Below are 57,671 nucleotides of genomic sequence, written 5' to 3' on the forward strand. Positions count from 1 at the left end.
ATTGAGCTATTCCGGGAGGTAACAAAAAAGGTTAGGTTACACTAACTTTTAAAACCCTGAAAAGCCGCGATATATAAGGCATTGATGTAGTCCCAAGGGGATCACCATCAGGAGTAAAAAGAAATACTCTTACGTAATTAAACCTTGTAGAAGCTGATTCTACAAGGTTTTTTTGTTTTTAGTGGTAAAGTTGTGAAATGATAAATAAGGATAGAAAAGTGAGCGTTGCGGTTAGCAACAGAATGATTAAATTGTGCTAACCGTCACTGGCTTGTAGTACTTATCTTACAAGTGCAGTGTATTTACGACAAATCAATTTCTTTCACATAAGTTTTAAGATCTAATTCCTTTGTAATGTTAATCGTTCATAACAGAAATTAAGGTGATATTAACAGCTGCAAGGCTTAAGGTTTATAACCCATTAATTCTTCCTGGAAGAGGTCATTAAGAAATCCTGTACCCAATCAGCTTGCACTCGTTGGATTGGAAACTCAAAGGTATCCAGGACATGTCCTAAGAAATCCACTGTCGAATCTGCCTTCTTTTGTTACCTGGAAGCCCAATAGCAAACAAAGTCGAGCACATATTCCCAGCATTAGTAATAGGTAAAATATGTCCGTACAATATTCTCCGAAATGCTTGGTGTTTGCTTTCGTTCTGAACATTGTTTCTTATTCTTGTACTATCTTCTTGTAGTGGTACATCACGGACATAATGATCGGGATTTTCAATACCCCAATAATTTTGCACATATCGGGCTGCATATTTAGCGGTCAGTTTTCCATCCGAAACGTGCCATGCTGTCTCACTTCGTTGTTCATAGCCCTTGGTTTTAGTATTGAATACATCGCAGGTTCTGTCAACACAAATCAGCGTTTTTATAATTACTGAGTGTCCTGCTCCCGATTCGGCAATCGGTCGTTGAAATAAACCTTCTGCTTCTTTTATTGCGAGCAAAGTACAAACGCTCATTCCGCCAGCAGACTCACCGAAAATAGTAACATTATCAGGATCACCACCAAAGTTTACAATATTATCTCGAACCCGTCTTAAAAGATGGATTGGTAGAAAGAAAGGTCTACCCAGTTGTCCCACTAAAAGTTGAATATTGTTTAACTGAGGCTGGCAGATCTTTTATTCCAGTATTGGATATGATGAGGAATTGGGGGCTCACTTTTATAGCTGTAGAAGCTAAAATATAGTATCAAAAAGAGTCCGTTAATCCCAAGAAAATAATAGCTGTTGTTTTCTCAATGCTATCAAGCGATGGCAACAAAGGGGAAACAACCTGTGACAATTAAACTGTTGAAATCATACTTTACTAAAAAGAGAAGGGCATACGGCCTTCTCTTTTTAGTAAAGTATGATTTCCTGTTATTTTTTTATTCTAATAAAAGGCTTTTGTTCCATACCTCATTACTACTTCTCGTATACTTCTCCAGTACTTAGGATTCGTCTATCTATTACAGTCCTATTACAGTCCTATTACAGTCTTACTACATTCTTACTACTGTTACATTACACTCTTACTACACTCCTACTACTCTTTCACTACTCTTTCACCGCACTATGTCTCGTTCAGCCCGGTATACCCACAAATCGGTGACTGAATGTAATGCCATTGGGACTTTTACGTTACCGCTTCTTCCAATCAGCATCGCAACCAGGTTATTTTTCCAGGGTGCTTTTGAAAAAAGTATCTACTTCTTTCACCCATAGTTCCGGCGTTTCCAATGCCGCAAAGTGGCCGCCTTTATCTATGACGGTAAAGCGTTTGACATTTGCTTTTCTTTCTGCCCATTCCCGTGGTGTAGGGGCATCACCAGCGAATATCGCAACCCCGGTGGGGGTATTAACCTTTTGGCCTGAAGCCAGTTGTTGAAAAGCGCCTACGGCATAAGTACGCATAGAAGAGTTAATTGTCTGGCTCACCCAATAGATCATGATATTGGTGAGGAGTTCATCTTTGGTGAAATGATCCTCGATAGCGCCACCCGGTGTACGCCAGGCATTGAATTTTTCAACAATCCAGGAAGCCAGGCCCACAGGGGAGTCATTTAAGCCGAAAGCCTGCGTTTGTGGTTTTGTGGCGTGCAACATGGCATACGCTCCTTCCCGGTACCACCATTGCTGTATAAACTGTCCGAATTCCTGTTCAGCTTTGGACATGGTGCTCCAATCTTCCGTGCCGTTGGGATATCCCACGTCTGACAGGTGGATGGCCGTCACGTTTTCGGGATAAAGATTGGCAATTGATTTGGTGATGCCGCTGCCTACGTCTCCTCCGGCTACCAGGAAGGTTTTATATCCGAGTACCTCTTTCATCAGCGTAGCAAAAATTTTTGCAGAGCCGTCATCCGTCATGGCTACATGACCGGAAAAGCCAAAACCGGGAATGGAAGGTATTACCAGGTTGTAATCGTCTGTTAATAGTGGAATGACTTTGTGAAAGCGATAAAAGCAATCGGGCCATCCGTGCACCAGCAGCAGGGTGGGGGCATTAGGTTTTTTACTTTTAATATGGAGGAAATGAATGGGAAGGCTATCTATTTCCACTGTAAACTGTGGGAACTTGTTAAGAGCGGCTTCCTGGCTGCGCCAGTCGTACCCGTTTTGCCAATAGGCAACGAGGCTTTTGAGAAATTCAGGATCAGTACCATATTTCCAGCCAATGTTTTCAGGTGCATCAGGCCAACGGGTTTGGCGGAGGCGGTTTTGGAGATCGTCCAGTACAACTTGTTGCACATTGATCTTGAAGGGCTTTACAGTAAACATATTGTTGTTTTTTTTGGATTGCGCGTAGGAGGTCATTGCCATCATCGCGATGCTCAGTAAAAGAATAGTTTGTTTCATATCCTGGGTATTTGTTGAAACAAAGTTATAAGTGGGTTGTGACAACAGTGTGTCAGTTGCAATCAGTACGAAAATAAAAAAATACAATAGGTTATATAGACATACCAGTTGTTGACTATGTGGACCAAACCGATCCTGCTGCCATCAAAACCGATGGAAACAGCTACTACATCATTGATGGGATGGGGGTATGTTGCAATGTTTATCCCATTAAAAATGCAGATCCCGAAACGTTTATTGTGTTTTAGAAGATCAAACCGGGCTAATTAACATCGAACAAATCCACCGCTTTCTGATTCCCTTGCGCACATGAATATGTTGTAAAATACAGTATCTGTATATGACTTCCTTCTGATGAGGTTATAATAGCCATTCATGACTACCGAAAAATAACCGCAGTACTATCCCGTATTTTGTTAAGATAAAACAAAACCCTTAAAATGAAAAAGAAAAAGCTGTCTTTAAGTAAAAAGCTATTCGTTCAGAGAGAAATTGTTGCCCCACTTAACAATCAGGAACAGTACCAGTTAATCGGCGGAGGTCCCAGAACTACCTACGGATGCCCTACCTGGTTACCTAATGCAGGTTGTTTTACAGAAACAAATCCTCACGTTCTTTGTAATTAGTCCTTTCGGAGAGGCTGGATTAATCACAATTTTTTTTGCACCAAGGCAACCTGAAAAAGACTTTGACAGGTTGCCTTGGTATGCGTTCTATTGGAGACTACATTATAAGATTGTCAAATTGAAGAATCCTCATGTACAGCCCCTTTGAGATCTGCTCTTCAAACAGGCGCCAGATGACAGCATTTATTTTCCTGACATTGGAGATTATGTTTAACTGAATCACCTCCCTTTTTATTGTTTTAAAAAGATGGCGAGACCTTCAGAGCTACTACTACCACCATTGGAAATGTGCGTAGCAACTCCGTTTTTCCAGTAGGTGATAAAATTACCATCGAAGCCTGCAACATACACTGCACCACCCGAAAGAGCGATGGCATTAGCCCTGGTGTTTCGGGTACCATCCCCCAGATTTTTAACCACCCCATTTTTCCAATACCTGGCAATATTTCCCCTGCTGCCTATATTTTGATAACCGGAAACATATACATTGTTTCCAGAAACAACAATGCCGGTTGCCACATTGTATTCACTACCATCGGTGAGTGATACTGCAATCCCATTCTTCCAATACTTGGCAACAGGGTTGCTTCCGCCATCAGTTGATATGGATTCATACCCGGCTACGTACACATCATTACCCACCACTGCAATTGCATTGGCGTGTGCCGATTTAGTACCATCGGTAAGTGGTACGGCTATGCCATTTTTCCAATATTTAGCCACAAGCCTGCTCCCGTTAAATTCGCCTCCTGATATATACACATCCTTTCCTGACACCACGATGCCGTTTGCATTAGTATGGTGGCCGGTTGTACCGTCCGAGAGATTGGTAGCTACGCCGTTCTTCCAACATTTACCTACTTTGGTACCGTTACTATTTGTTTGGGCTCCTGTAACGTAAACATCATTACCATTTACAGCAATGCCACCTGTCAGTGTATTAAAATCACCAACGGCCAGTTGTGTTGCTACACCATTTTTCCAGTATTGGAGCTTTCTTCCGCCGGCAATATCTTCCCAGCCGGCTACATATACATCATTACCTGCAACGGTTATAGCTGTGGCATAACCACTGGCGGCACCGGTAAGGTTGGTAACAATACCATTTTTCCAGTATTTTGCCGCGCTGCTTTCATAACCTGCTACATATATTTCAGACACAGGTATTTCAGGTTCATCAGGTGGATTGGACGCTGTGTTTTTATCTTTTTTACAGCTGGAAATGCCTATAACAAGGATGGAAAAAGCAATAAGGGTATAACAGGTTAATTTCATTTTTATGCTTTTGATTATATTGATTGTTGAAGATATGGTTTTTCAATTTTGAACTTTTTTTCAATAGCCTTAAATTACTTTATAGCTCATGCATTGAGCAAGATTCATACCAGTAAGGATTTATTTCCTTTGTTTTTCGCGCTGGTGCAGGATGTTGTTGATACATAGCGGGCCCGCGGTGAAAATGTGGAACACCTGAATAAGCCTTCAAATAGCTGGATTTAAAGGTCTGTTCTATTCCTCCATTTCCCAAAATTTTGTTGTTATCTTGCAGTAGATTTATATTGAATATCAAACTGGTTCGGGCACACCAGTAGGTGTATTGGAGTGGTTTGGGCGGATTTTGTGCCTTTGTTCGATTGCAGGTTTTCCATGGCCCGCATAATTGATATAATTAAAATCATCCTATGTTGTACAAACTGTATTTGTTAGCCGGTCTCATTTTACTTGCCGTTTCATTATACATATTGAAACAGTCTGTTGATTTCATCGGCAGAAGTGAACGGGCCATTGGTACCGTTACCTCGCTGGAAGAAATTGATGATGCCTACTCGCCGGTTTTTACTGTAAAGACAAAAGAGAACGGCGAGGTCATTTACCACCATCCAACTTCAAGTAAGCCAGCTAGCTGGGATGTCGGAGAAGAAGCCACCTTTCTGTATGATACTGAAAACCCGCGCTCCGTCAGGATGATGGGTTATTTTTGGCTCTTCAACTGGACGATAATTTCTATGGCCACCGCCATTCCGTTGATTATCGTGGGGGCAGGTTACTATTTTCTTAGCCCGTTGACAAGGTGGCCGGATAAAAGCGATACTTGAAAAGTAAACGAATGTTTCAGGTAATTAAATAGCATTATTATTTAAAGCTAAGCAGATGATCATATATATCATTTTTATAATCGTTGGGGGTTTACTATTTGCTGCCGCATTAGTAGCGCTGAAGAATAAGCTGATATTTGTAAAAGATAACGAGCGTGCTGTGGGCACCGTTGTTCAGCTTGTTGAAAAACAAGATAGTGAGGGTACATTTTATTTTCCTGTTTTCGATATTCCTACCCGTCAGCATGAAATAATTACGTATTGGCATTCGTCGGGTTCTTCACCTGCACAATGGCAGATAGGTGAGACGATTGCATTTATATTCGAGCCTGGTAAGCCGGATACTGTTAGGTTCCTCAACTACTGGGGGATTTTTTGGTGGCCACTGAGCCTGATGGCTGTGGCACTGGATCTTTTAGTGATTGGAGGCGGCTATTTTCTGTTGCGGGGGTATTTTGGCGCTTAAGGTGTCAGGTTGTATTTATAAACAAGTAGCTTAGTACTTTAATAAACGTTGTCCAATAAATGAATCATCAAATTTATCCACCCAGTCAGGACTTAGCAGCACTGGTCGAATGTTATTGGACATTGGAAAGCCCGAAAGAAAAAACACCCGAAAAAAATATCATCGTTCCTGACGGCTGTATGAAAATGATTTTTCACTACGGCGATTTATATAAACAGTACAGCGAAAACGGAAATTGCGATTTCCTGCCGAGATGCTTTGTAATAGGACAACTGACACGACCGCTTGAAGTAGAGCCGACAGGTGAAACAGGTATTTTTTTTGTTCGTTTTCATCCATACGGATTTTTGCCTTTTGCAACCATTCCGATAAAAGAAATGGAAAATACAGCCGTTTCATTGGAAAAGCTGTTTGGAAAGGACGGAAAAGACATCGAAAAGAAGATTTTAACCGCTGGTTCAACTTCTGAAAGAATAGAATTGATGGAAACTTTTTTATTAAGCCGACTGATTGATACCGAAACCATTGACCATATTGTAAAATCAACTGTTGAAACTATTTTAACAGCAAACGGACAGCTGTCCGTTGACGAGCTTTCCAAACAAACCAATATCAACCGCAGACAATTGGTACGCAAATTTTCCTCCACCATTGGTTTAAGTCCGAAACAACTTTCAAAAACCATCAGACTGCAAGCCACACTTAAAATGCTGCTGAATAAGAAGATTACAAGTCTTGTTGCTTTGGCCTATCAGGGCGAGTATTACGACCAGGCACATTTTATTAAAGATTTCAAAGAATTTACCGGACTGACTCCCAAAGAATTTTATGGCGACGACTTAAAAATGTCTTTGATTTTTGACAGAACGGAATAGCCTTGTCCCATTTTTACAATTTTATGTTTCAGGCGCATAATAACTTTGCTACCGAACATAAAATAATTTGATAATGGAAAATCTGATCAATTTCATCGACATTCCTGCAACGGATTTTAGCAGAGCGGTATCTTTCTATAGAGCCATTTTAGGTTTGGAAATCAACGAAACAGAGATGCTCGGTACAAAAATGGGCTTCTTCCCAACTGACGGCACAAACGTGTCAGGAGCAATCGTCCAGGGCAGAGATTACAAACCCTCAACAGATGGAGCTATTGCGTATCTGAATGGTGGCAACGACTTACAAACGGTATTGGACAAAGTAGCACCCAACAACGGAAAGATAATTGTTCCGAAAACACATATCAGCCCCGAAGTAGGATATATCGGAATGTTCATTGACACCGAAGGAAACAAAATGGCTGTCCATTCAATCAACTAGAACAGATGAATACAGCTACCCTGAACTTTCTGAAAAAGTTGGAAAAGAACAATAACCGTGAATGGTTCAATGAGCATAAAACACCCTACACGACAGCCCGCGAAGATGTTATTTCATTTGTTGAAGAACTGATAGGGGAAATGGCCGGATTTGATAAGAAGTTAGGGACAATAGATGCAGGGAAATCGCTTTTCCGCATATATCGCGACACAAGATTTTCCCATAACAAGGAGCCTTATAAAACTAATTTCGGAGCAAATATAGTAACGGGAAAAGGTCCTGAGAAAGCCGGATACTATCTGCATATCCAGCCAGGACAATCCTTTTTGGCGGGAGGTATCTATATGTTGGAAAATGATAAGCTGAAAGAACTTCGGAAAAAGATTTCCAATAATGCCGAAGCGTTTCAAAAGATGCTGAGCGAAGAATGTTTCTGTCGTTATTTCGGCGGGTTGAGCGAAGAGGGCAAATTAAAACGTGTTCCCGCTGGCTTTGAAAAAGAAGATCCGATGGCTGAATACCTGAAACTGAAATGTTTTGTAGCTGTCCGTCCCGTTTCTGATAAAGCGCTTTTGGAAAAAGATGCTTCAAAAAAGTTTGCTGAAATATATAAATCCCTGAAACCTCTCAATGATTTTCTAAATGCACCTTTTTTGTAAGAGGTAGCTTTAGAAAAGAAATCGAACCTCACAACGATACTGTTGTGAGGTTTTTTAGTTAGGCATAGTAATGAATGAAAAATGTTCTACATTCATTTCTTATGCCGGTACCGGCAGTCATAATGCATGAGAAAATCTACTCCACTGAGGTATTTACTTAAAATTAGGAATATCAGATGACCCGGAATAATAAGACAATACTGGAAAAAGCAAACGCAGCTATCACTGAAGGGAACTATGAGGAGTTTCTGTCTTTCTGCACGGAGGACACGGTATGGACATTTGTAGGTGATAGGGTACTACAAGGGAAGGAAGCTGTTCGACAGTATATGGCAACGGCGTATGTGGAGCCTCCAAAGTTCATGGTCGAAAACTTAATCGCGGAAGGCGAATATGTTACTGCAATCGGCCAAATCAGTATGAAGGACGAAGAGGGGATAATGGTCGATTACGCTTACTGTGATGTCTGGCGGTTTCGCGATGGTAAAATGGCCGAATTAAAAGCTTTTGTGATAGAGACTATAACCAGTTAAACGGGGGCGTCATTGCTGTTGAAATACCTCCCTGAACATAAGGTGCTGGCAAAGGCAGCCAGAACCTTTCTGATATCGGCACTATTCCGGAGTAGTAAAGAGTTTTGGGTACAGGGATTAAGACTTCAAAAATATTTCCCGGAAAATCTTCCAAAAATAGTCGTATCTTTTTTAACCATTGTCGTGATGATGAAGAGATACCGTTAGCTCATTTTACACTATACAATCATCAGCTTCCACGGGCAACCTTTCGCGAAATAGAAAGCGGTGGGCATCAATCAGGGAAGAATCTTAATCTGGTAGCAAAAGACATCAAAAACCTATAAATTCATCGGTCTATTTATGAAAATCAAAGCATATGGAATTAAAGAGGAAGGTGGCAAAGCGGAGCCATTTTATTATGAAAGGAATGTTGGTGACAATGAGGTAAGGGTTAAAATTATTTATTGTTCTATTGCAAGAGGGGATGTCCAATTCATAACCAATGATTGGGGTGATACAAAATTTCCGCTTGTTCCGGGACATGAAATTGTAGGAATTGTTGAAGAAACCGGCCCAAATGTAACTACCTTAAATGTGGGCGACCGCGTTGGAATCGGTTATCAGCAGGAGGCTTGTTTTGATTGTGAGTTTTGCAGAGCGGGTAACGAACAATATTGTGCTCAGCAAAAAGTAATTGGTGTGGATTGTTATGGTGGTTTGGCGGAGCAGATTGTTGTGGATAACAGATTTGCATTCAAACTTCCACAGGCACTTAACTCAGCCAATTCGGTTCCTTTGCTTTCATCTGGTCTTACCGTGTATTCAGCCATTATAAGAGCACAGTTGCCAGCCCATTCCGTTGTTGGGGTCCTGGGCGCTGGTGGTCTTGGTCACCTGGCCATCCAGTTTTTAAATAAAATGGGACATGAGGTGTATGCATTTTCTCATTCTCCGGAGAAAAAAGAGATGATTAACCAGTTGGGGGCAGAATTTGTACTTAGCTCAGACGTCAATAACCTTACAACGATTAATAAGAAATTTGATTTTATCCTCTCTACATTAAACGTGCCGTATGATCTGAATCCTTTTTTAAAAATTCTTAAACCACAGGGAAAGTTTTGTGTGGTGGCTACGCCTTTGGAAAAGCAGGCAATTAATCTTGGGTTGCTATATGATTATGCTCAACGAACTATTTATGGAAATTATGTAGGTAGTTGTCAGAACATGATAGACATGCTTGATTTCTCTGTAAAGCATCATATTGAGAGTGCGGTGGATGTTATGCCATTCACTGCAGTGAATGAAGCAATAGAAAAGGTAAGAACAGGAAAAGTTATTCGGTTAATATTGGAAAACTTAGAATAAGATGAATTCACAGGAGAAAGTATTAAGCTGTTATAACCTGGTAGCCGATGACTATGCGGCTGAGCGTTCGGACGAACTGTCCAAAAAGCATTTTGACCGCTTGTTATTGAAGGAATTTGCAGCCGTCAATAAGGGCAAAGGTCTGTGTGCCGACTTTGGCTGTGGTCCTGGGCAAACAACAAAGTTTCTGTATAACAATGGCCTGAAAGACATCTGTGGCATTGATTTGTCACCGGCAATGATCAGCGCTGCCCGGAAGCTTTCCCCTCAAATTAAATTTGAAACGGGGGACTTGTTGAACATTGCTTATCCGTCAGGATATCTTGGAAGTGCGCTTGCATTCTATGCGATAGTCCATTTTACCCATGACCAGATCAGGAAGTGTTTCGAAGAAATAAACAGGGTATTGAAGACGGGGGGAGATTTTTTATTTTCCTTTCACGTAGGAGATGAGGTCGTTCATTTTGACAAAGCTCATGACAAGGAAATTGATGTTGATTTATTCTTTTTTAAGACTGACGATATAATCGCATTACTTGATGGAGCCGGTTTTAAGATAATTGATGCGATAGAAAGGCGTCCGCATGCAGATGTGGAATACCAAAGCAGACGAGGCTATATCTGGGCTAAGAAAAAATAAAGAGAAAGATAGCTGCATGTATTTTTCATCATAACAGCTGCCGGCGGCATTTTCCGAGGCGATTAATTGAGACTGAAAACGCCATTCATAAACTCTTTTATATAGACCACTAACTCTTCTTTGGTGATATTTTCAAGACACTTTGTTGTAATCACAGGCATAAGGGTATGTTCGTCTATTATCTCGAACTCGGCATAGCATTTAACATTATTCGGAGAAAGGTGCCAGTGTTTATTTGTAGAGATGTAAATTAACTTATCCTTTCTTGTAAATCCAATAGCGATCCTGGAAGCATCCCACGCGTCAATAAGCGTAAAGTAATTCTCGCCAAAAATCTCCATGACATAGTTCATTATGTAAATGATGCTTTTATCTTTATTTCGTAAATCTTCCATCTTTCAGCATTTTTTGAGCCGTTGAATTACTTGTTTTATTTCCCCCAAACGGTTCATAATTGGGGGGCGCTACGGCCGTTTTGCGTGGGCTTTTGCAGCGTTGTATGCCGTAAAAGCCCACGCAAAATTACATTTTTATATGATTATTTCCTGCTTCCCATCTCTTTTAACGATCTGAAATACTTAAATTTAGAGTGCCATTTCTCTTTGTAATGCTTAACGGATCATGGTTTTAGGGATTCAACCCTGAAGAATTAACATCAAACACATTTGTTCGGRAAAAATATCTATTAAATACATAATTATTAGTCATGAGAGCAATAGGATTTAAACAATCGTTACCCATATCAGATCCAGAAAGCTTTATAGCGTTTGATACACCGGTTCCATTACCTAAAGACAGGGAACTGCTGATAAAGATTACTGCAATCAGTTTCAATCCGGTAGATTTCAAGATCAGACAGTCTGCCGCTAAAGAGACTATTTTGGATGAGCCGAAGATTATTGGTTGGGATGCCACAGGCGTCGTAGTCGATATCGGCAGTGATGTGTCCCTTTTCAAAGCAGGCGATGAGGTTTATTATGCAGGTGAGATCACCAGGCCGGGATGTAATGCCGAGTTTCAGATTGTTGATGAAAGGATCGTTGGCCTCAAGCCCAAATCCCTGACGGATGTGCAAGCCGCAGCGCTGCCACTTACAGCTATTACCGCATGGGAAATGATTTTTGACCGTATCCGTATATCGCCGGAGAAAGACAAGGGAAAATCTGTACTTATTATCGGTGGAGCAGGTGGTATGGGTTCAATCGCAATTCAACTGGCCAGGCAAATAGCGGGATTAAAAGTGATTACTACAGCATCCCGGCCGGAATCTGTGGAATGGTGTCAACATCTTGGTGCTGATGTGGTGGTGGATCATAAGGACCTTATATCAAACCTGAAAGCGCAGGATATAACCGAAGTTGACTATATCCTGGACCTTATCGACGCCAACGGCTATTGGGATAGTATGGTTCAGTTGATCAAACCGCAAGGACATATTGCTTCAATCACCGGCAACAGCACGCCTGTTCAACTAAATAAATTAAAGACAAAAAGTGCCAGTTTTTCCTGGGAATATATGTATACACGTTCTTTCTTTCAAACGGAAGATATGATTGAGCAACATCATATCCTGAATAGGATAGCCGGGCTGGTTGATAAAGGAGTGATCAGCACTACGGTAAACAAAACTCTTAAAGGATTCACCGTTGAGAATCTGAAGACGGCACATCAGCTCCTGGAAAGTGGCAAAACCATTGGTAAGATCGTTGTGGAGTATTAATATTATCAGTTTACATAAGCTGCACTATTCCAAAATTTGCAAGGCTGTTTACGCAGATTGATTCGCAACAACGGATTACTCTGCTTTACCTGGATGCTTCTCGAAGAAATCACTTTTTTCACCAATAGCCGTTCTGACACAATTCATAATAGATTCGTGCAGATCGGTGCCAGCAGCATGCAGGGGGTCGATAGCCTTTACCAATAATGTTCGCAATGTAAAAAGCTGCTCCCTGTTATATTTTTTCGATTTTTTTACCAATTCCAACTTCATCAGTTGTGCTTGTTGATCGTGTTTGGGATTGAAAATTTCATTTATATGGCTGCATTGGTGGCAGACACCATTTTTGTTGATTAACGCGCACCTGTTTTCAAAAATACCCGTCATTGTATTTCTGGCATCGTTCAACAAGTGTTTTATTACTCCTTCGGTTTTCCCGAGAATGAGACAAATTTCTTTGGTTTGAAAATCGTAAATATCCTTTAGGATCAGTGCGACTTGATTTTCAATGAGTAAGGTCTTTGAGATACATGTGAAACAGAAGTCGATATGTTCTTTCATTTCGTAAGCCCCGGCTGCTGATGTATCGTGTACCTTCCAGAACGCCTGCCTGACTTCCTCTGAACCTATAGCCAGATCGGCCCCCCGATCCTGGGCATCAGGTTGCCATCTTTTCAACTTCCGTAAATGATCGTAGGCCAGGTTGGTGGCTATTTTGAATACCCAGGTTTTCAGAGAAGCCTCCTGGTTAAAGGTTGATATTTTAGTAAATGCTTTGATAAATGTATCATGCGTTAGGTCATCTACATCATTACGATCGGCAAGTAAGCGATACAGATAAGATTTTAGCTGGTTTTGAAATTCGGCGAACAGCATCTGGAATGCATTGATATCGCCGGATATGGCCGATTGGAGAATGTCTTCCCTTTCCATTCATTAATAAATAAAAAGTGAGGTTGCAGTCTTCCATGGGAAGGCCGCAACCTCTAATATACTATAATATGTTCATCTTGCCGCAATCCACATCAACGATATGGCTGTTGAAGGCGATACCAGTTTCAGAGGCAAGGAAAGCAGCGGTTTCGCCTACATGCTTCAATGTTGGACTTGTCTTTAACAGGTCGAACGCCTTGTACTGTGCAATCAACTGCTCCGGAGGTATTCCGAGATGTTTGGCAGAGGACTCAATCCATGCGGAGATCCTCTTCGTTTCCATTAAGGCGCCGGGACAAATACCGATCACCTTTATGCCATCTCCACCCCATTCAGCGGCCATTACCCGCGTTAATCCCTCAATAGCTGCACTGGCCGCAGTGATGCCCGCAACATTAGGTAGTTTGCTCCTGGATAATGCAGCCGTGAGTAATAAGATGGTTCCCCCGGATTGGGTTTGCATCATGTATTTCGCTGCTACCCTCGAAGTAAGGAATTGTGAGCCGCAGATCTTTTCCATAGGGGCCATAAATTGCTTGAAAGTAGCCACTGTTGTGAGTGGGCGGCCTCCCATCTCGTTATAGTCAACCGCTATTCCATTGAATACAACATCTAATTGGCCATTGTCCGAGGCGACCTTTTTTAAGAAGTTGTCTATTTCGGTCTCATTCAATGCGTCCACTTTGGCGGCTTCTGCATTTCCACCATCCGCTTTGATTTCCTGGGCCAATGCCTTTACAGCATCCAGGTTCCTGGCGGTGACATACACCTTTGCCCCGTGCTGGGCGAACGAACGCGAAACTGCTCCCGCAATATCTCCGGATGCAGCAAATACAACGGCTACTTTGTCTTTTAGATAGATCATTTTATTGAGTTTATCTTTTGACGAATTAGCCTTGCAAAACGATCGGTTTTTTGGAAAAAAAAAAGATCAATATCCCGTAATATGTTGATTGTAAATGATTTTGGTGCAGGCTACAGTTGGTACAGAATACGATTTTGCCACTTATTTACCTGCTGCTACTTATTTGCTGCAGTTATGGTTTTAATAAATAAGAGGGCGTCAAAATCTGCACCTGGTATCATAGGAAAGGCACTGCTTATCGTTCAGGAAATTTACCCCACCTTACCGCGTAAAGGCTTGAAACTAATAGCGCCGGAAATACCTGGATATGCCTTGTGTAAAAGGTGTTATACTTAGAAGTCCTGTTTTGTATCGAATAATATTTTTAATGAAATGTAATTTATCTTTCCTCAAACCCACTGATATCTACATAATATTTACGTGGATTATTTCGATCTACATACACGTCTATTTTTTTATCTTGTCCAATTAGTGGGGTGGGATCAGACCAGATAAAACCACTTTTGAAATTACTGATATTTCCGGTGAGTGAATCTTTCCCTTCACACCGGATAAAAAAAGGATGGCGGTTATTCACAGAAACAGATCGGTTGATATCTACTGATACAATATCCGCATGCATCAGGAACCCTGATTGTTTTAGCTGTTCATGGCGGGAGTGGCTGATCTTTCTCACAACGAAATAACCCAGACCAAGCACACTAAATATGAATCCAAGGCCTCCTGTTATCAGGCTGCCAAAATATTGTTGCCAACCGGCTATTTCTGCACTGTCCGGATTCTTGGGGTCATAGTACATGGCAACGGTTTCGCCTATTTTGTAACCAGCAGGTTTGGAAGAAAAGGAGGAAATATAACGATGCTTAACACCATTAGCGTCATCATAGGTAACGACAGGAGAAAAAGTACGGTCGCTTTTCGCCAGCAGATCAACTACAGTTCCTGTAGTTTTTACTGCGGTCTTATTATATTTTGCAGTGTTATACCAGATAACCAGGCTAATGCCCAGGAGCAATAGTCCTACTGCCAAAAAGATACTGAAAGTGATAGATACCGACCTGCGTTTCATTGGGGTAAGCGATTGATTAAGTGCACAATATAAGAAAATTGAGTAGATAAGTACAGGTGTGTTTTTGTGAGCGGTTTTCAAAAAAGGAGCTGAGCGATTTGCCGCCGGTAGCATCATGCAGAAAGCTTTTTTGCAGGAAAGCTATTTTACTGAGAATCTTTTCCCGGTATCAATCATTTCTCCGTTCAGATAAAAGTGTACATGTAAATGGGGGCTGTTATTTAAAAGTTGGCCGTCTTGATAACTTAAACATATTAAAATAATGTATGTTTGCGATAAATTTTACCACTATGAAAAACAAAATTCTATTTGTCGTGTGCCTTCTATTTGGCCTGATGTTCATTAATGCCGGGCTCAATAAGTTTTTTAACTACATGCCAATGCCCAAAGACATGCCGGAAAGCCTGATGAAATTAATGGGCGCCTTTATGAGTATCAGCTGGCTGATGCCACTCGTAGGCACGGTTGAAGTGGTAGGTGGTGCGCTTTTTATTATGCAGAAAACCAGGGCGCTCGGTGCCATCGTTATCCTCCCCGTGATGGTGGGAGTTTTGCTGACTAATCTGATCAATGCACCATCAGGTTTACCCATTGCGTTGGTGCTTTTCGTCATTAACATTTGGGTGATTATTGAAAATCGGGAGAAGTACCTGCCGATGGTAAGATAGGTTGACTAAGGAGGAGGCAATAACATTGTGCTCATCGTATGAATATACAAAAGCGGGTGGCTTGTTATTAACAAGCCACCCGCTTTTGTATTAATGCTTTAGGTATATAATCTCCACGTGATTGGCGGAGTCGATCTCAGGATTATCTATTGACTTCACATAATTTACGATGGCAGTGGTCACCTTATCACAAYCAATTATCTGGCAGGACATAAGCGGTTTTCAAAATAGCCTCTCACGCAGGTATAAGTATAGGCGTTGTTGGTTCGATGTTGTATGGAAACCTCCTCAAATACACTGTCGGCGCCATTCATTTTTATAAATAAATTCATCTTCCTGATTTCATTTCCATTGTTGCAGATGCCTCTGACAATCTTTAGTCCTGGGTGTAATTTTTTCTTTTCGCTACTGTCATTTTTAAAGGAGGCTGACAGGCATACCAAAGGAAGAAGGAATAGGCTTTTTTCATGTTCATTTTTTAAGATAATTATTTGATAGTGATCATAGAGACTACCGGGTTGTCAGACTTTTTATATTCTTCAAAGACGTTTGAGAATTTTCTGAATCTTGCAAAACTATTTTGGTCTTTAAGAATGTTGATAGAATAATAGTAAACAGCCATTTGCCGGGTCTTATTAAATATAGAATTTATTTAATGAAATTCATGAGTTATAATGTATCCTGTAAAGGAAACGATAAGGGAATACATGTAAATCAATTGTTAATCCGTTTTCCTTAACCATGAATTACTCAGTTAATGCGTATTAACTGATAAGTTTGAACATCTTTTATACGTATTAAAACAAGGTCTGGAAAATGAAGTACTTTGCCCGCAAACTTATACCTATCCTATACAAGAAAAGTTTATTCCCCAATTTGTTAAGGCAATTGTGTAATTGTCGCTTAAAACTTTGATCAATCCGGAAAAATATTTAAGTTTACAGCTACCGGAATAAAGTAGGTATACCCCTGATCAACAGTAACCACCAAATTGTACCCTTACTACAGACTAACATTTTACTGCTCACCACAATCCTATATTATGTTTTTTAATAAGAAAAATAAACTGATCAAGCAAAGAGAAGAGGAGTTATCTATTGCACAATCAGAAATCAATTTACTGAAAGAAAAGTATGCCGGTATAATTGATATAGATGCTGCCATTGCGGCTAAAAGGAATGAAATTCAGCAGTACGATATAAAATTGAATGAATTAAACGCAAAGTTCCAACAGGCATTGGGTATTCACGCCCAGCTGGAGCAGGAAGTAAATCTTTACAGGGATACATTGGAGATAGGTTCGTTTGGACTTTACATTCCTCAGTTTAACCTGGAAACTTCTGAAGCATATAAGCTAAAACTTGAGAATAATTATGCCCGGCAGAAAGATCTTATCAGAAAGGACCAGGCAGCCATTTGTAGCACGGAATGGACGGTAGGCGGAAGTAAAGCAGAGGGGAAGAAGATGACCAATCAGCTGAAAAAACTAATGCTCTTTGCTTTTAACGGTGAATGTGATGGTCTCATGGCAAAAGTGAAATGGAATAATGCGATGAAGACAAAAGAGAAGATTTTAAAATCTTATGAAAGCATTAATAAGCTGGGTGTAACCCAACAGGTGTCCATTGCTAATAATTTCCTGAATTTAAAACTCGATGAACTGGCACTGACCTACGAATACGAAGAAAAGAAGTATGAGGAGAAAGAAGAGCAACGGCGTATCAGAGAGCAAATGAGAGACGAAGAGCGCGTACAGAAAGAGCTGGAAAGAGCACAAAAAGATGCTGCTGAAGAGGAATCCAGGTATCAGTCGGCACTTGACAAAGCCCGGCAGGAGCTTTCGCGGAGTACCACCGCCAACGTTGATATTCTCACAGAGAAAGTAAAAATACTGGAAGAAAGGCTACAGAGTGCGCATGAAAGAAAAGAGCGCGCCATCGCTTTGGCACAACTTACCAAAGTTGGCCACATCTATATTATATCCAATCTGGGTTCTTTTGGGGAAGATATATACAAAATCGGGATGACAAGAAGATTGGATCCCCTGGACAGGGTGAAGGAACTGGGAGATGCTTCCGTACCTTTTCAATTTGATGTACATGCCATTATCTACTCTGAAAATGCACCACAGTTGGAGAATGCACTGCATAAATATTTTCATGAACGGAGATTAAACCGGATTAATCATAAGAAAGAGTTTTTCAGGGTAACATTGACGGAGATAGAACAATTTGTACTGCAGCAGACCAATGCAGAAATCCAGTTTACAAAGGTGGCAGAAGCCAGAGAGTATAGGGAAACCATGACCATGCTGGAGCAATTTAACAAATCCGTTTTGGCAGTATCCGAAGAAGAACGTAAATACCCTGCCTCCCTGATATAGGAAGCAGGGAGTTCATCTTATTTTACGTATCTTAAGGAATCAGTTAACTCTATGTTCAAATCCTGTTTACAATCCTATATACGCTGTGTAATTATTTTTTATTGCATACTCTTAGGAGATCCCGTCTTATCCCAGACACCGCCGCCACCATTACCGGTTATCAGTGGCTTTGCGCCAACGCCTGTCTGCCAGGGACAGCCCGTAGTCATCACGGGAAGCAACTTCACTGGTGCTACAAACGTAAAATTGGGGAGTGACGATGCTGTTTCTTTCACAGTGAACAGTGCCACCACTATCACCGCCATTGTTGCTGATCAGGCTGCGACCGGGAAAATTACTGTCACTACACCTGATGGGACGGCTCTTAGCAACACAGATTTGACCATCTTGTCAGTGCCTAAACCAGCATTGACAGATAAGGCAACAGATCCTTTTACCAATTGTAATGGCAATGCTACGTATAATCTTAATGTTATTAATAGTTCTGTAGTAGCCGGCAACGGTAATCAATATACTATTGACTGGGGGGACAATACCCCCTTCTTTATGCAAACAGACTGGCCGGTAAACGGACAGATGACGCATACTTATGCAGCGCAGGGGTATTTTCAGATTACCATGACGATCAAATCTTCCAATGGCTGTAGCAGAAGTGTAGGTTATCGGTTTTACAACGGACAGAATCCATTAGCCAGCTTCACTACATCTACCTCTACCACAGGACTATGTGCTCCTGTATCAGTTGAATTTCAGATTGGTAACTGGTTTGGCAATTCTCCCGGGACTACCTATGAAGTTGACTTTGGCGATGGTACTCCACCTGTTGTTTTACAACATCCGCTGAGCCCAACAAATAGTATTCGTCTATTAAGCCATCAATACACCAAATCATCCTGTCCTCAAATTGACTTCACGGCCACACTGAGAGTCATTAATGGATGTTATACTACTACCTATACGCTGAATCAGATTGTGGTGAGAATGAAGCCTGTTGCTGATTTTGACACAGATCCTACCGCGCCCTGTTTAAATCTTCCTGTTTGTTTTACTAATAAAACAGTGAATGGGTCCAGTGGTAAGAGTTGCAGCACAGTGAGTAATTTTACATGGGATTTTGGTGATGGTACTACTTCCAATAGCGAGAATCCCCCTTGCCATACCTATGCAGCAGCCAGGACTTATACCGTAACCTTAACAGCGTCTAACGCCACCTGTGGCAGTGATGTTAGAACAAAACAGGTAGTGGTAAGTCCACCGTCTCCATCACCCGTGGCGGGTCCTCCTGTATTTTATTGCCAGGGAGAAACCGCTGTTCCACTGGTGGCAACAGGAGTGGGGTTATTGTGGTATATATCGGCAACAGGTGGTGTCGGATCTCCACTGGCGCCTATACCTTCCACCAATAGCCCAGGTATCTTTCTATATTATGTAAGTCAAACCTTTACCAATAGCTGTGAAAGCATAAGAATACCAGTGAGTGTAACAGTAAAAGCGCGTCCTCCCGCACCCACTGTGGCTACACCTGTGCAGTATTGTCAGCATCAGGTAGCTACACCATTAACCGCCACGGGAACAGGCTTGTTATGGTACACAAATCAAACTGGTGGTACAGGTATTACTACAGCACCAATACCATCTACGACTACCATTGGTACTACTACTTATTACGTGAGTCAAACTGTTAATGGTTGTGAAGGTCCGAGAGCTGCCATATTGGTAGCGGTTAATTCATTGGCACAGGCACCTACGGTAACTACGCCGATTGGTTATTGCCAGTATCAGTCCGCAACTCCATTAACCGCTGTTGGAAACAATTTATTGTGGTACTCCAATGCTTCCGGTGGTATTGGTTCGCCCACTGCACCTACACCATCAACGGCCAGTGCCGGCAGTACTATCTACTATGTAAGTGAAGTAACCGGTTGTGGTGAGGGACCGAGAGCAGCGATTACCGTAAACGTCAGTTCTGCTCCTTCTGCGTCTATATCCTATCAGCCTGCCAACCTGTGTAATATGACTAATACGCCGGCTGCGCCGAATCCTCCTGTACCAGTTGTACATACCGGCACGGCAGGCGGCAGTTATTCCATCACTCCGGCAAACGGGTTACCCATCAATGCCACCACCGGAGAAATTAATCCTGCTGGTGCAGTAGCAGGCGTTTATACAATAGCATATACAATTCAGAGTGCAGGTGCCTGTCCGGTTTATAAGGCCACCACTACAGTTACGGTAAACGGTACGCCAACAGCTACAATTGCCTACCCGGCGATTTGTACTTCAGATGCTGCTACGAGGGTAATGCTCACCGGGACCGCGGGCGGAGCTTTTACCAGTACCACGGGGTTAATCATAGATCCGTTAACAGGTATTATTTCACCTGCTACCAGTACACCAGGTACTTATACAGTGACCTATGCGATTGCTCCTGCTGCTCCTTGCCCAGGCTTTACCACCACCACATCAGTTACTATTACACTTGCGCCATCGGCTACTATTGGTTATCCTGTGGCGAACGTATGTAATACGTTAAATACGCCAGCTACTCCCAATTTACCTGTAGGAGCAGTGCTTACGGGCACAAGGAATGGTGTTTATTCCATTGCCCCGGCAACGGGATTACCGATCAATATAACTACCGGAGAAATTAATCCTTCTGGTGCTGCTGCAGGTAAGTATACCATTACCTATACTGTTCCTGGCGCAGGTGGTTGCGCAAATTATAGCACCACTGCCACCATGGTAGTAAACAGTATTCCGACTGCAACTATTAGTTACGCAGGATCTCCGTATTGTGGTAGTAGCGTTGTTTCGCAACCAGTATCCCTATCTGGTACAACAGGAGGGCGTTTTACCAGCAGTACAGGATTATCCATCAATGCTACAACCGGAGAAATTAATCCGGCAGGCAGTACTCCCGGGGTTTATACTGTTACATATACCATTGCCGCGGCCCCACCTTGTCCGGGATATGTAGCCACCACCGGTGTAACGATCACAGCTAGTCCGGTAGTAACTTTTCCTGTAACATCTCAATCTATTTGTTCTGGTGAAACGGCCCTGTTTAAGCCTTCTTCCACAGTGGCTAATGCTATTTATAACTGGAGCGTTGTTGGACCATTGCCTGCAAATGTCACCGGTATTACTACTGGTTCCTCGTCTGATCCTAATGCGGTAATATCTTTATCTTTTACAAATAGGGGGATTGCCAGTCAATCGCTCACAGTAAGGGTAACACCTGTCAACCCTGGTTTGCAACCCTGTCCCGGTACATCAACTGATATCGTGTTGATCGTGCATCCCGCCACACCGGCGCCGGTAACCACTAATACTGATCTGTGTATGGGTACGCCCGCAACTGCCTTAATAGTAAACCCTTTACCCGGAACAACAATTAAGTGGTATAATGGCAATGGCGTGTTGTTAAACCGCGCGCCTGTCATTAACACGAATCTTGCCGGTCAGTGGGTATACTACGTTAGTCAGACCAACATCTACGGATGTGAAAGTCCAAGAGCCCCCATCACGGCTACGGTTCACCCTACGGCTAAAATAGTGAGTGCGGCCTATAATAATCCTGTTGCATGCGGCATTCCATCTGGTGCTATTACCTTACAGGTGTTGGACCTTAATAATGCTGCTATGCCTAATGTGCCGGTGGTGGTGCATTACAATAAATTTCAAATTGCCCTTACTTTTTCTACCAATACAAATGCTTCGGGAAGGATGACGATACCATTGACAGCAGGCACTTATTCCGGCATATTTGTAGAAACAGCAGGTGGTTGCCTCTCGCAAAAAATTCCAGATATATTTATACTGAAAGATCCTACGCCGCCTTTAAAACCGGTGGCAGGATATAATCCTCCGTTGTGTAGTGGACAAGCGCTTACATTGACCGCACTCTCTTCCGGCAATAATCAGCCAGGAACTATTGAATATGTTTGGGCGGGCCCGGCATTTGGATCTTCGGCAGATACTGTCAGCGATGCAGTTGTTTCATTTCCATCTGCTGCAATGAAGGATGCAGGCACCTATGTGGTGTATGCTACGCAAAACAATTGTATTTCGCCGCCTGTCAGTTTTGATGTGGTGATTCAGCAAGCACCCGCCAAACCAGTGCTCTCCGTAAGAACGCCGTTATGTGTGGGTGATGACCTGGTGTTGCAGGCGTATAGTTCCATTCCGGGAAATGCCGCCCTGAATTATTTATGGAAAGGGCCGGGAACCGGATTTCCCGTGAATGGTCCTAATGCCGGAATTAATAAGGTAAATATTAAGGATGCGGGGATATATGCTGTCACTGTTACCTCTTCCCAAACAGGTTGCAGCACAACTACAGATACCCTGATACAGATTGGTGGATATCCTTTGGTAGCATTTGCAAAGGATACCATGACATTGCCTACCGGTTATCGTTTAAACCTGGCGCCTGTAATCACCAATGCAGCTGCACCTGGAATTTTGCCGATACAAGGTTATACCTGGACACCGTCACAGGACCTTACCTGTAATGACGCTACCTGTGCTTCTCCTGTTGCCATCATCAAGAATAACATTTGCTATAAGGTAGATGTCACCAATATATATGGCTGTAAAGGAAGCGCGGATATTTGCATCAATGTATTTTGCCAGAATTCCCAGGTATTTGTTCCCAATGCATTCGTTCCTAATGGTAATGTACCGGAAAATAGAAAGCTAATCGTGCGGGCAACCGGTATTTCGTCTGTGAAATCTTTCCGGGTATTTAACCGTTGGGGACGCATTATGTTTGAGCGCAATAATTTCCCTCCCAACAGTGCTGATTACGGCTGGGATGGTATGGTGAATGGAAAGCCGGCCGATACAGGGGTATACATTTACACGGTGGACGTTATCTGTGAGAACGGAGTACCCTATTCCTTTAAGGGAAATGTTACATTATTCTAAATGACTTATTTATGAAAGGGTATTATAAAATATTTTTCATACTGGTTGCTGCTTGCCTGGTGGTGACGAAAAGCTTTTCACAGGATGTTGGCTTTTCGCAATTCTATGATCAGCCACTTTTGCGCAATCCCGCATTGGCTGGGATTTTCACCGGAGATATACGGGTAACTGCCTCTTACAGGAATCAATGGCAAAGTGTAACAGTGCCGTACAGAACCTTTGGATTAAGCACGGAAGTAAAATTTCCTGTAAATATCACCAGTGATGATAACCTTACTGTAGGGCTGCAGTTGCTCAGAGATGTAGCCGGTACTTCTCAGTTTAGTACTACCCAGATATTGCCTGCCATTAATTATAGTTTACCATTGAGCAGCCAGCGAAACTCTTATTTATCACTTGCCTTTATGGGTGGTTCGATGCAACAACGATTTGATCCCACAAAGCTGGTACTGAACGATCAGTTTATTCCAGGCAGTAACGGGACTTTCAGTGTGCTGCCGTATTCACGCCAGACTTTTGATAACACGAGCGTGAACTATTTTGACCTGTCTACCGGTTTAAGCTACAATGGTGTAATGAAAGAAGACATAGATTATTTTGTGGGAGTAGGGCTATTTCATATTACAAAGCCGAAGGTGGGGTTTTTCCAGAGCAATACCATCGTATTGAACAGAAAGCTGGCATTCAACGCCGGGCTATCTGCGCCCACCAGTGAAACGGACCGGTTCATTTTTTATGCGGATTACTTCCGGCAATTTGCAGAACATTTAACGCCCGTAAATATCAGCACGCTGCAGGTGGGTGCTATGCTGAGTAGGGATCTTTTTATGGGTGGGGGAGAGCAAACCATTACCGGTGGGATTTTGTACCGGATGAATGACGCCATTATCCCGGTTATTCAGCTGCAGCAAGCTAAATTTATGCTTGGTATCAGTTATGATATAAATATTGATAAACTGGCCGCTGCGGCCCAGCATCGTGGGGGCTTTGAACTGGTTTTATCTTACAGAGATTTCCTTAATAACCGTAAGAGCGAGCGGAGACAATCGTTATGCCCCAGGTTTCCCATGTAAAAACAATCTGGCGTTGATGGAGCATCACTTTTTTCAGCAATACTGCCTTCTATACTCCGTAGGACTTACGCCCTTTAATTTCTTAAAGGACCTGTTTAAATGACTTTCATCTACAAAGTTAAATTCAAAAGCAATTTCTCCGATCCGCATATCGCTGTGCAATAACCTGGATTCCACCAGCCGCAGCTTATAGGAGGTTAAATATTGCTGCAAAGTTTCTCCTGTTTGCTTTTTGAAATATCGCCCCATATAACTTAATGAAATGCCAAAATGCCGGCTGATCTCCGCAGCTTTTAGTTTGGATGGATCGAAGATGTTTTCCTGGATATAATGCAATATATCCAATACTATTTCTCCTGTATTTTCCTTTATATTTTTAGGGAGCTTCAACGCAATATTTCTTGCTACAATAGTAATAATGGCATTTACAATTTGTTCTATTATTTTTTTATGATAAAGTTGCTGATGATTGTTTTCCTGTATGATGCTTGCCACCAGGGAGGCAATCAGTGGCTTGTCTACCTGGTTTTTCAGGATGCATCCGGGACGGTGGCTGGCATTCTGAAGAATAAATTCCATTCGCTGTATCGTATCTTTTTCGTGACCGGATTTCGTCTTCACATAATATTCATTGAAACGAAGAAAGAAAAACCGGGTAGCCGTTGTGATCTCAAAGGAATGAATATCCTGTGGTGTTAACAGAAACAAATTGCCTGCTTTATAATTGAACTTATGTTGGTTAATGTATTGGATGCCGGTACCACTAAAAATGTAGATTAATTCAAAGTAACTATTGTGCCTGGAGCCTTTGGGGTATTGGTCCAGGGTAGCGAATTCAATCTCAAAAGGCAAATGTAAACTCTCTTTTTTCATGTTCTGAAAGTACTGATTAAGTGAAAAAATGTACAGCAGCACATCCTGTGTAGCCCCCTACCTTTGTTTTAGTTGCAATTTAAAGAATTAAAACAATTTAAATAACGTATGAAAAAATCCTTCAACGTCCTCTTGCTATTTACAGCAATGATCGTATCGGCTTCGGCTTTTGCCCAGCAGGCCAAACCCCGGGTAAGTCCGGCTGATTCCATTAGCAGGGAAATAAAAAACACCAACATTGATATTCATTACAGCAGTCCTTCCGTAAAGGAGCGCAAAATATGGGGAGGATTAGTTCCCTATGACAAAGTGTGGCGTGCCGGCGCTAATGAGGCGACCACTTTTGAAACAGATAAAGATATTACAGTGCAAGGTAAATTATTACCTGCAGGGAAGTATAGTTTTTTTCTGATACCTAAAGAAAAAATGAAGTGGACTGCTATTTTTAATAAACAGCCAAAGCAATGGGGCGCCTTTAAATATAATGAATCAGAAGACCAGTTGCGGATAGACGTGAAACCTAAAAAACTAAGACATCACCAGGAAAAACTGGTGTATCATATCACTCCTGGAAGCTTTTCGGTAGAATGGGAGAAGGTGGCAGTTCCGATTAAGATAAATGTAAATTAATGAAACGATCTTTAGAAGCATGGATCGTTTTGTTGCTGTTCACCTCCCATTTGTTAGCACAAAACAAAGATACCGTTACCAATACTCCGGATAAGACGCGCACCTTATCCGGGGTAACGGTAGTGGCGCAGAAAAATGAGGCACAGATTGGATTCAATAAAAAGAAATTTGCAGTAGATCAAAGCCTGGTAAGTAAAGGCGGTGCTGCTGCAGATTTATTACAGAATATACCATCGGTACAAATAAATGGGAGTGGAGAGATAAGCATAAGAGGATCTTCGGGCGTGAATGTTTTAATTGATGGAAAGCCTTCCTTGATTGCCGGCGGTAATATAGCACAGCTGCTGCAGTCGATACCGGCCAGCTCTATCGAAAGCATAGAAGTAATTACGAACCCTTCTGCCAGGTATGATGCAGAAGGTCAGGCAGGGATCATCAACATCATTCTGATAAAAAATAAGAAATCAGGGTTTAACGGATCCGCAGCAGCAACAGCCGGCGTACAGCATAACTATAATGGCAGTGCAAATATAGGCTTTCAAAATAGCCACCTTAATTTGTATGCCAGTTATGGCTACCGGTATGGTACGCGGCTAAGCAATGGTTATCAGTACCTCACTTATTTCCATGCAAACGACCCCGTTGTTTTCTCTGACGAAACGTTTCCATCTACCACAATCGACAAAGGAAACAACCTGAAAGCAGGAATAGATTATTATCTGAATGAGAAAAATGTGTTGAGCGTTTCCGGTAGCTTCAACGATGCTATAAATAGCAGAACGGAGTTCTTAAGCATAGATGAGTTTAACGCTTCCCGCGCAATTATTGAGCAAAGTCATCGTACTAACCTGACGAATGGAAAAACTAATACCTATGATATAAACCTGGACTTCTCTAAAACTTTTAATAAACCTAAAGAGGAACTAACTGTTAGTCTTGGATTTTCACAAGGCGCCAATCATAACCTGCAAAGCTATACGACTGATGTTTATAATATCAATGGGGAGGCAGTTAAAATAATGCCCGCTATACTGCAAAATAACAACAGCGAGCATAACAGATTTTATAATGCACAGCTCAACTACACACTACCTGTTGGTAAAACAGGTGAATTAAATGCTGGTTACCGCAGTCAGATCCGGTGGAGTGACAGAGTACAGGATGCATACAATTTTAATAATGCTACTGGGGTGTACGATAAGTATGATGGCGTCAGTAATACGTTTAAGAGCAAGAACCAGGTGCATGCGTTTTATTTAAATTATCAAAACCAGGTGAGGAATTTTAGTTACCAGGTTGGCATCAGGGCGGAAGATGCATTATTGAGTGCAACGCTGATGGGTTATGATACCAGTCATGTTTTGTACTATACACCATTCAGGGTCACGAACTTCAGACTATACCCCAGCATTTTTCTGACGCAGAAAATCGGTGCGGAACAGCAGTTGCAGTTCAGTTATTCCCGGCGGGTAACACGACCTACACCCAGGCAACTGAACCCCGTATTGGATGTTTCTGATCCGGTAAATTATGACGCAGGCAATCCCACACTATTGCCGGAAGATATTCATTTCTTTGAATTGGGATATCAGCAATACTGGAAAATAATTACGTTGACAGCCAGTGTATACTACCGTCAGACAAATGATTTTATTAAACGGATAGAAGGCGCTCCCGTAAAGGGTATCATTACTACCACCTCTCAAAATCTGGCACATTCCTGTACCGGTGGACTGGAATTAATCAGTAAGGTGAATGTGATGAAAGCCTGGAATTTTTTAGTCAATGCGAATGTGTATCACAATAAAACAGCCGCTGCTCCTGCATATGGGCTCGCCGCCAGTGCGGGATTTAGCTGGAATGCCAACATCACTCATAACATTATTATCAACGATCATTTTTCGTTGCAACTGCGAGGCGATTATCGCGCGGCAGATGTGGTAGCGCAGGACAGAAATCATGCTGCATATGGGGTAGATGCCGGCGCAAAGTTTGACTTTTTGAATAAACGGGCCACTATCAATTTTAGTGGACGCGATATTTTTAATTCCCGTAAATGGAGTTTCTTAAGAGAAAGCAATGCCGTATTGCTGGATTTTGAACGACATACAGAAAGTGCCAGGGCCAATATCACCTTTACTTATCGTTTTGGGAAAAGCAGTCTGGCGGTAAAAAAGATAAAGCACAGCGATGAACAACCCGAAATATAGCTGTGTAATAATCCCCTCCATATGCCGGCTCATCCGTCTTTTCATCGTTCTCTGGAAGAGGCAGGCTTTTCCAAAAACAATTTTTTTTTGAAGATTAATTTCTCTAACTTCAAAATCTCATTTTTAACCCGACATGTTATATCTCAACTTACATAAAGAATAATTTTAGTTCCCTTTATTTTTGTTCTATTGATAACTGTTGCATGGCACTGTGGACGCGTTAGCGACAGTGGAGAAGCGTAATGCTGATATAATAAACCAAGATCTAAACCCTTTTGAACCCATAAACCTGTAAACATTGTTTTTATGAGAAAAAGAAAAATGCCATTGGAGAAGAAACTTTCTCTGAACAAGGAATCTATTGCCTTGTTGAACACTACCCAACAAACCATGATTGCCGGTGGACTGCTACCATTAACCCTCAGGCCTCCTTGTATGGACACGCAGGCTGAAACCTGTGTTACCATACCTCCGGGCCGGCTGGATTGCGTTTTCTGCTAGATCTGTTTTTAAATCCTGGATGAATTTTATGCAGGCTATTGCCCGATAGCTACCGGGTAAGCTTTGTCTATTGTTCATTTCCTGTTTGTTAGTACAAACAAAAATACCGTTAACAATACTCCGGATAAGATGAGCACCTTATCCGGAGTAACGGTAATATCAATTTTACAGAACGGGATATTTTTAATTCCCGTTAATGCCGGTTCTTCCATCTTATTACTGTTCTTCGTAAGAGGCAGACAACCGATTTTTATTTTTCTAAAAACAATTTTTTTTCCAAGATAAATTTATTAACTTCAAAATCTCATTTTTAACCCGGCATGTTATGTCTCAATTTACTTAAAGCATATAGTTGTTCCCTTTTTTTATTATTTCGCTGAATAACTGTCGCATGGCACTGCGGCTGCATTGGAGGCAGAGTGGAAGCGTAATGCTGATTCAATAAATCAAAACCAAAATCTAAATCTAAACCCTTTTGAACCCGTAAACCTGTAAACATTGTTTTATGAGAAAAAGAAAAATGCCATTAGAGAAAAAACTTTCTCTGAACAAGGAATCTATTGCCTTGCTGAACACTACTCAACAAGCCATGATTGCCGGTGGATTGGCACCATTGACCCTCAGGCCTCCCTGTCTGGCTACGCAGTTTGAAACCTGTGTTACCATACCTCCAAACCGCCCGAACTGCATTTTCTGTCAGTCTGATCTCTAAACCCGGATGAATTTTATGCAGGCTATCGCCCGATAGCTACTGGGTAAGCTTTGTCCATAAACAACCCAATTATGAAAAAGAAAAAACTTGAACTCAGCAAAAAACTGATGCTGAAAAAAGAAGCTATTGTTGAACTCAATCAACAGCAGAAAGCCAAATTAGCAGGTGGTGGCCCACTGACCTGGTGGAGTGCATGCTGCGTGGAAACAGATGAAGTGACCTGCCCCGCTGGCTGCATAAGATAAAGATACCGCTGGTATCCGGATTGCTGAACAACCGCCCCACGGCAACAGACAGGGGAGGATTATTTTTTCTATTTACAGTATGAAAAAGAAACAAATCGACCTGAGCAAAAAACTGATGCTCACCAAAGAACCTATTGCTCAGCTCAATGCTGATCAACAATTTCAACTGCAAGGTGGTGCAGGAGCAACCATTGGTACTATCTGCACCGTTGATACCAGACAAATCTCCAGCTGCCGGGCCACCAGTCCTGGTACAGGTCGTCCTTGCTGCATGATCCCTTGATTTTATCCGGGCATCTGAGGTACAACAAGATCAGGTGATGATCTTATCACAAAGCGTTTACCTGTATCGATTTTATTCAATTGGGGGGGCACCTGCTTCCCCAATTGTGCACATTAAATAATGATTGAAAATGGACAACACCGCCTCGCAGTTAGCACATATGTATAATGATCTTGTTTCGTTGCTGGATAAGGCGGAATATGATCCCGGTCAGAGTAACAGCCTGTTTAAGGGGCCCTGGGGTGCTTTGTTGTTTATGTTCTACTACGAACAATATGTCGATGACAAAGCAGATAACGCCGCCGCGCTGCTTGAAAAAATATATGCGGGTTATTCACCCGAAGAAGGATTGAACTATTCTTTCTGTTCAGGGCATACAGGCCCTTTTTGGCTACTGGACCATCTCAACAGACACCAGTTTGTGGAAATGGATATGGATTACCTTGCATCGGATTTTATTACGGCTACCATCGCGCAGAGTGCTTACCACATAGAATGTAAAAACTTCGATTTCCTGCATGGCAGCATCGGGATGTGTAATTTCCTGCTGGGTTTCACCGGAAGAGCAGATGTGAAAGCACACCTGGAATATTTTGTAACCACACTCTTTGCGGCCAGCAAGATGACGGACAAAGGAAGGAGCCTACCTATTTTTTATACCCATGAAGAACCCGCCGGAGAATTCGTCGATGCTTTCAGTCTGGCCCATGGCAGCTGTTCTGCGTTGATATTACTCGCTAAAATATATCAGGCAGGTATAGCCACTGCCATGTGCCAGCAGTTGATCACAGAAAGCATCTCGTTCATACTACAGCATAAAATTGAACGTGCTCCCGATTCCCTGGCTGCATTATATCCTGCTATCCTGGATGGCAACTATGCCGGTGCCAACAGCCGCTTATCATGGTGTTATGGCGATCTTAATGTGGCCATCTGCTTGTGGCAATGCGGTAAAGTACTGTCTGAAAAAAGCTGGATGGAAGAAGCACTTGCCATCATGCACTACAACACGGCCCGCATTACAGACGAAGCAGCAGGGATTGTAGACAATTGTATTTGTCATGGAGCCGGCGGTATTGCCGCCTTTTACCGGAAATTCTGGTTCGAAACAAAAGATCCCGCATTCTATACATGTGCAGAGTACTGGCATAATAGAACCATGGAGAAAATTTCTTTTTCGGAAGATGGCAGTAAACACGGTATCAAAGTATGGCAGGGAAAAGATAAGCAGTGGGACTACTCCTGGGATCTACTGGACGGCGGCAGTGGCGTAGGACTTTCCATCTTATCGCACCTGCAGGATCAGCCATTGGCATGGGATGAATGTTTCCTGTTATCCTGATTTACCTATTACTGTAAAAACTAAAAGAATCAGCTATGGCATTGTCACATACAGGATTCTTCCTCATAAGAAGTCCACTTTATCCCATACATCAATACCGGGAAGTTTTACAAAATAATTTGCAGGTGCTGGTCAACAGTCACCCTTTATTTATGTACGCTTTACATATCGGATCGCAGGACCTGTTGAAGGAACTGGAAAGATATCTCAGCGAGCCTGATGCTTTTAATCAAAAGAAGACAGAGAAGCTGCGTAAATCATTGTACAAATATTGGGTGCGGGCATGTAGCAGGAGCACCCCTTATGGCTTGTTTGCCGGATGCACTACCGGTACAGTGGGAGCTACTACTCATTTGCAATTACATCCTGTCAGCGAGGCCCGTCAGCAGGTGCGGCTGGACATGGACTACTATACTAAAATCTGTCATCATATTCAGGAGCTGCCTGCAGTGAGCAGGGAGCTGCGCTATTATACCAATAACAGTCTTTATAAAGCGGGTGAAAAATACCGCTATGCAGAATATTCCATCAATAATAACCGGCGCAGGTATATGCTGACGGCAGTGGCTCATTCTGTTTTCCTGGAAAAGATATTCCGCGAGGCTGTGAAGGGTGTAACCATTGCCGGTATGGTGCAGCTTATTCGTCAGGAAGATCCCTCCATCGCAGAAGAGGAAGCCAATACATTTGTGCAGGAGCTGATCCAGTCGCAGCTGTTAATCGCTGAAATTGAGCCTAAAATTACAGCGACCGATAATCTCGAAGCGCTTATCGGTCGCATTTCCTCCATCGACGATGTGGCTGCATTGCGCGATAGTTTGCTGACCCTGCAAGCGTTGTTTCAACAGCCCGATTTTGAGCGTTCCCGTCTGCAGGCGATTCATGATATCTGCGAGCGTACTTTTCCGCTCAGCATCCCTAAGGACCTGCTGCAGATAGACTTGTTTAAAACGGCTACGGCTTGTACGCTCAGTGAAAGCCTGGTGCAGGATATCACCCAACAGGTAAATGAATTGATGGCCCTCTGCCATGGCTATCCCAAAGATGCAGGTTCTGAAATGAAGAATTTTGCTACACGCTTTTACGAACAATACGAATCCCGGGAAATGCCACTGAACATGGTACTTGACGGAGAAACGGGAATTGGCTACGGAGCGGGCATAGAAAATACGGTTCATGCGCCTTTTGTGGAAGATGTAGCCACTAAAGCGCCGCCTGAAAGTACAACCGTCAACTGGTCGCAGTTGCAGCAGTTATGTTTGACCAAGTATGAAGAATTCCTGAGAGATGGCCAGGCGATTGTGCAGATTACAGCAGAAGAATTACAAAAAATGGGCGATCCGGAAACGGTGCCCATCGCCAAAAGTTCTTATCTGTTTGGCTCGCTGCAGGCTATTTCTGCGGAAGAAGCAGACAAAGGCAATTATACTTTTGCGATGCAATCCTTGGGAGGTCCCTCTGCAGCCAACCTGCTGGGGCGCTTCTGTAGTGGAGACCCGGTTTTGGCAGAAAAGACAAAGGCCGCGCTGCAGGAAGAGGAAGCGGCTTATCCGGATGTGGTGATGGCAGAAGTGGTGCATTTCCCGGAAGCCCGCGCTGCCAACGTATTAATAAGACCCGTGCTGCGCAATTATGAAATTCCATATATCGGCATCGCCGGTGTAGACGAAGCATACCAGATTCCGGTGACAGACCTGATGGTATCCGTTTCCCAGCAGGAAGTAATTTTAAGAAGTAAACGATTAAACAAGCGGGTAATTCCACGCCTTAGCTCTGCACATAATTATAGCTTTAACAGTTTACCGGTGTACAAATTCCTGTGCGACCTGCAGAACCAGTCTGGTATGTCTTATCTGTACTGGGATTGGGGCGTACTGGCTTCCCGGCCACGATTGCCCAGGGTCGTCTATAAAAACATAATTGTATGCCGTGCCAGCTGGACACTCACCACTAAAGAAACCGAACAGGCCGGAACAGACGAAAATATTCAGCTGCGCTTTTTTGAGAAGTACCGCCGCCAGCAAAGCATACCCGACAAGGTATTATTATCCGAAGCAGATAATGAATTGCTGCTGGATCTCACACAACCGTTAGCGGTGGCCATTTTGCTCGATCAAATAAAAAAGACTTCCAGCGTAAAACTAAAAGAGTGCCTGTTAGAGGAACAGGGTGGGGTATTGCGGGATGATGCAGATCAGGTATATGCGCATGAAATATTGCTACCATTGCAATACCTGCCGGTAAAGGAGGAGAAATCAGCCACTGTCAGGACGACCAAAAACAGCAAGGCTGCTGAGGTGAGCCCAGGTCCGGCCAACAAAGCGGTAGCAGATAACAAATTGTCGCCTGCTGCCAGGTCACTCATTACCCGCAGCTTTCCTCCAGGCAGTGAATGGCTGTATGTAAAGATTTACTGCGGCTATCGCGTAGCGGAAGAATTACTCGCAAATTATTTTGCGGAAAGCATTCCGGAATGGCAGGAAGATGGTTTGTTTGAACAGTTTTTCTTTCTGCGTTTCGGCGATCCGCAACCACATATCCGGCTCCGGTTTCTTAACAGCGCGAATCCGGCCAATAACACCGTCATATCACATCGTATCACTGCTGCTATGCAACCGTATGTTCAGGGAGGACAGGTACAGAAGATACAATATGACACCTACGTACGGGAGATAGAACGTTATGGTGCAGCAACCATCGCAGAGAGCGAAGCCCTGTTTTGCAGCGATAGCATGGCGGTGCTGAGTATTGTCAGTATGCTGGAAGGATCGGAAGGAGAAGTGTATCGCTGGAAAATGGCTATGCGTGGGGTGGACATGATGCTCGATGATTTTGCCCTGACCCTGCCACAGAAAAAGCATTTGCTATCGACCCTGCAGGAAGCATTTATCACAGAGTTTGGCGGGAGTACACTTTTGCATAAGCCACTGAATGACAAATACCGGAAGCATCAGCAGGAAATCATGTCAGTGATGAATCCGGCTAATGATGACGATAACGAGATTACGGAGGCTATTGAAGCTTATCGGTTACGGACAGCCACGGCTGCCCCGCTGTCGGCACATATCCGGCAATATTGCGGCTCGGAAGACCGTTATCAGAGTATCATTGCCAGTCATGTACACCTGTTTCTTAACAGGATATTTGTTGGCAAACAACGTAAGCATGAAATGGTGATATATCATTTCCTGGAAAAATATTATTTATCACAACTGGCTATGGTGGCCATCACGAAATAATGGGATTCACCTTTTATAAGCAATTGGACGCAATGGACTGCGGACCTACCTGCCTGCGAATGGTCGCAAAGCATTACGGCCGCCGGTATTCGCTGGAATATCTCCGGGAGCAGGCAAACATTACCCGGGAAGGGGTAAGTATGCTGGGCATCGGAGAAGCAGCCGAAAAAATCGGTTTTCGTACTACTGCAGTGCGCATCAATTTCGAACAGCTCGATGAAAACGTGGACCTGCCCTGCATCCTGCACTGGAATCAGCAGCACTTCGTAGTGCTGCCTCCGCAAAATTATAACCGGGATAAAAAACATGATAAAATTCTCGTCGCAGATCCCGGTCATGGTATGGTGAAAGTGGATAAGGAAACTTTTCTCCGCTGCTGGCAGGGCAACAGTAATAGCGGCGTAGTACTGATGCTGGAACCAACAGAAACATTCTACCAGCAGCCGGGAATGAACAACAAAGCGACCGGTTTCCGTTTTCTCTTTAATTATTTAAGACCCTACCGCAAATATGTAATACAGCTTTTTCTGAGTGTGCTGGTGGCCAGCGCATTGTCGCTGGTCATGCCGTTTCTTACGCAAAGTCTGGTAGACTATGGTATTAACCGGAACAATATGGGCTTCGTATACCTGGTATTGATATCCCAGCTGATGCTCTTTGCAGGGTCCACCGCTATTGAAATGATTCGCAGCTGGATACTACTGCATATGAATAGTCGTATTAACATCAACATCATTTCGGATTTCCTTATCAAGCTGATGAAACTGCCGATCCGGTTTTTTGATGCAAAAATGATCGGAGATATTCACCAACGCATAGGCGACCATACCCGTATCCAAAACTTCCTGACAGGTACCACATTGTCTACGTTGTTTTCTTTTGTAAACCTGTTTGTCTTTGCGATTGTATTAGGCATATATAGCGGGAAGATATTACTGGTATTTGCCTGTTTCAGCGCTATGGGCATTGGCTGGATATTCTTTTTCCTGCGGCGGCGTAAAGCGCTTGACTATAAACGCTTTCAGCGTATGAGTGAAAATGAGAACATCTTGTTTGAACTCATTACCGGCATGCAGGAAATAAAACTCAACAACTGTGAAACTGCCAGGCGCTGGGAGTGGGAACATGTACAGGCCGGGCTTTATAAAATCAGCGTGAAGAGCCTGGCACTCGGACAGTATCAGCAACTAGGCGCTGTATTTTTTAATCAACTGAAAAATATCCTGATTTCCTTTATCACTGCCAGGGAGGTAATGAATGGACATCTCACACTGGGAATGATGTTATCTGTGAGTTATATCATCGGACAAATGAATAGTCCGCTGGAACAGCTGCTTTCTTTTGTTCAGTCAGCACAGGATGCCAAAATGAGTTTGGACAGATTGGGCGAAATCCATAATCGCGCAGAAGAAGAAACGGGAGAACAGCTGACGATACCTGCAAATGACCAGGGACGTGGCGATATTCAGTTACAACAAGTGTCTTTTCAATACGGCGGGCGGCAATCTCCTTATGTATTGCAGGACATCGATCTTACCATTCCGAAGGGAAAGGTGACGGCCATTGTAGGCACCAGTGGCAGCGGTAAAACTACCCTGATGAAATTGTTGCTGCAATTTTATGAACCAACAACAGGTCATATACAGTTGGGGGATAAATCATTGCAGCAGTTGTCTCCGAAATGGTGGCGGCGTCAGTGTGGCAGTGTGATGCAGGACGGATTTATTTTTTCAGGAACTATCGCGAAAAATATTGCTATCAGTGATGAACGAATAGACAATGAGCGCCTGGTACATGCTGCAGCTGCAGCCAATATCCGGGATTTTATTGAGGAGTTGCCACTCGGATACCAGACGAAGATCGGTAATGCCGGCAGTGGTATTAGTGCTGGTCAGAAGCAACGGTTGCAAATAGCCCGTGCTATTTACAAAGATCCGCATTACCTTTTCTTTGATGAGGCAACGAGTGCACTCGATGCGAATAATGAACGCGTTATCATGGATAACCTGGAGCAGTTTTTTAAAGGAAAAACGGTGGTGGTCATCGCGCATCGTTTAAGTACAGTGAAGTACGCAGACCAGATCGTGGTACTGGAAAAAGGCCGTATCGTAGAAACAGGCACGCATGCACAACTCACCGCACGGCGGGGGAATTATTTTGAACTCGTTAAAAATCAATTGGAATTAGGAGGATAGTTATCATGCCGGAAAACAAACCAGATGGCACTGCATTTATAAATGTAGTCACCTCACAGAACGGGCACCTCAGTCATGCTTCGCTCGATTCCGTTCGCAGCGAAGAAGTCCAGGAAATCATGGGGAAGATGCCACCCTGGATTTTGCGTAGTGGTATTACACTCATCGGTATCCTGGTGCTGGGCGCATTTATTGCCGCCTGGTTTTTCCGTTATCCGGAAGTGATACCTGCAAGGGTGGTTATTACCCCACAACAGTCCTCATACATCGTAAAGGGAAGCATGCAAGCCTCAGGTGCCGGGAAAGTAAAAGCCGGACAAAAGGTACTCATCCGCCTTACAGCTTATCCTTACGAAGAATATGGGTTGTTGCAGGGAACGGTGATGTTTGCGGAAGCCAACGTGGCGGATACTAATTTCCAGGTAAACATTCAGCTGGATCATCTCTTGCAAACAACTACCGGAAAAGAAATTCCGGCGCAACCCAGACTGGATGGCACTGCAGAGATCCTGACAGAGGATAAGAGTATAATGCAGCGAATGTTTGGGCGATTGTGGAGATGAGAGTTTATCAATTATATTCTAATTTAGTCCGATGGTATCGAATCGGATCATATTCTTTCTTTTTGATGGGGTCCATCTCCTGGACCTGGCGGGAGCAGTAACGGTATTTTATGAATCCGGTTGTTGCGGGCAACCCTATGAGCTCCGGTACGTTTCGCCCTACTCACATCCGGCTACTTCGTCCGGACTTGGATTTGCGGCAGTAGATCCTCTTGATGCAGTAACAATTACTGCGCAGGATATCATTATCGTAGCAGGAATGGAGCTGGCCAGGTGGAACCGGGAAGACGACCATTTGTGGATGCCATGGCTACAAGCCGCTGCTGCTACGGGAGCTACCATCTGCTCTGTTTGTACGGCGGCCTTTGCATTAGCCGCTGCAGGCCTGTTAGACGGCCATAGCTGCACTACGCACTGGGCGTGGACATCTTCCTTACAAAAACAATATCCGCGCCTGAAGGTGCTGGAAAATAAGCTATTTGTAAAAAGCGGGAAGCTGTTCACCAGCGCGGGGATTGCCACAGGGATTGACCTTGCCTTGTATCTTGTGGAAGAGCAGCATGGAGCTGCTTTTGCTTATATGGTTGCGAAAGATATGGTGGTGTATATTCGTCGCGATGGTACGGAATCGCAACATAGTGTTTACCTGCAAAACAGGCAGCATATCAATTACCAGGTTCACCAGGTGCAGGATTATATTGCTCATCATCTCCAGCATAAAATAACAATAGAAGACCTCGCGGCATTGGTGCACATCAGTCCGAGGAATCTTACCCGCCTGTTTAAATCCACTACCGGCAGTACGATCGGGCAATATGTTCAGCAGTTGCGACAGGAAAAGGCGCAGCATTTACTGAAGGCCCAACACAAGGTGGCCTGGGTGGCAAAAGAATGCGGTTTTAAGGGCCCGGACCAACTACGACGCTTCCTGAAAAAAGCCATATAACTGTCCCGATTAGTAGTGTACTTGTCCTGATTTGTATGATCGCTTCCGGTTAGCTTTGCCCTATAAATTATTCTGCGATGAAACAGTTGCTGTTCCTGCTCTTATTGTTGCCATGTGTGGCATGGTCACAAAAACAATCTTCTTTGTATGTCTGTCCTCCCTGTGGTCCCTGTGACACGTTGGTATTTCATCAACCGGGAATTTGTCCGCATTGTGGTATGGAACTTATTCTTAAAAATGCTATAAACGATCCAAAAATGACCATCTGTTTCTATCTCTATGAGGGCGTGGAAATACTTGATTTTGCGGGCCCGATGGAAGTGTTTTCCTATGCTGGTTTCAAGGTGTTCACGGTTGCCAGGACTAAAGCACCGCTGTTATCACAGGGCATTCTGAAAGTACTTCCCGACTACAGCATTGCAGATGCGCCGCCTGCAGATGTCTTCGCTGTTTTTGGCGGCGATGATAATATAGCCGCCGATGATCCGGAAGTGATTGCCTGGATACAGTCAAGGGACAAAGCAACCAACAGTTACTTTTCCGTTTGCACGGGTGCTTTCATCCTGGGAAAAGCAGGGCTGCTGGACAATCTTACCGTAACTACCTTCCACCGCAGTATTGCGAATCTGCAAAAGGCAGTGCCAAAAGCTAAAGTACTCGAACATGTACGGTATGTAGATAATGGCAGAATTATTACTACTGCTGGCATCTCTGCCGGCATTGATGGCGCTTTGCACCTGGTGGCAAAATTAAAGGGCGCCGATGTGGCATTGAAGGTAGCCCAGCACATGGAATACGATAAGTATGTGCCGGAGCAGGGAATGATAGTTTCGCATGCTACTGCGACTACCAAATAAGCTGGTAAGGTAAAGGAAGACAGCTGGGGGCAGCTGCCTTTTTAGGTACGGTGTTTTACAACAATTTTTATATCAATGTGATTTGTTTCAAACAACAATGGAATGGCTTCCATGCCCGGCACAAAATTGAAGATGCGATCGGTCAGTATACCAGGTAGCTGTATTGGTGTGTTGGCCGTGATCTCCACAATACTCCCCGGTTTATATATCTCCAGCTGGTGAGGCGTTATCAGTTTCAGGGTTTCATTATTGGTGCTGATAACTGGTAAGCTATACGCCGCTTTTTCATGGGTCGCCGTACCACGGATATGCAAAGCATTTTCCTCAAAAATATAAGTGAGACTACACTCCGGAGAAGGCGCCGGCTGCTGGGTTTCATTCACCAGGAGGGAGTGGGTGCTAAAGGTGATTGCTTCGGATGTTTCCTGGTAATCCACTGTAGCCTTTAGATCATTGGTATGGAGATATACCTGAGCGCCGGATGTTAGTTTGAAACCGGGTGTCAAACAAACGGTATCCGCGTTTTTATCCCGCTGCATATTTAGTGCTTCTACCAGCTGATATTTGTTCATGCTACCAGCTAGCAGGGGGCCGGTGTCGTTATGCCATAACAAAGATAGTGCGCCACCGCTGGCATGGCCACCTTTCATGGTATACTCCTGATCATAGCCGGTAATAGTAGCTCGCCATTTGTTTTTTGAGATAAGCCAGGTATTAATTTCCGGGAATGACTTTACACCGTATATGCGTTCCCGTGGTAACTGAGCGGCGGTTGCCGGCTGTATATTGGTTGCGTGCAGCAATATGGTGGTGAGAGCTTTGCTATGTGCCAGTGAGTGGGCCACGCAAGGCAGGATACCATGTGATACATAGTGTGGACCACCATGTAATAAATTGTCATAGGTACACAGCGCTAATAGTTTGGTATTTTGCAATGCAGCTTTATAGAATGCCGGGTTGCCCGCAGACATTAATGCATAGGCAGGCTGGCAGCCATCGCTGGTTCTGCTGCCCCAGTAAGTCCATTTATAATTACGCGTTCCCCAGCTGTTATCCCAGGCGCCATCTGGCAGCATAAATTCCAGGTGTGCCTGTAAGGAGGCGGCCACCTGCTCCAGTAACGGAGTATCATTCATCAGCTTACCATATAGCACGAGAGAGGGAAGGGACTCTTCCACGTTGTAGCCCAGGTCTACCGCGTAGCAGCCTTTTACACTTTTTTCAGGAATGGGTTTGCCTTCTCCAAATAATAATTTGTTGGTGGTAATGTGGGCAAGACATTGTTGTGCCAGACCTTTACCTTTTGTTATAAAATGTGGTTGCTGGAGATAGGTACCTATCAGGCATAGCGCATAACTCCCCGCAATGGGGTAATTGATATTACCGGTATTGATAGTAAAATTTTTATAGAGATAATCACCTGCCTTTTGTAACCTGTTTTTCCATTTTTCCTGTGTGGCTTTATTCAGCAGTTGTTCAAAGTGTATCAGTGATTCTGCCAGGGCGGTAGCACCGAATACGGTGATGCCTTTCCAGTCGCCCATACTCACTTCATTTAGCCAGGCGCCATCAGGCGTACTCACCATAGCTTCCATCCAATCATATAAGCGTATAGCCGCATCCGTATACTTGCGATCTTTTGTTTTGTTGGCTAAGTATAACAGTGGATAGATGGCATCGCCGCATCTGCCATGTATCACCGCGCAGGAAGGACAAAGGATTCCTCCATGCAGGCCTTTGGCAGATGGCTGATTGACCTGCAGTGCCAGCAATGCATCGCCCCATTGCTGGAGTAGCTGTTCGCTGAGCACCGTCAGTTCATTACCATCTGTTTTCAGTATTGCTGCAAGGCTACCGATTTGTGGCAACAATAAACCGGTGCTGCTGAGTGTGGTTAACTTCAGAAAATCTCTTCTGGATGTAATCATACGTGGTTATTGAAATGGTATCGGATGTCGCAATCACCCTCCAATAAAGTCGTGATTGCCCTGTATCCCTGATACGCATTGAAAGTATATTTGAATTGTTATTCTGCTACGGGTTTCACCAATATAATAAAACAAAAACAGAAATTATGAGAAAGATCATCGTTACGACATTTGTTTCCCTGGATGGCGTATTGCAGGCACCAGGCGGTCCGGAAGAAGATCCTACCCATGGTTTTAAGTGGGGTGGATGGACAGCCAAACTGGGGGATACCTTAACGCATCAAACTATGAGCGGCATTATGGGGCAACCTTTTGATCTGTTACTGGGTAGGCGTACTTATGAGATCTTTGCTGCCTACTGGCCATATGCAAAGGAAAATCCTATCGGGGAATTATTTGATCGAGTACACAAGTACACCGTTTCCGGTAAATCTATGGAACTGAGCTGGGCCAGCTCTACGCTGATTACCGGTGATGTGGTGGCGGGGCTGCGGCAACTCAAAGCAACGGAGGGGCCGGACCTGCTGGTATTCGGAAGCGGTAAACTCATACAAACATTGCTGAAAGAAGGCCTGGTAGATAAGTTGTATACATGGGTATATCCTGTTACCCTCGGCTCGGGTAAGCGTTTGTTTGCCGAAGGCACACAGCCGGTTCAATGGAAGTTAGTGAATTCCATCATTTCTACAACAGGTGTTATCATTGCCACCTATGAGCCGGCAGGTGGAATAGAAACAGGTACTATCGGGCCACATCTGGAGCCTTCAGAAGCGGAGTTGAAGAGGAGGAAGGAGTGGGCGAAAGAGAGGTAGATGATAAATAAAATAGCGAACAACGGTCTTCGGTTTAAGCTCCTCCAAAAGTGTAGCTTTTTGGAGATACCACAAACCAGGAGACCGCCCCTCGTCTTATAAGGAAATCAAACCTGCTTCTCCGGTAACAACCGTACCGCATGATTACTGATACTGGTAGGAAATTGTGCTTTTACTTTATCCGTTACCGGATCGCGGTAAGTGGTAGACCTTCCTTCTATATGCAGCCAGCCGGAAGGATCCAGGGTAATGAATGCAAAGAGGGCATCTTTGTAATAATGAGCGCCTGATTCAGTGTACACATAGCTGGCGCTGTTCAGCAGGAAATAATGCACCCCATTTCTTGCACCGTATCTGTCGTCATGATCATGACCCATAAATACCGCCATCACCCCCGTATTTTTTCCTGCTTGTTTGGCGGCCAGGTTGGCATCATCGAAGATGGCCAGAATTTCATCTGCATTACCCAACTCCTGGTAAAAGTCGCTCAGGAAAACCGGTTGGTGCATAAAAACGATGACGGGATGTTGGGCGGCGGCCAAATCCTGTTTCAGCCATTCCAGCTGCGGCTGATCGGTGAAACTGCGCATGGGAGAGGGTAGTGGCCCCCAGTTGCTGTTATTGTAATCTTCCAGTGTTTTATCTTCTTTCCGTAAAAAATTCCTGTCCATCACCACAAAATGGTAGCCACCCTGATCAAAGGAATAATACGGTTTTTCCATGCCCCATAATTTCATGATGGTGGCTTTGTCGCAAACATCCATATCATGATTGCCGAGCACATGATATTTGGGGCCAGTGAACCGGTTCCACTGCGCCATGATTTCTTCCGATTTTTTAGGGCGGCAAAAATCCCCGCATTGGATAATGAAGTCGGGCGATTCCTTCATCACCGCATCCATAAAGGATTTCATCCGTGCTACTTCCGGTACATTAAATTGCAGATGATGCAGATCGGAAATAACGCCTATGCGTAATTTTTTAGCACTTTTAGCCGGCTGGCTAATGGGGACAGACCAGGTGTTGGAGGCCAATAATATACCTGTGCCTGATAAGCCTATTTGCTTCAGGAAATTTCTACGTTTCACCATTCACTGTAAATTTATAATTCCGGAAATTAGGGTTATTCCGTTGAATTTTACAGTCATTTTTTTCAATATCGGGAAAATTGGTGGGCCTGCTCAACAAACTAAATCCGGGCAATAGGTGCTATATTTGCCAGATCTTTAAAAATTACCAATGGCTAAAAAAACAGCACCGGCGCAGATACAACCTTCCAGTTTTGATTTTTTAAATAAGCTGAAAAAAAACAATAACAGGGATTGGTTCAATGAACATAAAGCTGTTTTTCAACAGGAACAGCAAGAGGTAGAGGTCTTTGCAGAGTCATTACTGCACGAACTCTCTGCCCATGATCTGATAGAAACTCCTTCAGGCAAAAAAAGTTTGTACCGCATTTACCGGGACACCCGTTTCTCTCATGATAAAACGCCTTATAAAGCACATTGGAGTGGCAGTTTTAAACGCGCTACTAAAAGCCGCAGAGGTGGATACTATTTTCATATCGAACCCGGCAACAGCTTTGTAGCCGGCGGTTTCTGGGGACCCACACCAGCTGATCTGAAGCTCATCAGGGATGATATTGCCTTTGATGCTAAGCCGCTGCGGAAAATCATTAACAGCAAGGCATTTATTACTACGTTTGAATCACTGAAAGGAGAGCAGTTAAAAACTACTCCTAAAGGGTTTGAAGCGGATCATGAAGCGATTGACCTGTTACGCTATAAACAGTTTCTGCTCATCAGATCTTTTTCTGATAAGGAGGTGTTAAGCGACAGCTTTTTAAAAGAGGTTAATGGAACGTTCCAGAAAATGCGCCCATTCTTCGACTACATGAGCGAAGTGTTGTCTTCGGACCCTAACGGTGAGTAGTATGTTATCGCGCGCTGACTGTTTTCAGAAATGCGGTGACCAGTTTATGCGGTGTCTCCTTCGTTGAATTAGCCTGGGGAACAAACAACGTGGCAATAAAGAAAGGGTGGGATACTAATTCCAGTATCCTTGCTTCTTTTAACTTATCTGTTCCTACAATCCGAAAACCGTTGTCATTGAGTGACTGTTGGTAATCCGGGTTGAGCCCAAAATTGCAATAATAGTTTTCGGTGATTTGCGGCGAGCCAAAAATGTTAAACGTTTTGGACACGGGGTCTGTTAGTTCAATGTCGAGCGCTTGTCCGAACAGGGAGCAACTGAGGGGATTGATGACCAGCCTGGAGGCGTACGGATCATATTCCGCGTGCTGAGCATCGGTAATGCCCAGTACATTTCTGGCAAATTCAATCACCATATGCTGAAACCCGCCGCAGGTGCCTAACGTAGGGATACCGTTTTCTCTTGCATATTGAATGATTTTTAGTGCACCATTCATACTTTTATAAGGACTACCGGGGGCGATCCAGTAGCCATCATAAGTATCCACGATTTTTTCGATATCAGCCTCAATGCTGTCTGTAGCCACCCATTCATGAGAAAGGGCGCTACAGGCAGCATGACTGATGGCTTCATCGGTAGCCAGATGACTGGAGAAGTGGGCGTTAAAGTCGCCGATAATCGCAAGCTTCATGTGAGTGCGGAAGATTAAATCAGATTAGCGTACACTGCTTCCAGTTCAGTTTGTGTTTTCCAGAAAGGCTGTGGTACAGTGCCTTCGAGGTTGGCAACCAAAATACCTACATGGTTATGCCATCCTGTTGACACACTTAACAGCGTAGTTTTCTTGTCACCCAGTTTCTTATGTGTGATGACCATCAGGACCCGATCCGCCTGCTCCGTTAGCTCAAATGTTACTTCTGAACCGCCTTCCCAGGTAAATGATAGCAGGTTGGGAGAATCTACTTTTAATATGGTACCGGTAAAGTGGTGACCCTGATCCATGTTTTTATATTTTTCAGGTATCGCATCAGGGAGGGGACTGAGTTCCTGGTGCATAAAGTACAGGTCTACTTTACCGCCTTCAAAAAGTTCCATGTCTCCTTTTGCCAGCCACTTGCCACGTTTTTCTGATTCCGTGAGGTAAGCCCATACCCTATTGATAGGACCGGGCAAAGAGCGTTCAAACCGGAGAGTGCCGGGTGCAATGATCTTGCTGTACTTTTCCATAAAATCTTATTTTATCGTTTTGGAAATTTATCTGCGATGAGGTTCAGGTTAATATGGTGTTCCAGGTAAGCTTTTAAGCCATCTAAAACCGTGGTGAAGCCGCCTGTGGAGTCGTTGATTTTGCGGAGCAGATCATCACCCTGTTCTGTAAATCCATAGTTGGAAATCGTGACGTAGGTGGTATCATCCGTGAGGGCTTCAAAATTAAAAACAACGGTAGTAGCGGGTTCGCCCCAGTCGATCGCTATTTTTTTGTTGGGTATAATTTCCTTCACAAAAGCTTTGCTGGAAGCCTGGTACATTTCCCATTCCCAGGTAACCGTTTTTCCTGCCGCCAGTTTATCGCTGCCTTTGGTGAACCAGAAATGCTTGGTAATGGCAGGATCAATAAAAGCTTCAAACACTTTGCTGACAGGCTTTCTGATGAGCATTTGCGCTTCTGCGCCGGGTGTTTTATTCTTTGTCATCATGAAATAGTTTATGAATTGATTAATCTTCTTCGTTCAATAAATTCTCCAGGGTATCGAGTCGGCTGTTCCAGAAGGAGCGGTATTGTTCTGCCCATTGGGCCACTTCTTCCAGTGCTTTGAAATTGGCGCTGCAATGTCTTTCCCTGCCATGCTTAACAATGAGTACCAGTCCGCATTCCGTAAGTATGCGCATGTGCTTTGAAATGGCTGGCTGGCTCATGTTAAAGTTCTCCGCCACAGTGTTCAGGGTTTGTGTCTGTTGGGCCAGTAGCCCTATAATAGCTCGTCTGGTGGGATCTGCGATGGCCTGAAACACGTCTCGTCTTGCTTTCATTCATTTACTATTTAAGATACATAACCATTTGGTTTAGTAAAAATATACATAACCATTCGGTTTATCAAATTTATTTTTCGCCGGATCCTTTTATAATGAATTGATCGTTTTGCGGGAATTTATCTACCTGGGAGGTATCAACGCTGAAATTTCCTGCCAGCAAGTCTTTGGGATTACCACTTAACCACATGCTGAGATCAATAGCTTCATACTGGCCGTTATTGAAGCCAATCAGCACCTTTAATACATCAGTGCCGGTGTTTTTAATATAATGCCCCGCGCCCATAGGAACGTAGCCAATATCGCCTGCTTCAAACTGATCATTGATGAATTTTCCTTCCGCCAGGAAAACACCCATTTCCACATTTCCCTGGATGTAATATTGCCATTCGGCGGCATTGGGGTGCCAGTGTAATTCGCGCATGGCGCCCGGCTCCAGCCACATGCTTACTCCTGCAATGCCGGTGGATGCCGGGAATTCCTTTACGGAGGCACCACGGGTAATGCCTCCCGGACCGATTCTGGGCGCTGCTTTCTCCAACTGGTATTTAAAGCTTACAGTTTTAATGGTCATATCTCCTTTTTATGATGTAGAGAACAACCCAAAGGAGAAAAGGTTACTTGTCATTGCTTATTGAATTCCTGCAGCTGCTGTAATTTTTATTGTGAGATAAAATTGTTCGCTTTCAATACAGCTGTTTTTCAATTATGTGCATTTTTTGCAGGATAATTTTTTTATCTGCCGGAGAATGAGCTAACTCCAGGGCGGTTTTCAAACAGGATAATGCCCGGGGATTATCGATACCGGTATAGAGTTCTCCCAACAATACCTGGTACAGATGATGTGTTGCCAGGTTTAATTTCAGCGCTTCGGTAAGCGCTACCTCTTTCCCTCTGGCTTTGGATAAGGCGTATGTTCTGTTGAGCGCCGCAATAGGAGAGTATTCCAGTTGCAGCAGGTGGTTATATAGTTGCAGAATGTTACTCCATTTTTCCTCCGTATCGTCTTTAATGGTATGCCAGTAAGCGATGCCTGCTTCCAGGTGATATTTTGAGATCTCCTGACCCCGGGAGGCGGTATTTAAAAATGCCTCGCCTTGTGCAATCAGTGCCTTATTCCAGAGGTTAGTGTCCTGATCATCGTACAGTACTATTTCGCCTGCGGCATCTATCCTGGCATCGAACCGGGACGATTGAAAGCTCATTAATGATAATAAGGCATGTACGAAGGGTTTGTTGGTGTTTTCATTTTCTGTCAGCAGGGAAGTTAACCGGAATGCCTCCAGGCAGAGATCTTTACGGAGACTGCTATTATGGCTGCTGGAATAATAGCCTTCATTATAAAGCAGGTACAGCGTTCTCAGCACAGTATCCAGCCGTTTGTTTATTTCCGGCTCGCCGGGGAATTCTATCCTGATCTGTTCGGCTCTTAATTTGTCTTTGGCCCGTTGTAATCTTTTGGTGATGGTTTCTTTATTGGATAAAAAGGCAGCGGCAATTTCTTCTATACCAAAGCCACATAGTATACGCAGCGCCAGCCCAATTTGCGCTTCGGCTGCAATAGCCGGATGACAGACAGCGAACATCATCTGCAACTGGCTGTCATGGATGTTTTTGGCGGATAGATCTATTTCCGGCATGTCTGTCTCCGTAGCAGAATATTTTAATTGCATCGCTACTTTCTGACGAAATACCGCTTCATGTTTCAGGTGATTTTTGGCTTTGTTTTTTGCCACAGTATACAACCAGGCAACAGGGTTTTCAGGCAGCCCCTTGAGTCCCCATATTTCAGAGGCCGACAAAAAGGTATCACTGGCAATGTCTTCCGCTATTTCGATATGCTCGAAGCCAAACAGCTTACATAACACCGCCGTAATTTTACTGTATTCGGTTCTGAACAGGTGTGGTATCAGTTCATTTTTTTCCATAAATAAAAGCCTTTGTAATATTACAAAGGCTTTGGAGATTTTAAGATGAAAAGATTTTTACATGACGCTGATCTCCCTGACTTCAACACTACCACCGGTTAAGAAGATAGGGCAGCCTTGGGCCAGTTCGGCCGCTTCTTCCAGGGAGGCTGCTTTCACAATAGAATATCCGCCCAGCGATTCTTTCAGTTCCGTATAAGGCCCATCGGTAATGACGTGATCGGGTCTTACTACTTTACCGGATGGATGCAACCGGTCGCCACGGGCAGTCAGTTTATTTTGTGCGGCGATATCACCGATCCAGTCCATCCACTTTTGGGTGTTGGCCTGCATTTCTTCAGGAGAGCGTTTGCCTAATACGCTTAAATCTGATCTGTACACAAACAGGAAATCTTTCATGGTGTTAAGTTTTAATTGTTATAAAGCATCATAACAACCCAGTGTCTCCGGGATGGACACATTTAATACATTTTATTATTTTTTGACTGTAAGCCACCTGTAAATTAACGATTTGTATTTAATTAATGCAGCACGATCGGGGAAACAACAAACCTGATTTGGGGCTGTTGGTTTTAAGCAGATTGGAAAATACCGGTATCCGGGTATTGTTTCACTGGCCGGTCTCCTTATATTTACAATAATCAATTACCCCTAAGCCCTGACCAATATGTTGAAGTATCCTTTCCTTTCCCTGAAGCAAACGTTGTTTTTATTACGTATAGCCGTGGCCATTATATTCCTGGCACATGCCATTGTCAGAGTATGTAATGGTACGATCCCCCGGTTCGGCGATTTCCTGACCAATAAAGGATTGCCTTTCGGGCTAGGGTTGGTGTGGTGCATCACCGCCTATGAAATAACCGGTGGCATATTGCTGATATTAGGGCGTTACACACAGTGGGTCACCGCCGGGTTTATCGCCTTGTTGCTGATCGGCATCGTATTAATACATGCATCTCAGGGGTGGTTTGTAGGAGAACATGGCACCGGCGGAAGCGAGTACAGTTTTATTTTGATAGTGGCATTGATAGTAATTGCGGCCGGGGAAAGGCCGGTTTTAAAAGATTAATGTACCAGGGCAAACTATAATGTTTGTACCAGCTGGATATTATTCCCGCAGGTATCATTCAATACCGCTATTTTGTTAGGCCCCATTTGCGTAGGCGGCATACTGAACACCACACCGGCCTGTGTAAGTCGTTCGTATTCTTTTTCTATATCATCCACATTAAAGAGTGTAAAAGGAATACCTGCGTCAAAGAGCGCTTTTTGGTAAACCCGGGCAGGAGCGAACCCCATAGGTTCCAGCAGGAGCTCAACTCCGTCCTGTTCTTCTTTTGAAACCACCGTCAGCCAGGCATGTTCGCCCAATGGGATTTCTCTTTTTTTGATAAAGCCCAGCACTGTTGTATAAAATTGTAATGCTTTTTGCTGATCATCTACCATGATACTGGTTACCGTTATTTTCATATGTTGTTATTTGTTTTACAAACATAGCTACTGAAAAGGTACGGGACTTATTGGATATTGCTTTTTTGCGCTTTTCGTTGAAATCGTGCAGGTGTGTAGCCGGTACTTTTTTTGAAAAGCGAGGTAAAAGTAGGAATGCTTTCAAACCCTGCTGCCATGCAAACTTCCCATACCTGCCTGTTGCTTTTCAGTAATTGCTTTGCCGCCTGCATCCTGACAGAAGTGAGATATTGAAAAGGGGTAATACCGTAATAGTTTTTAAATAACCGGGTAAAATGAAATTTCGATAGAAACGCTTGCTGAGCAAGCTGCTCCAGGCAGATGTTTTCCGCAAAATGCTGATCCATAAAATGCCTGGCCTGCTTTAGTTGAAGCGTCAGGTAATCTTTTGGATACAGCTCGCTGTTGAGTTTTTGTACCTGTGCTGCGTAAAAATTCATGACATAATAAAATTAAGCAAATAGGTGATAATGTTGCCACCTTAAACTGTTTGAAACGTAGTGAAAATAATATATTATTAAGCCCTGCCCATGTTGCTTCTCTAAAATGAATGGCAATGAAGATCCCTTTTTGCCCGTTTGAAATGATTTGTATACTTTGCTGACGTTAATAAACACGTTACTGATGGAATTAAAGGATTTATCTCCGCAACCGCTATGGCAGCATTTTGCCGCTTTGAATGCCGTACCCCGCGCTTCCAAGAAGGAAGAACGCGTCATCGCATTCATACTGGACTTTGGTAAAAGCCTGGGACTTGAAACAAAAAGGGATGCCATAGGCAATGTGGTGATTAAGAAACCGGCTACGCCGGGAATGGAAAATCGTCAAACGGTGATATTACAGTCTCACCTGGATATGGTGCATCAAAAAAACGGAGACGTTAACTTTGATTTTGCTACCCAGGGCATTGATATGTATGTCGACGGCGATTGGGTAAAAGCCCGTGGCACTACACTGGGTGCGGATAACGGCATTGGTGTGGCGACTATCATGACGGTATTATCTGCTACAAACCTGGTACATCCGGCAATTGAAGCCATGTTTACCATTGATGAAGAAACCGGTATGACAGGCGCCAAACAACTGGATCCTGCTAATTTTAGCGGTACCATTCTGCTGAACCTGGATACAGAGGAAGAAGATGAACTGACCATCGGTTGCGCCGGTGGCATCGATACAAATACCAAAGCATCTTATAAAGAAGTACCTGCCGGAGCAGGAACCATCGCTTTTGATATTCGCATCAAAGGACTGATGGGCGGACACTCTGGTATGGACATTCATAAAGGAAGAGGTAATGCCAATAAACTGATGAACCGGTTGTTGTATAAAGCTAAACAAGCTTTCGATATTCAACTGGTAAGTCTGGATGGTGGTAGTTTGCGCAACGCGATTCCGCGTGAGTCGCAGGCAACTGTTACCATTCCGGGAAAAGACAAGGAGACTTTTACTGCTTTTATTAAAGAGTTCTCCGCTGTTTTAACAGAGGAATACAAATCGATAGAGAAAGATCTTCAGGTAGTATTAAGCGCCGCGGCTACACCTGCTACCGTAATGGAGCCGGAATATTTTACCCGGTTGTTACGTGCTAGTTATGCTGTGCCTAATGGGGTATTCCGCATGAGTCCAGATATTGAAGGATTGGTGGAGGCCTCTTCCAACCTGGCAAGGGTGATTGTAAAAGACGGTGTTTTTATTACACAATCCCTGCAACGCAGCAGCGTGGAAAGTACCAAAGAAGATGTATCGATGGCAGTGGGCGCTGCATTTGAAAATATAGGTTGCGAAGTGGTGCAGGGCGGCGACTATCCCGGCTGGAAGCCGGATGCAGATTCAGCTATTCTCCGGCTCATGCTGAAATTGTACAAGGATCATTTCACACACGAACCTAAAGTAGGGGCTTGTCATGCGGGATTGGAATGTGGTATTTTAGGCGGCCACTTTGCGGGTGGTTTGGATATGATTTCTTTTGGGCCTACTATTCAGGGGGCGCATTCTCCGGATGAAAAAGTACAGATCTCTTCTGTGGGCAGGTTTTATGACTATTTCCTGCATATACTGAAAGAGATTCCGGTAAAATAAAAGAGTTTTTAAAAGACGAAACCCTGCGATTCTCCGCAGGGTTTCGTCTTTTAAGGCTATGGCTGTGCTGATCATTAATTTTGACGATTATAAACAAACGCAAATTCCTTTGCGAAATCAGCGAAGCTTCTTTCGCCAAATGCGCCTTGCTGATGTTGGCGATAATCTTCAAACAAAGTGCCTTCTCTTAAAGCAACACCTATTTCTATCACATAGATCTTCGCCATTTGTTCACTTAAGCCATTCTGGAGCATGCCTTGCAGCATGGCATTATCAGAGAAACCAATCCAGGCCAGGTCGGGTTTGCCGATGGCGTGGCCAAGCAGGGCTGCTATTTCCGCACCATTCTTTTCATCACTTGCTACATAGCGAACAGATTTTCCGCTGAAAGAAAGGGTATCCAGCGCTTCTGCGGCAGCGGCAGCGATATCGTGCGGATGCGACATCACAATATTGGCTGTTGCATCAAAATTGTTGCCGAGTATGTTTTGATACCGGATCATGTCCATGCTGCCATAGAAGTTAGAGTAAAACATACCTGGTCGCAGATGCAGTACCTGCACATCTTTCAGGGCATTTAATTTTTGCTCTACGTAATAATTGGCACTGGTAGGGCCGGGACCATCGGGAATATGTGCACCAATACTGCTCAGGTTCACTACATAGCGTACCCCCGTTTGGGCGATGGCATCTGCATAACGGGCTCCTACACCTTTGATATATCCACGGAGATCCGTTGTCTGGAAGTTGGGTGGTATCATGGTATATACGGCGTCTGCTTTGGCGAAGGCCTGTAACAGGAAATCAGTATCCTCAATGGAACCAATGGCCGGGATGGCGTGCAGTTGCTCAATGGCGGCTGTTCTTTCCGGATTATGACTAACAACAGTTACCTGGTGTCCTTTTGCGGTTAATAGTTGTGTGAGCTGCTGGCTGATGTTTCCTAAAGAGCCTGTAATAGTAATGTTCATAAGAAATGTGTTTTAAAATTTTCTTTGACAAAAGTAGTTTAGTACTTACTTTTGTACAAGTACTTACCCTAAAGTATGTATCTATGGCAAAGACAAAAGAAAACTCCACCATCCAGGAAAACAAGAAGGCTGCATTCCAGGAATGCCCTGTCACTTATGTAATGGAAAAGATTGGTGGCTATTGGAAACCTATTATCCTGTTTCACTTATTATCCGGTAACAAAAGATACAGTGACCTGAGAAAATCAATTCCGGCGATCACCGAAAAAATGCTCATCCAGCATTTAAAGCAATTGGAAGCCGATAACCTGGTATTGAGGGAAGCCAGGCCTGTCGTGCCCCCTCATGTTACTTACAGTCTTACAAAGGCCGGAGAAGCACTAAAGCCTGTATTATACGCCATGGCAGTTTGGGCAGTAGGCGACAGTAAAGAAAACGCCACCACTTTCCGGAGAAACCTGAAAACTTTTCCGGGATTCGCAGGATGATTTATTCATCTGCTTCTTCCGCCAGCTGCGATGGATATTTTAACGGCCTATGGGCAATACCTGATGAAGGAAGAAGGGGTGGAGCAGGAGGGCCATCTCCACACAGACTGAAAATAGCCCCTCCGTTTTATAGTTTAATGTATACGACCTCTTTCCTCTTCATTGCCGTTGTCATTGTTGGCAGCTTTATGTTCATTGCTACCAAAGCGATAAGTAAACCCTAATAAGATATACCTGCTTAACTGGAAGTTGGTGAATTTCTGTGGTACGCCGTTAATGTTGGAAGTCACGGCAGTAGCGCTGCTGCGGAAAATATCATTCATCGTTAAAGTAATATCCACCTTCTTTTTGAGTACTGCAGCTTTCAACCCGATATCCATTTTGTAATAGGCATCCGATTTCCCGATATGATCTACTTCCGGGAACTGATACCAGGCATTTACAGCGGCGGCAAAGGTCTTGTCCTTGTTGAGCCAGATGTTGTTATTGGTAGCCAGGTATAATCCGAAACCACTTACGCCCTGGATATTGGGAAGCGTAGATGTTGCATTGGTATGATAGAAGGTGACCTGGTTATTGTTATCCAGCCACGAGAATAAGTGAAGGGCGATGTTTTCTGAAATACCCACCCGGTATGTCTTCAGGAAGTTTAACGGTTTCGTATATACGAGATTAGTATCGGGGCTGGCGATCGTCAGGTTGTTAAAACCATTCTCTGTAATATTAAAAAATACAGAAGAAGTCAGTATACTTTTATACGTATGTGATACTTCGAAGTTGGTGTTGTATTCCGGATTTAAATAGGGATTACCTTCTCCATAGCTATACGCGGTGTAGAGCGATTTAAACGGATTCAGGTTCCAGAAGGAAGGGCGGTTAACACGCTTGCCAATAGTGAGTGCCAGGCTATTATCGGTATTGGCCTGGTAGGAAACCGACAACGATGGAAACAACCGGAAATATTTATTGATGGTGGTTTGATCGAGGGTATAGGAATAACCTTTGGTTTGGGTTAATTCTCCTCTGAGGCCAGCTTCAAGCTTCCATTTGCCCTGTTCTTTATTCATACTGATATACAGCGCCTGTGTATTTTCCCGGTAGTCAAATTCATTACTCAGATCAGTGTCATAAGTCAGTTCACCTGCCGGGCTTTTTTTATAGTAGAATGCATTGCTGTAGTTATCGATGAAACTCAGTTTGGTACCAAACATGATTTTTGCAAAGGACGTAGGTATTTCAGCATCCGCTTTAAAGGTGTAAATATTGAAGTTTTGTTTGTTGTTGTCATAATAGCGGGTAGTAGCCATTGGATGCAGCAAGTCTGTGCCCAGGTAATTATGACTTTCAAAATCGGACTTGTCTGTACGGTAGTAATTCATGTAATCTGCATTCAGCAATAGTTTGCGGCCAGCGGTGTCAAAATTGATGACGGAATGCAGGTTAACGGAATTGCTGAGAGCAACCGGGTAATAGGTAGCATAGGTTCTTAAGAGAGAATCCATTTTCCCGGTGTTGTTATTGTAAACGGGATTATTCACATGATCTGAACCATCATAAATGTTTTTGCCGCCCTGGTAGTTGATGCCGATAGTGGTTTTGGAACTGATCTTGTAATCAGCACCGGCTACCACGTTTATATTGCGATATTTATAATCACCGGTATCGCTCTGGAGCCAGGTTTGTTTGGGATAATTAAGAACGGTCTGGAAGCCCTCCAGGTGATGATCCTGATCCATGTTGATGCTGCCGTAGGCCGACCAGCGGGCTGTGTTGTAATTGAGGGTGGCGCTGGCATTCAGCGCTTCGTAGTTGCTGGTGCCAAAAGCTTTGGCAGGACTATAAAACCAGTGTTTGGCGTTGGCCTGTATGTTACCGGAATACCCTTGCTTTTTACTTTGTTTGGTGGTAATATTGATTAACCCTGCATTGCCTTCTGCATCGAAGTTGGCGGAGGGATTTTTGAGCAGTTCAATTTTAGAGATCTGGTTGGCAGATATCGATTTCAGGTAACGAATGAGCTCCAGGCCGGATAATTGCACCAGGCGATCATTGATCATTACTTTCACGGCGCCCTTGCCGGCGATGCTGATTTCATTATCATTCACTTTGATGCCCGGTACTTTACCGATGGTAGTGAGTACATCACTGCCGGCAGCCGTAATGCTGGAAGAAACATTGTATACCAACTTATCAGGACTATCATTAATAGCAGGCTTCGCTGCAGACACCACTACTTCATCCAGGCGGGTATTGGCAGACTGTAACAGCAGGGTAATAACTGTATCTTTTTGCAGGGTGAACTGCAACACGGAAGATTGATAACCGGTCAACGAGGCACTTAGCTCATATTGGCCGGCTTCCAGTTTGCGGAAGCGGAAATACCCGGCACTATCGGCCTGCATAGCCTGTTGCTGAGTAGTATGAAGACGTGTGATACGGATGATCGCAAATGGAAGCTGTGCTTCCGTGGCACTGCGCACGGTTCCGGAAAGGGTTGACTGGGCATAAGCATGGCTACAGAACAGGCTGATTAGAAACAGCGGGAAAAATAATTTCAACTATAACGGAATTTATGTAAAAAGATAGTCACCAAGATAATAAATAACGCCGGGAGGGGAAATGATAACATGATAAGTGGTAAAGTCCCGATAAGCAGGGAAGGTGTTGTGAAAGTCAGGAATAAATGTTAGGTTGAGTACGTAAAACACGATACCATGAAAATTGTTTTATTCGCACTGCTTTCCCTGACAGGCATTAAATCATGGTCACAGGACAAAATAGCCTCCTATATCGTTGCTCCTGATCAGCGGATTCATTTTTACTGGAAATTAGTACCAGGTCAGACTTTCAGCACCATAGCAGACCTTAAAAACAAGCTGGCAGCTAAAAATGATACCCTTGTTTTTGCCATGAACGGAGGAATGTTTCAGCCTGACTATGCGCCGGTAGGGTTGTATATCCAGCGGCAGCAGGAAATAACGCCGCTGAACATCACCAGCACATACGGGAATTTCGGTTTACAACCCAATGGTGTTTTTTACCTGACCACCGAGCAGGTGGCCGTTGTTTGTACCAGCAACCATTTCAGAAATGACGGACATATTAAATACGCCACGCAATCAGGGCCTATGCTGGTGATTGATGGCGCCATTCATCCTGCTTTTAAAGCCGGTTCAAAGAACCTCAATATCAGGAATGGCGTAGGCATTTTGCCGGACGGCAGTGTGCTGTTTGCCATTTCAACAGCCCCCATTACCTTTTATGATTTCGCCCTGTTTTTTAAGAATAAAGGATGCAAAAATGCCCTGTACCTGGATGGGGCTATTTCCCAGATGTATTGTCCGGAAAAAGAGATGTGGCAGGACAACGGGAAATTTGGTGTGATCATCGGCATCGTGAAGGCCGCAGTAGTATTATAAATTACATTAACCCTTTTTTCAGATCATCGCGCCTGGACCTTGACACCGGAACGATACTACCGTCGAGCATCAGCAGGTAGCCGCCGGATTCTTTTACCATACTGCGTACAAACTTTTTGTTCACCAGGTGCGATTGGTGACAACGAAGAAAGCCATATGGCGCCAGCATTTCCTCATATTCATATATAGAAACAGCCACCGTAATTTTTTCTCCATCTTTCAGGTAGAAGTGTGTATAGCTATTGCTGCTTTCGCAGCGAACAATGTCCCTGGTGTATACAAACCTGGTTTCTTTCAGTGAAGGGAGGGCTATGCGATGTTCTTCTTTCCGTTGCCCCTGCTGTAATATTTCCACCAGGTATTGCATTTGCTGGTGTTGCTTTTTCTTGGCGATGGCCATAGCGGCTTTATCTACCGCTGCTTTGAGCTCAGTGGTATCTACCGGTTTCAGGAGATAATCCATGGCTGCAAATTTTACGGCCTGTATGCCGTATTGGTCATATGCCGTGACGAAGATCAGTGCAAAGTTAGGAGAGGAAAGTTCCTTCAGCATATCGATGCCGCTTTTGTCGGGCATCTGTATGTCAAGGAAAACAAGATCCGGCCGGAGCTGCTGAATGGCAACGATGCCTTCAGCAGCTCCGTTGGCGGTGCCGGTTACCTGAACGTCCGGACAATGTTGTTCCAGTAGCCGTTGCAGGTTAATGATGTTGATAGGTTCATCATCGATGATCAGTGCATTAATCATTGTCCAGCCAGTTTTTGAACCGGAAATAGCAGCGGGTACCACTGGCGGAGCTGCTGATGTCCAGTATTATTTTGCGATGCTTATACATCCGGTTAAAGAGTGCTATGCGTTCCCGCGTGAGTGGTATCCCATGACCGCTGGCGCCGTTGTTTGGATTAAATCCGTTGCCGTTGTCGGTCACGTATAACAACAAGTCCGATTGCTCTCTGGTGACTTGCAACGTAAGCACGCCATTTTCTCTTTTACCGGAAAGACCATGTTTAGCGGCATTTTCGATCAGTGGTTGTGCCAGCAGTGGCAGTATCGTAATCTCATCTGCCGGTAGGCCAGGTAAAATATCCAGGACATAGCAAAAACCAAAGCGGAGTCTTTCCAGCTCAATATAGTTATTCAGATCCTTTAGTTCAACACTGAGTGGTACAAACTCTTTTCGTCCCTGTGAAACAGCGCTGCGCAGCAAGGCGGCAAATCCGCTGAGGTATTTATTGGCTTTGTCTGTTTGCTGGTCATTCATCAACCCCTGGATGGAACCCAGTGCATTAAACAGGAAGTGCGGATTCATCTGTGCCTGTAAGGCCTGCATTTCCAGTTGCAGGTATTTGATGCGCCGTTTATTTTTCCGGGTCCGGGAAATAAAGTAGCCTAAGAGGAGGAGGGTCACCGCTGCCGCAAAAAGAATCACTTTAAACCAGGTGGTTTGGTACCATAGTGGCGGGGTGTAAAAGGTATAGACAGATAATTTACCGTGACCATCCGCATATTTCACTTCCAGCTTGTAGTGCGCATTGTCACTTAGTGTTGTCATGAGCACCAGCCCGTCTGTTTTTTGCCAGGCAGTATCCCGGTAGCGGCCGCCGGTTATGCGATACAAAAGAATGGAGTCATTGGCTTCGCTGTTATCTCTTCTGAAATAAAATGCCATCTGACTCCTGGAGGAAATAAGCTCATTGTTACCCGCTAATCCGCTCCCCGGCCGGTCGCGATAACGCAGCGAATTATATATCAGGCTGCTTTTTTGCGTCAGTTGGCTACTGATAAAGGAAAGCTCATTGCGATCCTCATCATGCACATTCGTCATCATGAAAGGTT

The 57,671-nt window shown here is 43.8% G+C and carries 57 protein-coding genes (1 of these 57 running past the window's edge); 33 read left to right on the plus strand and 24 right to left on the minus strand.

Annotated features, from left to right (window positions below; genetic code table 11):
• Positions 1-513: 513 nt before the first annotated feature.
• Complete coding sequence (locus AB4Z08_RS25415) at positions 514-1,095, minus strand: carboxylesterase family protein (protein ID WP_441576586.1); 582 nt, start codon at positions 1,093-1,095, stop codon at positions 514-516.
• On the opposite strand from AB4Z08_RS25415, the gene AB4Z08_RS25420 reads away from it, so the two are divergent.
• The gene (locus AB4Z08_RS25420) at positions 1,062-1,202 is read left to right on the plus strand and encodes a winged helix-turn-helix transcriptional regulator (RefSeq protein ID WP_441576587.1); all 141 of its coding nucleotides are present in this window, start codon (positions 1,062-1,064) and stop codon (positions 1,200-1,202) included. The two genes, AB4Z08_RS25415 and AB4Z08_RS25420, sit on opposite strands and share 34 nt — an antisense overlap.
• 466 nt (positions 1,203-1,668) lie before the next feature.
• On the opposite strand, the gene AB4Z08_RS25425 is transcribed toward AB4Z08_RS25420, so the two are convergent.
• Entirely contained in the window at positions 1,669-2,853 is a 1,185-nt protein-coding gene (locus tag AB4Z08_RS25425) for an epoxide hydrolase family protein (protein WP_441576588.1), read from the minus strand.
• A 440-nt stretch (positions 2,854-3,293) separates the two neighbouring features.
• On the opposite strand from AB4Z08_RS25425, the gene AB4Z08_RS25430 reads away from it, so the two are divergent.
• Positions 3,294-3,479 (plus strand): class I lanthipeptide, encoded by a 186-nt coding sequence (locus tag AB4Z08_RS25430; protein ID WP_441576589.1) that lies wholly within the window; start codon positions 3,294-3,296, stop codon positions 3,477-3,479.
• Between the two features lie 231 nt (positions 3,480-3,710).
• On the opposite strand, the gene AB4Z08_RS25435 is transcribed toward AB4Z08_RS25430, so the two are convergent.
• Positions 3,711-4,754 carry a hypothetical protein gene (locus AB4Z08_RS25435; RefSeq protein WP_441576590.1) on the minus strand — a complete coding sequence of 348 codons (1,044 nt, stop codon included), beginning with the start codon at positions 4,752-4,754 and terminating at the stop codon, positions 3,711-3,713.
• A 407-nt stretch (positions 4,755-5,161) separates the two neighbouring features.
• Here AB4Z08_RS25435 and AB4Z08_RS25440 point away from each other — a divergent pair, with 407 nt between their 5' ends.
• The 8 genes from AB4Z08_RS25440 to AB4Z08_RS25475 all read left to right on the plus strand — a co-directional run bounded on the left by AB4Z08_RS25440 (position 5,162) and on the right by AB4Z08_RS25475 (position 10,537).
• Positions 5,162-5,575, plus strand: coding sequence for a hypothetical protein (locus AB4Z08_RS25440; protein ID WP_441576591.1), 414 nt, complete (start codon positions 5,162-5,164; stop codon positions 5,573-5,575).
• A 55-nt stretch (positions 5,576-5,630) separates the two neighbouring features.
• A complete protein-coding gene (locus AB4Z08_RS25445; protein ID WP_441576592.1) occupies positions 5,631-6,041 on the plus strand; it encodes a hypothetical protein in 411 nt (136 codons plus the stop codon).
• Positions 6,042-6,100: 59 nt separating this feature from the next.
• Positions 6,101-6,916: a DUF6597 domain-containing transcriptional factor gene (locus tag AB4Z08_RS25450; protein ID WP_441576593.1), complete on the plus strand. Its 816-nt coding sequence runs from the start codon at positions 6,101-6,103 to the stop codon at positions 6,914-6,916.
• Positions 6,917-6,989: 73 nt separating this feature from the next.
• Positions 6,990-7,358 carry a VOC family protein gene (locus AB4Z08_RS25455; protein ID WP_441576594.1) on the plus strand — a complete coding sequence of 123 codons (369 nt, stop codon included), beginning with the start codon at positions 6,990-6,992 and terminating at the stop codon, positions 7,356-7,358.
• A 5-nt stretch (positions 7,359-7,363) separates the two neighbouring features.
• Entirely contained in the window at positions 7,364-8,017 is a 654-nt protein-coding gene (locus tag AB4Z08_RS25460; protein WP_441576595.1) for a DUF2461 domain-containing protein, read from the plus strand.
• A gap of 176 nt (positions 8,018-8,193) precedes the next feature.
• Positions 8,194-8,550, plus strand: a complete 357-nt coding sequence (locus AB4Z08_RS25465; RefSeq protein ID WP_441576596.1) for a nuclear transport factor 2 family protein — start codon at positions 8,194-8,196, stop codon at positions 8,548-8,550.
• Between the two features lie 342 nt (positions 8,551-8,892).
• The gene (locus AB4Z08_RS25470; protein ID WP_441576597.1) at positions 8,893-9,897 is read left to right on the plus strand and encodes an NAD(P)-dependent alcohol dehydrogenase; all 1,005 of its coding nucleotides are present in this window, start codon (positions 8,893-8,895) and stop codon (positions 9,895-9,897) included.
• Between the two features lies 1 nt (position 9,898).
• Positions 9,899-10,537: a class I SAM-dependent methyltransferase gene (locus AB4Z08_RS25475; protein ID WP_441576598.1), complete on the plus strand. Its 639-nt coding sequence runs from the start codon at positions 9,899-9,901 to the stop codon at positions 10,535-10,537.
• Positions 10,538-10,599: 62 nt separating this feature from the next.
• Here AB4Z08_RS25475 and AB4Z08_RS25480 read toward each other — a convergent pair whose 3' ends face one another.
• On the minus strand, positions 10,600-10,932 hold the full coding sequence (locus AB4Z08_RS25480; protein ID WP_441576599.1) for a hypothetical protein: 333 nt from the start codon (positions 10,930-10,932) through the stop codon (positions 10,600-10,602).
• Between the two features lie 311 nt (positions 10,933-11,243).
• Here AB4Z08_RS25480 and AB4Z08_RS25485 point away from each other — a divergent pair, with 311 nt between their 5' ends.
• The gene (locus AB4Z08_RS25485) at positions 11,244-12,257 is read left to right on the plus strand and encodes a zinc-binding alcohol dehydrogenase family protein (RefSeq protein WP_441576600.1); all 1,014 of its coding nucleotides are present in this window, start codon (positions 11,244-11,246) and stop codon (positions 12,255-12,257) included.
• 75 nt (positions 12,258-12,332) lie between these two features.
• Here AB4Z08_RS25485 and AB4Z08_RS25490 read toward each other — a convergent pair whose 3' ends face one another.
• From AB4Z08_RS25490 to AB4Z08_RS25500, 3 genes are all read right to left on the minus strand, one after another.
• Positions 12,333-13,190, minus strand: a complete 858-nt coding sequence (locus AB4Z08_RS25490; protein ID WP_441576601.1) for an RNA polymerase sigma factor — start codon at positions 13,188-13,190, stop codon at positions 12,333-12,335.
• 61 nt (positions 13,191-13,251) lie between these two features.
• On the minus strand, positions 13,252-14,055 hold the full coding sequence (locus tag AB4Z08_RS25495; protein ID WP_441576602.1) for an SDR family NAD(P)-dependent oxidoreductase: 804 nt from the start codon (positions 14,053-14,055) through the stop codon (positions 13,252-13,254).
• A gap of 379 nt (positions 14,056-14,434) precedes the next feature.
• Entirely contained in the window at positions 14,435-15,124 is a 690-nt protein-coding gene (locus AB4Z08_RS25500) for a DUF3592 domain-containing protein (protein WP_441576603.1), read from the minus strand.
• A gap of 290 nt (positions 15,125-15,414) precedes the next feature.
• Between AB4Z08_RS25500 and AB4Z08_RS25505 the strand changes: the two genes are divergently transcribed.
• Positions 15,415-15,792 carry a MauE/DoxX family redox-associated membrane protein gene (locus AB4Z08_RS25505; RefSeq protein WP_441576604.1) on the plus strand — a complete coding sequence of 126 codons (378 nt, stop codon included), beginning with the start codon at positions 15,415-15,417 and terminating at the stop codon, positions 15,790-15,792.
• 197 nt (positions 15,793-15,989) lie between these two features.
• Here the strand turns inward: AB4Z08_RS25505 and AB4Z08_RS25510 are convergent, their stop codons facing one another.
• Positions 15,990-16,124, minus strand: a complete 135-nt coding sequence (locus tag AB4Z08_RS25510; RefSeq protein WP_441576605.1) for a hypothetical protein — start codon at positions 16,122-16,124, stop codon at positions 15,990-15,992.
• A 710-nt stretch (positions 16,125-16,834) separates the two neighbouring features.
• Between AB4Z08_RS25510 and AB4Z08_RS25515 the strand changes: the two genes are divergently transcribed.
• The 3 genes from AB4Z08_RS25515 to AB4Z08_RS25525 are packed head-to-tail and all read left to right on the plus strand — an operon-like array spanning position 16,835 to position 24,177.
• Positions 16,835-18,175: a DUF4041 domain-containing protein gene (locus tag AB4Z08_RS25515; protein WP_441576606.1), complete on the plus strand. Its 1,341-nt coding sequence runs from the start codon at positions 16,835-16,837 to the stop codon at positions 18,173-18,175.
• Positions 18,176-18,226: 51 nt separating this feature from the next.
• Positions 18,227-23,104 carry a PKD domain-containing protein gene (locus AB4Z08_RS25520; RefSeq protein WP_441576607.1) on the plus strand — a complete coding sequence of 1,626 codons (4,878 nt, stop codon included), beginning with the start codon at positions 18,227-18,229 and terminating at the stop codon, positions 23,102-23,104.
• A gap of 11 nt (positions 23,105-23,115) precedes the next feature.
• Positions 23,116-24,177 carry a PorP/SprF family type IX secretion system membrane protein gene (locus AB4Z08_RS25525; protein WP_441576608.1) on the plus strand — a complete coding sequence of 354 codons (1,062 nt, stop codon included), beginning with the start codon at positions 23,116-23,118 and terminating at the stop codon, positions 24,175-24,177.
• A gap of 33 nt (positions 24,178-24,210) precedes the next feature.
• Here the strand turns inward: AB4Z08_RS25525 and AB4Z08_RS25530 are convergent, their stop codons facing one another.
• Entirely contained in the window at positions 24,211-25,050 is an 840-nt protein-coding gene (locus tag AB4Z08_RS25530; protein ID WP_441576609.1) for a helix-turn-helix domain-containing protein, read from the minus strand.
• 108 nt (positions 25,051-25,158) lie between these two features.
• Here AB4Z08_RS25530 and AB4Z08_RS25535 point away from each other — a divergent pair, with 108 nt between their 5' ends.
• The 12 genes from AB4Z08_RS25535 to AB4Z08_RS25590 all read left to right on the plus strand — a co-directional run bounded on the left by AB4Z08_RS25535 (position 25,159) and on the right by AB4Z08_RS25590 (position 38,773).
• The gene (locus AB4Z08_RS25535; protein WP_441576610.1) at positions 25,159-25,680 is read left to right on the plus strand and encodes a DUF2911 domain-containing protein; all 522 of its coding nucleotides are present in this window, start codon (positions 25,159-25,161) and stop codon (positions 25,678-25,680) included.
• Positions 25,680-27,890, plus strand: coding sequence for a TonB-dependent receptor domain-containing protein (locus AB4Z08_RS25540; protein ID WP_441576611.1), 2,211 nt, complete (start codon positions 25,680-25,682; stop codon positions 27,888-27,890). Before AB4Z08_RS25535 ends, AB4Z08_RS25540 begins: the two co-directional genes overlap by 1 nt.
• Positions 27,891-28,196: 306 nt before the next feature.
• On the plus strand, positions 28,197-28,391 hold the full coding sequence (locus tag AB4Z08_RS25545; protein WP_441576612.1) for a class I lanthipeptide: 195 nt from the start codon (positions 28,197-28,199) through the stop codon (positions 28,389-28,391).
• A gap of 505 nt (positions 28,392-28,896) precedes the next feature.
• On the plus strand, positions 28,897-29,103 hold the full coding sequence (locus AB4Z08_RS25550) for a class I lanthipeptide (RefSeq protein ID WP_441576613.1): 207 nt from the start codon (positions 28,897-28,899) through the stop codon (positions 29,101-29,103).
• Between the two features lie 71 nt (positions 29,104-29,174).
• On the plus strand, positions 29,175-29,348 hold the full coding sequence (locus AB4Z08_RS25555) for a class I lanthipeptide (RefSeq protein ID WP_441576614.1): 174 nt from the start codon (positions 29,175-29,177) through the stop codon (positions 29,346-29,348).
• Positions 29,349-29,427: 79 nt separating this feature from the next.
• A complete protein-coding gene (locus AB4Z08_RS25560) occupies positions 29,428-29,631 on the plus strand; it encodes a class I lanthipeptide (RefSeq protein WP_441576615.1) in 204 nt (67 codons plus the stop codon).
• 130 nt (positions 29,632-29,761) lie between these two features.
• Positions 29,762-30,973, plus strand: coding sequence for a lanthionine synthetase LanC family protein (locus tag AB4Z08_RS25565; protein ID WP_441576616.1), 1,212 nt, complete (start codon positions 29,762-29,764; stop codon positions 30,971-30,973).
• 35 nt (positions 30,974-31,008) lie between these two features.
• The gene (locus AB4Z08_RS25570; RefSeq protein WP_441576617.1) at positions 31,009-34,212 is read left to right on the plus strand and encodes a lantibiotic dehydratase; all 3,204 of its coding nucleotides are present in this window, start codon (positions 31,009-31,011) and stop codon (positions 34,210-34,212) included.
• Positions 34,212-36,407: a peptidase domain-containing ABC transporter gene (locus tag AB4Z08_RS25575; protein WP_441576618.1), complete on the plus strand. Its 2,196-nt coding sequence runs from the start codon at positions 34,212-34,214 to the stop codon at positions 36,405-36,407. The genes AB4Z08_RS25570 and AB4Z08_RS25575 overlap by 1 nt, the downstream gene beginning before the upstream one ends.
• Positions 36,408-36,412: 5 nt before the next feature.
• Positions 36,413-36,970, plus strand: coding sequence for a hypothetical protein (locus AB4Z08_RS25580; protein ID WP_441576619.1), 558 nt, complete (start codon positions 36,413-36,415; stop codon positions 36,968-36,970).
• A gap of 31 nt (positions 36,971-37,001) precedes the next feature.
• Positions 37,002-37,916, plus strand: a complete 915-nt coding sequence (locus tag AB4Z08_RS25585) for a GlxA family transcriptional regulator (RefSeq protein ID WP_441576620.1) — start codon at positions 37,002-37,004, stop codon at positions 37,914-37,916.
• Between the two features lie 77 nt (positions 37,917-37,993).
• A complete protein-coding gene (locus tag AB4Z08_RS25590) occupies positions 37,994-38,773 on the plus strand; it encodes a DJ-1/PfpI family protein (RefSeq protein ID WP_441576621.1) in 780 nt (259 codons plus the stop codon).
• Positions 38,774-38,814: 41 nt separating this feature from the next.
• On the opposite strand, the gene AB4Z08_RS25595 is transcribed toward AB4Z08_RS25590, so the two are convergent.
• Entirely contained in the window at positions 38,815-40,701 is a 1,887-nt protein-coding gene (locus AB4Z08_RS25595) for a hypothetical protein (RefSeq protein ID WP_441576622.1), read from the minus strand.
• A 146-nt stretch (positions 40,702-40,847) separates the two neighbouring features.
• Between AB4Z08_RS25595 and AB4Z08_RS25600 the strand changes: the two genes are divergently transcribed.
• Complete coding sequence (locus AB4Z08_RS25600) at positions 40,848-41,513, plus strand: dihydrofolate reductase family protein (protein WP_441576623.1); 666 nt, start codon at positions 40,848-40,850, stop codon at positions 41,511-41,513.
• 107 nt (positions 41,514-41,620) lie between these two features.
• Here the strand turns inward: AB4Z08_RS25600 and AB4Z08_RS25605 are convergent, their stop codons facing one another.
• Positions 41,621-42,604 (minus strand): metallophosphoesterase family protein, encoded by a 984-nt coding sequence (locus AB4Z08_RS25605; protein WP_441576624.1) that lies wholly within the window; start codon positions 42,602-42,604, stop codon positions 41,621-41,623.
• Between the two features lie 148 nt (positions 42,605-42,752).
• On the opposite strand from AB4Z08_RS25605, the gene AB4Z08_RS25610 reads away from it, so the two are divergent.
• Positions 42,753-43,445 (plus strand): DUF2461 domain-containing protein, encoded by a 693-nt coding sequence (locus AB4Z08_RS25610; RefSeq protein ID WP_441576625.1) that lies wholly within the window; start codon positions 42,753-42,755, stop codon positions 43,443-43,445.
• A 4-nt stretch (positions 43,446-43,449) separates the two neighbouring features.
• Here AB4Z08_RS25610 and AB4Z08_RS25615 read toward each other — a convergent pair whose 3' ends face one another.
• The 7 genes from AB4Z08_RS25615 to AB4Z08_RS25645 all read right to left on the minus strand — a co-directional run bounded on the left by AB4Z08_RS25615 (position 43,450) and on the right by AB4Z08_RS25645 (position 47,803).
• On the minus strand, positions 43,450-44,136 hold the full coding sequence (locus AB4Z08_RS25615) for a CTP synthase C-terminal region-related (seleno)protein (protein WP_441576626.1): 687 nt from the start codon (positions 44,134-44,136) through the stop codon (positions 43,450-43,452).
• Positions 44,137-44,150: 14 nt separating this feature from the next.
• Positions 44,151-44,672 carry an SRPBCC family protein gene (locus AB4Z08_RS25620; protein ID WP_441576627.1) on the minus strand — a complete coding sequence of 174 codons (522 nt, stop codon included), beginning with the start codon at positions 44,670-44,672 and terminating at the stop codon, positions 44,151-44,153.
• Between the two features lie 11 nt (positions 44,673-44,683).
• Positions 44,684-45,139 carry an SRPBCC family protein gene (locus AB4Z08_RS25625; protein ID WP_441576628.1) on the minus strand — a complete coding sequence of 152 codons (456 nt, stop codon included), beginning with the start codon at positions 45,137-45,139 and terminating at the stop codon, positions 44,684-44,686.
• 22 nt (positions 45,140-45,161) lie between these two features.
• Positions 45,162-45,476: an ArsR/SmtB family transcription factor gene (locus AB4Z08_RS25630; RefSeq protein WP_441576629.1), complete on the minus strand. Its 315-nt coding sequence runs from the start codon at positions 45,474-45,476 to the stop codon at positions 45,162-45,164.
• A 70-nt stretch (positions 45,477-45,546) separates the two neighbouring features.
• Positions 45,547-46,050, minus strand: a complete 504-nt coding sequence (locus AB4Z08_RS25635) for a cupin domain-containing protein (RefSeq protein WP_441576630.1) — start codon at positions 46,048-46,050, stop codon at positions 45,547-45,549.
• Positions 46,051-46,162: 112 nt separating this feature from the next.
• A complete protein-coding gene (locus AB4Z08_RS25640; protein ID WP_441576631.1) occupies positions 46,163-47,404 on the minus strand; it encodes an RNA polymerase sigma factor in 1,242 nt (413 codons plus the stop codon).
• A 57-nt stretch (positions 47,405-47,461) separates the two neighbouring features.
• A complete protein-coding gene (locus AB4Z08_RS25645) occupies positions 47,462-47,803 on the minus strand; it encodes a YciI family protein (RefSeq protein WP_441576632.1) in 342 nt (113 codons plus the stop codon).
• 268 nt (positions 47,804-48,071) lie between these two features.
• Between AB4Z08_RS25645 and AB4Z08_RS25650 the strand changes: the two genes are divergently transcribed.
• A complete protein-coding gene (locus AB4Z08_RS25650) occupies positions 48,072-48,473 on the plus strand; it encodes a DoxX family protein (RefSeq protein WP_441576633.1) in 402 nt (133 codons plus the stop codon).
• Between the two features lie 14 nt (positions 48,474-48,487).
• On the opposite strand, the gene AB4Z08_RS25655 is transcribed toward AB4Z08_RS25650, so the two are convergent.
• Together AB4Z08_RS25655 and AB4Z08_RS25660 are read right to left on the minus strand one after the other, a co-directional pair.
• Complete coding sequence (locus AB4Z08_RS25655) at positions 48,488-48,874, minus strand: VOC family protein (RefSeq protein ID WP_441576634.1); 387 nt, start codon at positions 48,872-48,874, stop codon at positions 48,488-48,490.
• Between the two features lie 47 nt (positions 48,875-48,921).
• Positions 48,922-49,314: a helix-turn-helix domain-containing protein gene (locus AB4Z08_RS25660; RefSeq protein ID WP_441576635.1), complete on the minus strand. Its 393-nt coding sequence runs from the start codon at positions 49,312-49,314 to the stop codon at positions 48,922-48,924.
• A gap of 184 nt (positions 49,315-49,498) precedes the next feature.
• On the opposite strand from AB4Z08_RS25660, the gene AB4Z08_RS25665 reads away from it, so the two are divergent.
• A complete protein-coding gene (locus AB4Z08_RS25665) occupies positions 49,499-50,956 on the plus strand; it encodes an aminoacyl-histidine dipeptidase (RefSeq protein ID WP_441576636.1) in 1,458 nt (485 codons plus the stop codon).
• Between the two features lie 74 nt (positions 50,957-51,030).
• Here the strand turns inward: AB4Z08_RS25665 and AB4Z08_RS25670 are convergent, their stop codons facing one another.
• Positions 51,031-51,927, minus strand: a complete 897-nt coding sequence (locus tag AB4Z08_RS25670) for an NAD(P)H-binding protein (protein ID WP_441576637.1) — start codon at positions 51,925-51,927, stop codon at positions 51,031-51,033.
• An 83-nt stretch (positions 51,928-52,010) separates the two neighbouring features.
• Between AB4Z08_RS25670 and AB4Z08_RS25675 the strand changes: the two genes are divergently transcribed.
• The gene (locus AB4Z08_RS25675) at positions 52,011-52,415 is read left to right on the plus strand and encodes a winged helix-turn-helix transcriptional regulator (RefSeq protein ID WP_441576638.1); all 405 of its coding nucleotides are present in this window, start codon (positions 52,011-52,013) and stop codon (positions 52,413-52,415) included.
• Positions 52,416-52,549: 134 nt separating this feature from the next.
• On the opposite strand, the gene AB4Z08_RS25680 is transcribed toward AB4Z08_RS25675, so the two are convergent.
• Positions 52,550-54,973, minus strand: coding sequence for a TonB-dependent receptor domain-containing protein (locus AB4Z08_RS25680; RefSeq protein ID WP_441576639.1), 2,424 nt, complete (start codon positions 54,971-54,973; stop codon positions 52,550-52,552).
• Positions 54,974-55,129: 156 nt separating this feature from the next.
• Here AB4Z08_RS25680 and AB4Z08_RS25685 point away from each other — a divergent pair, with 156 nt between their 5' ends.
• A complete protein-coding gene (locus AB4Z08_RS25685) occupies positions 55,130-55,834 on the plus strand; it encodes a phosphodiester glycosidase family protein (RefSeq protein WP_441576640.1) in 705 nt (234 codons plus the stop codon).
• A 1-nt stretch (position 55,835) separates the two neighbouring features.
• Here the strand turns inward: AB4Z08_RS25685 and AB4Z08_RS25690 are convergent, their stop codons facing one another.
• Together AB4Z08_RS25690 and AB4Z08_RS25695 are read right to left on the minus strand one after the other, a co-directional pair.
• The gene (locus tag AB4Z08_RS25690; protein ID WP_441576641.1) at positions 55,836-56,582 is read right to left on the minus strand and encodes a LytR/AlgR family response regulator transcription factor; all 747 of its coding nucleotides are present in this window, start codon (positions 56,580-56,582) and stop codon (positions 55,836-55,838) included.
• Positions 56,575-57,671, minus strand: the 3' portion of a protein-coding gene (locus AB4Z08_RS25695) for a sensor histidine kinase (protein ID WP_441576642.1). 571 nt of this gene lie beyond the right edge of the window; the window shows 1,097 of its 1,668 coding nt (coding positions 572-1,668); its start codon lies beyond the right edge, outside the window — the gene reads right to left on this strand; the stop codon is at positions 56,575-56,577. The genes AB4Z08_RS25690 and AB4Z08_RS25695 overlap by 8 nt, the downstream gene beginning before the upstream one ends.

This window comes from Chitinophaga sp. RAB17 (genome assembly GCF_052114225.1).
Classification (GTDB): domain Bacteria; phylum Bacteroidota; class Bacteroidia; order Chitinophagales; family Chitinophagaceae; genus Chitinophaga.

Bases quoted from the DNA above. Each gene is read 5' to 3' on its own strand.
- AB4Z08_RS25425 (WP_441576588.1), bottom strand. From the start codon at position 2,853: ATGAAACAAACTATTCTTTTACTGAGCATCGCGATGATGGCAATGACC.
- AB4Z08_RS25430 (WP_441576589.1), top strand. From the start codon at position 3,294: ATGAAAAAGAAAAAGCTGTCTTTAAGTAAAAAGCTATTCGTTCAGAGA.
- AB4Z08_RS25435 (WP_441576590.1), bottom strand. From the start codon at position 4,754: ATGAAATTAACCTGTTATACCCTTATTGCTTTTTCCATCCTTGTTATA.
- AB4Z08_RS25440 (WP_441576591.1), top strand. From the start codon at position 5,162: ATGTTGTACAAACTGTATTTGTTAGCCGGTCTCATTTTACTTGCCGTT.
- AB4Z08_RS25445 (WP_441576592.1), top strand. From the start codon at position 5,631: ATGATCATATATATCATTTTTATAATCGTTGGGGGTTTACTATTTGCT.
- AB4Z08_RS25450 (WP_441576593.1), top strand. From the start codon at position 6,101: ATGAATCATCAAATTTATCCACCCAGTCAGGACTTAGCAGCACTGGTC.
- AB4Z08_RS25455 (WP_441576594.1), top strand. From the start codon at position 6,990: ATGGAAAATCTGATCAATTTCATCGACATTCCTGCAACGGATTTTAGC.
- AB4Z08_RS25460 (WP_441576595.1), top strand. From the start codon at position 7,364: ATGAATACAGCTACCCTGAACTTTCTGAAAAAGTTGGAAAAGAACAAT.
- AB4Z08_RS25465 (WP_441576596.1), top strand. From the start codon at position 8,194: ATGACCCGGAATAATAAGACAATACTGGAAAAAGCAAACGCAGCTATC.
- AB4Z08_RS25470 (WP_441576597.1), top strand. From the start codon at position 8,893: ATGAAAATCAAAGCATATGGAATTAAAGAGGAAGGTGGCAAAGCGGAG.
- AB4Z08_RS25475 (WP_441576598.1), top strand. From the start codon at position 9,899: ATGAATTCACAGGAGAAAGTATTAAGCTGTTATAACCTGGTAGCCGAT.
- AB4Z08_RS25480 (WP_441576599.1), bottom strand. From the start codon at position 10,932: ATGGAAGATTTACGAAATAAAGATAAAAGCATCATTTACATAATGAAC.
- AB4Z08_RS25485 (WP_441576600.1), top strand. From the start codon at position 11,244: ATGAGAGCAATAGGATTTAAACAATCGTTACCCATATCAGATCCAGAA.
- AB4Z08_RS25490 (WP_441576601.1), bottom strand. From the start codon at position 13,190: ATGGAAAGGGAAGACATTCTCCAATCGGCCATATCCGGCGATATCAAT.
- AB4Z08_RS25495 (WP_441576602.1), bottom strand. From the start codon at position 14,055: ATGATCTATCTAAAAGACAAAGTAGCCGTTGTATTTGCTGCATCCGGA.
- AB4Z08_RS25500 (WP_441576603.1), bottom strand. From the start codon at position 15,124: ATGAAACGCAGGTCGGTATCTATCACTTTCAGTATCTTTTTGGCAGTA.
- AB4Z08_RS25505 (WP_441576604.1), top strand. From the start codon at position 15,415: ATGAAAAACAAAATTCTATTTGTCGTGTGCCTTCTATTTGGCCTGATG.
- AB4Z08_RS25510 (WP_441576605.1), bottom strand. From the start codon at position 16,124: ATGAATTTATTTATAAAAATGAATGGCGCCGACAGTGTATTTGAGGAG.
- AB4Z08_RS25515 (WP_441576606.1), top strand. From the start codon at position 16,835: ATGTTTTTTAATAAGAAAAATAAACTGATCAAGCAAAGAGAAGAGGAG.
- AB4Z08_RS25520 (WP_441576607.1), top strand. From the start codon at position 18,227: ATGTTCAAATCCTGTTTACAATCCTATATACGCTGTGTAATTATTTTT.
- AB4Z08_RS25525 (WP_441576608.1), top strand. From the start codon at position 23,116: ATGAAAGGGTATTATAAAATATTTTTCATACTGGTTGCTGCTTGCCTG.
- AB4Z08_RS25530 (WP_441576609.1), bottom strand. From the start codon at position 25,050: ATGAAAAAAGAGAGTTTACATTTGCCTTTTGAGATTGAATTCGCTACC.
- AB4Z08_RS25535 (WP_441576610.1), top strand. From the start codon at position 25,159: ATGAAAAAATCCTTCAACGTCCTCTTGCTATTTACAGCAATGATCGTA.
- AB4Z08_RS25540 (WP_441576611.1), top strand. From the start codon at position 25,680: ATGAAACGATCTTTAGAAGCATGGATCGTTTTGTTGCTGTTCACCTCC.
- AB4Z08_RS25545 (WP_441576612.1), top strand. From the start codon at position 28,197: ATGAGAAAAAGAAAAATGCCATTGGAGAAGAAACTTTCTCTGAACAAG.
- AB4Z08_RS25550 (WP_441576613.1), top strand. From the start codon at position 28,897: ATGAGAAAAAGAAAAATGCCATTAGAGAAAAAACTTTCTCTGAACAAG.
- AB4Z08_RS25555 (WP_441576614.1), top strand. From the start codon at position 29,175: ATGAAAAAGAAAAAACTTGAACTCAGCAAAAAACTGATGCTGAAAAAA.
- AB4Z08_RS25560 (WP_441576615.1), top strand. From the start codon at position 29,428: ATGAAAAAGAAACAAATCGACCTGAGCAAAAAACTGATGCTCACCAAA.
- AB4Z08_RS25565 (WP_441576616.1), top strand. From the start codon at position 29,762: ATGGACAACACCGCCTCGCAGTTAGCACATATGTATAATGATCTTGTT.
- AB4Z08_RS25570 (WP_441576617.1), top strand. From the start codon at position 31,009: ATGGCATTGTCACATACAGGATTCTTCCTCATAAGAAGTCCACTTTAT.
- AB4Z08_RS25575 (WP_441576618.1), top strand. From the start codon at position 34,212: ATGGGATTCACCTTTTATAAGCAATTGGACGCAATGGACTGCGGACCT.
- AB4Z08_RS25580 (WP_441576619.1), top strand. From the start codon at position 36,413: ATGCCGGAAAACAAACCAGATGGCACTGCATTTATAAATGTAGTCACC.
- AB4Z08_RS25585 (WP_441576620.1), top strand. From the start codon at position 37,002: ATGGTATCGAATCGGATCATATTCTTTCTTTTTGATGGGGTCCATCTC.
- AB4Z08_RS25590 (WP_441576621.1), top strand. From the start codon at position 37,994: ATGAAACAGTTGCTGTTCCTGCTCTTATTGTTGCCATGTGTGGCATGG.
- AB4Z08_RS25595 (WP_441576622.1), bottom strand. From the start codon at position 40,701: ATGATTACATCCAGAAGAGATTTTCTGAAGTTAACCACACTCAGCAGC.
- AB4Z08_RS25600 (WP_441576623.1), top strand. From the start codon at position 40,848: ATGAGAAAGATCATCGTTACGACATTTGTTTCCCTGGATGGCGTATTG.
- AB4Z08_RS25605 (WP_441576624.1), bottom strand. From the start codon at position 42,604: ATGGTGAAACGTAGAAATTTCCTGAAGCAAATAGGCTTATCAGGCACA.
- AB4Z08_RS25610 (WP_441576625.1), top strand. From the start codon at position 42,753: ATGGCTAAAAAAACAGCACCGGCGCAGATACAACCTTCCAGTTTTGAT.
- AB4Z08_RS25615 (WP_441576626.1), bottom strand. From the start codon at position 44,136: ATGAAGCTTGCGATTATCGGCGACTTTAACGCCCACTTCTCCAGTCAT.
- AB4Z08_RS25620 (WP_441576627.1), bottom strand. From the start codon at position 44,672: ATGGAAAAGTACAGCAAGATCATTGCACCCGGCACTCTCCGGTTTGAA.
- AB4Z08_RS25625 (WP_441576628.1), bottom strand. From the start codon at position 45,139: ATGACAAAGAATAAAACACCCGGCGCAGAAGCGCAAATGCTCATCAGA.
- AB4Z08_RS25630 (WP_441576629.1), bottom strand. From the start codon at position 45,476: ATGAAAGCAAGACGAGACGTGTTTCAGGCCATCGCAGATCCCACCAGA.
- AB4Z08_RS25635 (WP_441576630.1), bottom strand. From the start codon at position 46,050: ATGACCATTAAAACTGTAAGCTTTAAATACCAGTTGGAGAAAGCAGCG.
- AB4Z08_RS25640 (WP_441576631.1), bottom strand. From the start codon at position 47,404: ATGGAAAAAAATGAACTGATACCACACCTGTTCAGAACCGAATACAGT.
- AB4Z08_RS25645 (WP_441576632.1), bottom strand. From the start codon at position 47,803: ATGAAAGATTTCCTGTTTGTGTACAGATCAGATTTAAGCGTATTAGGC.
- AB4Z08_RS25650 (WP_441576633.1), top strand. From the start codon at position 48,072: ATGTTGAAGTATCCTTTCCTTTCCCTGAAGCAAACGTTGTTTTTATTA.
- AB4Z08_RS25655 (WP_441576634.1), bottom strand. From the start codon at position 48,874: ATGAAAATAACGGTAACCAGTATCATGGTAGATGATCAGCAAAAAGCA.
- AB4Z08_RS25660 (WP_441576635.1), bottom strand. From the start codon at position 49,314: ATGAATTTTTACGCAGCACAGGTACAAAAACTCAACAGCGAGCTGTAT.
- AB4Z08_RS25665 (WP_441576636.1), top strand. From the start codon at position 49,499: ATGGAATTAAAGGATTTATCTCCGCAACCGCTATGGCAGCATTTTGCC.
- AB4Z08_RS25670 (WP_441576637.1), bottom strand. From the start codon at position 51,927: ATGAACATTACTATTACAGGCTCTTTAGGAAACATCAGCCAGCAGCTC.
- AB4Z08_RS25675 (WP_441576638.1), top strand. From the start codon at position 52,011: ATGGCAAAGACAAAAGAAAACTCCACCATCCAGGAAAACAAGAAGGCT.
- AB4Z08_RS25685 (WP_441576640.1), top strand. From the start codon at position 55,130: ATGAAAATTGTTTTATTCGCACTGCTTTCCCTGACAGGCATTAAATCA.
- AB4Z08_RS25690 (WP_441576641.1), bottom strand. From the start codon at position 56,582: ATGATTAATGCACTGATCATCGATGATGAACCTATCAACATCATTAAC.